The organism is Oricola sp. (assembly GCF_022763245.1).
Taxonomy (GTDB): Bacteria; Pseudomonadota; Alphaproteobacteria; order Rhizobiales; family Rhizobiaceae; genus Oricola.
Genome location: NZ_JALEGV010000022.1, coordinates 1 through 56,711, shown reverse-complemented (window position 1 = coordinate 56,711; position 56,711 = coordinate 1). Strand labels below are relative to the sequence as shown.

The window sequence follows — 56,711 nt, the reverse complement described above, 5'->3', positions numbered from 1 at the left end:
GAGCCTGCTCTGGCCGCTCCTGGTCATGGCGCTCGGCTTCACCGCGCTGTTCTTCTTCATGCACATGGTCGCCATGCGCACGGAGGTCATGCGGCGCCGCGTCGCCTCGATGCGCCGCGCCAGCGCCCAGGAAAAGCGCACCGTCGCCCGTCCGGTGGTGGCGTCATGACCCACGCGCAGTATGTCTTCGTTTCCTACGCGCTGACCGCCCTCGTGCTCGGCGGTCTCGGCCTGTGGCTTTGGATCGACCGCCGCGCCCGGCTGGCCGAACTGAAGCGGCTGGAAGAAAGCGGCGTGCGCCGCCGCGCCGAGAGCTGACAAACCGGCGCCCTGACGCCGCCACACTTTCCACGATGATCTGACGGGACTGACATGACGATCTCGAACGAAGACGAACTGGAAAGCCTGAAGGCGATCGGCCGGATCGTCGCCAACACGCTGGAAGCGATGGGCGCGGCGCTCGAACCGGGCATGACGACAGCCGAACTGGACGCGATCGGCCGCAGGCTTCTCGAGGAGGCCGGCGCCCGTCCCGCGCCCGAACAGTGCTACGATTTTCCGGGCGCCACCTGCATCAGCGTGAACGAGGAAATCGCCCACGGCATTCCCGGCGCGCGCCGGATCGAGGCCGGCGACCTGGTGAACATCGACGTGTCGGCGCAAAAGGACGGCTTCTTCGCCGATACCGGCGCGTCGTTTCCGGTTCCTCCGGTTTCGCGCGCCATCGAGCGCCTGTGCCGTGACGGGAAACGGGCGATGTGGGCAGGGATCAGGACGGTGGCGACGGACCGCCCGCTGGGCGACATCGGCATGGCGATCGGCGCCTTCGCGCACAGGAATCGCTATACGCTGATCCGCAACCTCGCCAGCCACGGCGTCGGCCGCTCCCTGCACGAGAAGCCGACCGAAATCGCCACATGGCCCGAGCCGGGCGACGACCGGGCCATGACCGAAGGGCTGGTCTTCACGGTCGAACCGTTCCTTTCGATGGGCGGGCAATGGGCCGAAGACGGCGACGACGACTGGACGCTCTTCAGCGAACCCCGTGCGCCGACCGTGCAATATGAACACACGGTGGTTGCCACACGCAGGGGACCTGTCGTGGTCACCCTTCCGGGCTGACGCCACACCAACGCAGACGACCATCAATCACCGGGACCGCAGAACACGATGAGCGATACCGCCGAAAAGCCCGAGGGCCGGAAACTCAATCCCGCCGTCTTCCTGCCGATCACGGCCTTCGTCGTGCTGGTGGTCCTGTTCGCGGTCCTGATGTTTCGGCCCGGCCGCGACGCCCGGGTGATCCCCTCCATGTTGATCGGCAATCCGGCGCCCGAACTAGCCCTGCCGGCGATCCCCGGACTGAACGGCGCGGACGGCAACCCCTTGCCCGCCTTCGATCCGGCGACGTTCGACGGCAAGCCTGTGCTGGTCAATGTCTGGGCGTCGTGGTGCGTGCCCTGCCGCCAGGAACACCCGCTCCTGATGGCGCTGTCGCAGCGCGAAGGCGTGACGATCGCCGGGCTGAACTACAAGGACAAGACGCCGAACGCGATCCAGTTCCTGCTCGGCCTCGGCAATCCCTACGACCAGGTGGGCACCGACCAGTCCGGCCGCGCGGCGATCGAGTGGGGCGTCTACGGCGTGCCTGAATCCTTCGTCGTCGGCGCCGACGGCACGGTGCTTCACAAGCACACCGGCCCGCTGACGCCAGAGGCGATCGAGAACGACATCCTGCCGCTGCTTCAGGGCGAATCACCCAGCTGACTTTACGGCCACTGCGGCTTCTTGCAGGCGAGATCGTGCGGGGGTTCGCGGCTGCGGGATTCCGTGCCCGGCAATTCCGCCCAACAGGATGTGCATAGTCGATCACATTGCGTGTTTCGCGCTTGTCGGCGAATCACCGCTAGCGCATGGTTAACCCGCCATGTCGCAACTCACTATCGAAACCCGGCCCGCCGCAAGTCGTGACGCCGCGCAGATCGCCGAGGTGCACAGCCAGTCGTGGTATAGCGCCTATGCCGGGCTGATCCCGCACAAGGCCTTGCGGCGCATGATCGTGCGCCGGCATTCGGGGTGGTGGAAACGCGCCATAGAGCGTGGCACCTCCGTCATGGTCGTTGATTTCGCCGGCACCATCGCCGGCTATTGTACTTTCGGGCTCAATCGCGCCCGCGCCCTGCCCCAGGAAGGCGAAATCTACGAGCTCTATATCCGGCCGGAATATCAGGGCATCGGCGTCGGCACGCGGCTGTTTTCGGCGGCCCGCGACGACCTGAAGGCCCATGGCTGCGACGGCCTCGTGATCTGGGCGCTGGAAGACAACACCATGGCGATGAACTTCTATGCCGGCCATGGCGGCAAGGACATCGCCCAGGGCTTCGAGACCTTCGAAGGCCGCCAGCTGCGCAAGATCGCCTGGGTCTGGCAGTAAACCAGGCCGTCCGGCCGCTCCCCCCTCCCATTGACGGCGGTCAATGTGCCCGCTTCCGCTCGCACGCTAGCCTTGCGCGATGCCAGCGGAGGAGGGGGCCATGCCGCATCACGCACCGATCAGGCACCGCGCCGGTCTGCCGGAAGCGACGGCGCTCTTCATTGTCGGCTTCGGCCTCTTCATGTTCTGCCGCCGCAGCGACTTCCTGCCGATGATCCCGCAGATGATCGTCGTCGCGCCGATCGTCATCCTGCGCTTCAGCCGCACCCTGCCGGCAGGCCGGTCGATCCTGCTGACGATCCTCGGCTTCGTGCTCGCCTTCAACATTTCGCTCTGGGGCGTCTTCGACATGGGCGACCCGACCCTGAGCATTGTCTTCAACGCCGTGCGGTCGACCATCATCGCGCTCTATTACGCACTGCCCTATGCGATCGACCGGCTCGTCGCGCCGCGGCTCGGCCGGCGGCTGGTTGCGACGCTCGTCTTCCCCGCCGCGATGACGGCCTCGATGTTCCTGTCTTCGATGCCGCCGCCGATCGACGGCACCGCGGCCAAGAACGTCTTCGCGACCGCCCCCCTGCCCCTCCTGCAGATCTACGCGCTGGCTGGCCTCTGGGGCTTCGTGTTCCTGTGGTCGTGGCTGGCGTCCTGCATCAACCACGTCTGGGAGAACGGCCTGAGCAGCCGGTCCGCGATCGCCGCGGGCCTCGCCTGGGTGATCGCCGCCGGCGGCCTCTTTGCCTGGGGCAGCCTCAGGGTCATGACCGCGCCGGAGGTCCCGACGATGAAGATCGCCGCGGCCGTCATGCCGGCAGAGAAAGGCGGTCCGGAATCGATGATCCAGGTCTTCGAAGATCGCATGACCTCACCCTACGAGCCGACCATGGCGCAGCTTCGCGCCATGACCGCCGACGCCGTCGCCAATGGCGCGCAGATCGTCGCCTACAATGAATTCGCCATCGTGGTCACCGAAGCCGAACACGAGCGCGCCCGCGCGGAATTCTCCAGGATCGCCGCCGAGAACGGCGTCTGGCTGGCGCTGCCCTATGCCTGGGTGCCCGAAACCGGCAAGGGCGCGAACCGGCACCTGCTGATCGACGATACCGGCGCGATCCGGGCCGACTACCAGAAGCGCTTCCTCCTGGGGATCGGCGACCTCGGCGAGACGGCCGTCTTCGAAAAGGGCGCCGAGATCATCCAGACCGCGGACAGCCCCTATGGCCGCATCGCCCTCGCGATCTGCCGCGACATGAGCTTTCCCGATTTCGCCCGGCAGGCGGGCCGGGCCGGCACCGACATCATGCTCACCGGATCGCATGAATTTCCCAGGGGCCTGACGATGAACGATCCGCACCGCGCCATCGAAAACGGCTTCACCCATGTCCGGCCGACCTATGACGGCATCACCTACGCCATGGATCCATACGGCCGAATCCTGGGCCGGATGAACCGCGGCCTCGGCGAACCGGGCATCCTCTACGTGGATGTGCCAACGAAGGGAGTGCGCACGATCTATGCCCGGTTCGGCGACTGGCTCGGCTGGCTGTCGATGGTTCTGACCGGGCTCTTCGCGGTCCTGGCGATCGTGGTCGCGCGGTCGGGCAATCGCGAAATCGCGGCCTAGTTGCCGAGCGCGCTCACCGGGTCGCCGGCCAAGGGCCCGCGCGCTCCATGATAGACCGCTGTGTCAAAGCCGCAGGCAAACGTCTCGGCCATCGTGTCGGCGATCTCGCGCGCCAGCGCGTTGGCGTCGGGATTGACGCGGGCATCGACATAGCCGACCGCGCAGGCATCGGCGACGCCGGGCTGCCCGACCTTGGAGACGACGAGCACCTCGCCGCGATGCGCGTCATCCGGCGATCCCGTGGCCGGATTGTCGGTCTCTATGAACCAGCGCAGAATCGTCGCATAGGGGACGCCGTCGGAGAGCCGCCATTCCACCGTGTCGTTGACATAGTTGAACGGGCCGAAGCTCTGCCAGCCGCCATCCGCATACCAGGGCCCGACATGGCCGAAGAAGACCGATTGCCGCAGGTCACCTTCGGAAAACAGGATGCCATAGCCGGATAAGCCATCGCAGGAATAGGACGCGCCCGCCTCGTAGGATGAAATCTGGACGCAGCCCGCCTGAATGTCGAGCTTGGTGTAACTGCTGGAAATGACCCCGTCGGCAGCCTGCGCGACGCCCGTGAACATGGTGGCGATCAGGCCTGCGGCCAGGACGTTTCGAAACTGCATGCTGTCATTCCTCCCGCTCGGACCGGCGGCCATGTTAACGCTTCCCCAAGGATACAATGGCACGGTGTCAGGCAGGCGACAATGCGACGCGGCGGCGGTTACGAGATTTGGCCGCGTTGCACTGCACACAAAAACCCGGTATCAGCCGCCGATCCCAAAACGGAGTGACCAGATGCGTATCGAATCGATCGCGATCGGCGACAACCCGCCGGAAGACGTCAACGTCATCATCGAGGTGCCGGTCGGCGGACAGCCGATCAAGTACGAGATGGACAAGGACGCCGGCGTGCTCGTCGTCGACCGCTTCCTCTACACCCCGATGGCCTATCCCGGGAACTACGGCTTCGTGCCGCACACCCTGTCCGACGATGGCGACCCGATCGACGTTCTGGTCTGCAACACGCGCCCGCTGGTGCCCGGCTGCGTCATCAATGTCCGTCCGATCGGCGTGATGCTGATGGAAGACAATTCCGGCCAGGACGAGAAGGTGATCGCCGTGCCGACGCACAAGCTCACCAAACGCTACGACAGCGTGAAGGAATATTCCGACATGCCGGAGATCACGCTCAAGCAGATCGAACATTTCTTCGAGCACTACAAGGATCTGGAACCCGGCAAATGGGTCAAGATCGGTGGCTGGCAGGGCGTCGACACCGCCAAGCGCCTGATCCTGGAAGCAGTCGAGCGCGAAAAGGCCGCGAAGGGCTGACCGGAACCGGTCAGCCGGTCACCGCATCGGCTTCCAGTTCGACCAGCCAGTCCGGATCGACGAAGCCCGAGACCTGCACGAAGGTGCAGGCCGGGCGTATGCCCGAAAACGCCTCGCCATGGGCACGAGCCGCCTCTTTCCATCGCGACATGTCCGTGAGCATCACACGGGTGCGGATGACGTCGTCCATCGACGCGCCCGCATCCGCCAGCGCCTGCGCGATGATTTCAAGACACCGCACGGTCTGGCGATACACATCGCCAACCCCGTCCGTGCCGCCGCCCGGCGCGATCGGCGCTGTGCCCGCAACGGCGATCATGTTGCCGATCCTCACCGCCCGGCTGAAGCCGATCTCGGGCTCCAGATAGGAGCCGGAAGAAACCCGTTTGCGCGTCATGTCGTCTTGCTTTCCGCCTTTTCGCCCAGTGCCGCGAGCGCCGCTTCGACCTCACCACAGGCATCGGCACGCAGCGTCTTGTCGCGCGCCGTCTCGCCGGAAACCACCGTCAAGGCCGATTTCGGCAGCCGCAGCGCCCTGGAAAGGATCGCAACGACCGCCTTGTTGGCCTTGCCCTTCTCGGGCTGCGCCGTGACTCGCACGCGCAGGCGCGCCTGACCGTCGTCGCGCGTCTCGACACCCTCGATGGCGTCGCGCGACGCGTTCGGCGTGACACGCAGGAACAGATCGATGCCGCGATCGCCGGCGCGGGCGAAGGCGAAGGCGGGCAGCGCCATCACACGATGGCCGGATAGAGCACGTTGATGATGAACTGCTCGACGAAGAAGATGCCGATGAACAGGATGATCGGGGAAATGTCGAGCCCGCCGAGATCGGGCATCACCCGGCGGATCGGCCGCAGCAGCGGGTCCGTCGCCTTGTAAAGGAATTCGCCCACCATGGCGACGAAACGGTTGGAATTGTTCACGACGTTGAACGCGTAGAGCCATGAAAAGATGACCATGGCAATCACGATCCACTTGTAGATGCCGATCGCGAACAGAAGCGTTTGAATGATCGTCAGGCCCACGCGCCGTCTCCCGTGCCGCTGCGCCCCGCCGTTTCAAGGCTATGACAAGGCGCCCAAATCCCAGTTCTGAACGCATGCCAACGGCAGGGCATCGTCACCCCGCCCGGCCACCGCGCCAGTCGTCGTGACACTTAGGCGCTCGCGCCGCGCCCTGCAAGACGCCGCGCGTGTCAGGAATCTTCCACCGGCGCGCGATTGCGCTTTGCCAAAGCTGCGCGAAGGCAATAACGGTAGCGCGTCATGTCATCCGAAAATCCAGAAATCGTTCAACAGGGTCGCTTCGCCGCGTTCGCCCATCCGGCCTTCGTCCGCTTTTGGGCGGCGCGGTTCTTCGCCACCTTCGCGGTTCAGATCGTCGCCGTTTCTGTCGGCTGGCAGGTCTACGACCTCACCCGCGATCCGATGGATCTCGGCATCATCGGCCTGGTGCAGTTCCTGCCGCTCCTGCTCCTGGTGCTCGTCACCGGCGCCGTCGCCGACCGCTTCGGCCGGCGGCTCGTCATGGGCGCGGCGATCGCGCTGGAACTGGTCTGTGCCTCCGCGATCCTGTTCTTCTCCATTCGCGGCCTGCAAAGCCCGCTGCCGATCTTCGTGGCGCTGGCCGGCATGGGCGTCGCCCGTGCCTTTTTCGGACCCGCCTCGCAGTCGCTCGTGGTCAATCTCGTGCCGGAGCGCGATTTCGCCAACGCGGTGGCGTGGAACGCCTCGTCCTGGCAGGTGGCGAGCATCGTCGGACCCGTCGGCGGCGGCCTGCTCTATGGCGTCGGGCCGACCACGGCCTATGCCGTCGCGGCGACGCTGCTTGCGGCAGGCCTCGTGCTTGTCGCCCGCATCCCCAAGCCGCCGGTGCGCGGCGAGGTGAAGAAGGTCACCTTCTCCTCGCTGTTCGACGGGCTGCGCTTCATCCGCAAGGAGAAGGTGGTGCTGGGCGCGATCTCGCTCGACCTCTTCGCCGTGCTGCTCGGCGGGGCGGTGGCACTTCTGCCCGCCTATGCGCGCGACATCCTGCATCTCGGACCATGGGGCCTCGGCCTGCTGCGCGCCGCACCGGGCATCGGCGCGATCATCATGGCGGCCTATCTCGCTGCCTCCCCGATCGCCGACCACGCCGGCCGCATCCTGCTGGTCTTCGTCGCCCTGTTCGGCCTGTTCACGGTGCTGTTCGGCCTGTCGACTATCGCCTGGCTGTCGATCGGCGCGCTGGCGCTGATCGGCGCGGCCGACATGGTCAGCGTCTATGTGCGCGAGACCCTGCTGCAACTGTGGACGCCGGACGAGGTGCGCGGGCGGGTCAATGCGGTGAACATGGTGTTTCTGGGCGCGTCGAACGAGCTCGGCGAATTCCGCGCCGGCTTCATGGCCGCCTTCATCGGCGTGGTGCCGGCGGTGGTCGTCGGCGGCATCGGCGCGGTGGCCGTCGCCGCGGGCTGCGCGGTCGTGTTCCCGCAACTGCGCGACGCGCGCTACCTGCACCGTCGGGGCTGACGGGCCTGCAGCGTCGAGTGCTTACGGATTGAGCTTGTAGCCGCCGCTTTCGGTCACCAGGATCGACGCGTTGGACGGATCCTTCTCGATCTTCTGGCGCAGCCGGTAGACATGGGTCTCCAGCGTGTGCGTGGTGACGCCGGAATTGTAGCCCCAGACCTCTTCGAGCAGCGTGTCGCGCGTCACGACCTTGCGGTCGGCGCGGTAGAGATACTTGATGATCGCCGATTCCTTCTCGGTGAGGCGGATCTTTGATCCGGTCCCGTCGATCAGCAGCTTCTGGCTCGGCTTGAACGTGTAGGGACCGACGACGAAGGTCGCGTCCTCGCTTTGCTCGTGCTGGCGTAGCTGGGCGCGAATACGCGCCAAGAGCACGGCGAATTTGAACGGCTTGGTGACATAATCATTGGCGCCGGCCTCGAGGCCGAGGATCGTGTCGGAATCCGTGTCATGGCCCGTCAGCATGATGACCGGGGCCTTGAAACCGGATTTGCGCAACAGCTTCACAGCCTCGCGCCCGTCCATGTCCGGCAAGCCGACATCGATGATGAGGAGATCGATCACGCCGCCGCGTGCCGCCTGGATGCCCTTGGTGGCCGTCTCTTCCTCGAGCACGACGAATTCCTCGTAGAGCGACAGTTGCTCCACCAGCATTTCGCGCAGATCTTGGTCGTCATCGACCAGAAGGATGGTTCTCGGATTCATCGGCTGTCCTGCCCCAATCAAGCATGTCTTGCGTTTTACGCGATTTTTTCATCCCCTGTCATGGAAATGAATCGCACGAAAGCACCTCACGCGCGATCACACGCGGATGTGAGTTTTCGACGCAAATGTTGAACGAAAGAGGGCGAACGGAAAAAGACCGTGATTTCAACGATTACCGTGCGCCCCGCCCCGCGCGATCCCCGCCGCGGCATCCTCGTCGCCGACGGACGGACATTTGCCTGCGCGCTCGGTCGAAGCGGCATGCGCCCAATCAAGCGCGAGGGCGACGGCGCGACGCCGATCGCATCCATGCCTGTGCTCGGCGGATATTTTCGCGCCGACCGCATGACGCGTCCGGCCTGCCCCATGCCGCTGCAGGCGATCGGCCCTCGCGACGGCTGGTGCGACGCTCCTTCAGACGCGAATTACAACCGTCCGGTCACGCTCCCCTTCGCGGCAAGCCACGAGACGATGATGCGGGCCGACCGGCTCTATGATGTCTGCCTTGTGCTCGACTGGAACTTCCGGGCGCGAATGCGCGGCGGCGGCTCGGCGATCTTCCTGCACATCGCCAGGCCCGGTTTCCCGCCGACCGAAGGCTGCGTCGCGGTCGAACCGCAGACGATGCGCTGGCTCTTGCCGCGCATCGGGCGGAAAACCGTGGTGAAAACGCTCGCCTAGACCCCGAAGCCGCCGATGATTCCGCCCATGATCAAGGCGACGATCAGCCAGTGGATGCTGTCGATGAGCGTCAGGTTCCAGCCGAAACCCTGATAGCGGTGATTGACCGTCTGGGTAGTGGCGATGAAACCGATCCACAGCAGGATGCCGGAAATCAGTCCGGTCTTGACGCTGACCTCGCCGAAATGGCCGATCACGCCGGCCATGACCCAGGCCATGATCAATTCGCAGAGGAAGCCGGTGACCATCAGCTGCAGCGACATTTTCGCGTCCTTGGGGTCGATGCGCGCCGCCTTCATCCAGACCGGACCAAGCCAGTAGTAATAGATCGCGCCGGCCAGATAGGCGGCGACCGCCGCCGCCAGGATCGCGATGTAATTCGCACCGCCAAATGACATGAATTCCTCCCCGTCAACACTCCGCAAACGAGGAAACACCGCAGCGCGGCAAAACTCAAGCGAAACGCCACACGCTCGTGCGCTTCACCTCGTTGTCCTCCAGCGCGCGGGTCACGGGCACCTCGTAGACCGCGAGGAAGCTCAGCCTCTCGCGCGGCAGGTAGGACCGCCCGGGGTCACCCACCAGAACCTCAACCCCGTTGGCCGCCAATTGGCCGAACCACGGGATCAGGGCGGCGCTCATCTCGCGGTCGAAGAAGACGTCGCCGGCCAGCAGCACGTCGGTTCCCGGCAGATCCGAACCGACCAGATTGCCCGGCGCGAAGATGATCGGTGCGTCGTTGAGCGCGGCGTTCAGCCGCACCGCCGGTTCGCAGAAGGGGTCGATGTCATTGGCCTTGACCGAAGCCGCGCCAGCCTTGGCTGCCGCCACGGCGACGAGCCCGGACCCGGTGGCGAAATCAAGCACGCTGTGGCCCCGGACACTCGCCGGATGATCGAGAACGTAGCGCGCCAGGCCCTGCCCTCCGGCCCAGGCGAAAGCCCAGAAGGGCGGCGGCAGCCCGATCTCCTGCAGTTCCTCCTCCGTCTTGTGCCAGAGTTCATGCGCCTCGTCGGCCAGATGCAGCCGGATTTCCGGCACATGCGGCGGCGCGACGACCGCGGTATTGGCACGGATGAAATCCATCGGGCTCCTGCCGGCGCCGGTCACATCGGCGGCTTGTCGAGGTCGCCCATGCGGCAGACCTCCAGCCATTCGGCCTCCGTCACAGGCTGCACCGAAAGGCGCATGGAGGTGACCAGCGACATCTCGGCGAGCGCCGGATTGGCCTTCACGTCTTTGAGCGTCACCGGTTTCGGCATGTCGCACACGGCCTTGATGTCAACGCACTCCCAGCGTGGATCGTCGGTCGTGGAATCCGGGTGGATCTCCTTGCAGACCTCGGCGATGCCGACGACCTCGAGGCCGTCATTGGAGTGGTAGAAGAAGCCCTTGTCGCCCAGCTTCATGGCCCGCATGTTGTTGCGCGCCTGATAGTTTCGGATGCCGTCCCATTCCTCGCCGGCCTCGCCCTTCGCCTTCAGCATCTCCCAGGAGAATTTGAACGGCTCGGATTTGAACAACCAGTAATTTGCCATGAATCGCCTCCAAACGGACCCGCCCTGACTACATCACGCGGCCGGTCGGTCAAGTCTCGGCCTTGAGTGGGCGGGACATCAGTTCGGTGATCGCGTCGCCGACCGTGAGGGAGCCGGCGAGGATCGCATCGACGGCGAAGATGATCGGCGCGTCGAGCTGATGGTCGCGGGCGATCTTCGCGGCGACCGACGCCGTGTAGACGCCCTCGGCGAGGGGCAGGTGCGACACGTCTTCACCCCACGCCAGCGCCGCGCCATAGGCGAAATTGCGTGATTTCTCGGACCCGCAGGAAAGGATCAGGTCGCCGAGGCCGGACAAGCCGGCAAGCGTCTCCGGCCGGCCGCCGAGCGCCGAGGCCACGCGCTGCAATTCGGCGAAGCCGCGGGTTGTCAGCGCGGCGATGGCGCTCGCCCCAAGCGCGGAGCCGTGCACCATGCCGGCCGCGATCGCCAGCACGTTTTTCAACGCGCCACCGAGCTCAACGCCGGTCAGGTCATCGGAGGCGTAGCCGCGCAAGGTCAGGCTCGACAGCGTTTCGGCAAGCGAACGAGCGGTCTCCAGATCATGCGCGGCAACGGTCACCGCGGTCGGCAGGCCTGCGGCGACGTCCACGGCGAAGCTCGGGCCGGACAGCGCGGCAGAACGGTCGCGCCCGGCGACGGCGTCGATGATCTCCGTCATGGTGTGGCCGGAGGCCCGGTCGATGCCCTTCGCTGTGGAGACCAGCATCGCCTCTGGCACGGCGAGCGGCAGAATGTCGGCCAGGAACGCGCGCAACGTCTGCGCCGGCACCGCGAGCACAACCACGGACGCGCCGGAGAGCGCCTGCTCCATCTCGGCCGTGGCGGCCAGAGATGGCGGCAGGTCGATGCCGTTCAGATAGCGGGGATTGCGGCCGTCGCGATTGATCGCAGCGACGATGTCGGCGTCACGGCCCCAAAGCGTGCAGTCGCGGCCCGCCCGCGCAAAGGAGGCGGCAAGCGCCGTGCCCCAGGCGCCGGCACCGAGCACGGCGATGCGGTCTCCGCTCATGCCTTCGCACCCCGCTTCCCCGCACCGATCAACGTCTCGGCGAAGGGATCCAGCGGCCAGCGCGAACGCGGAGCGATCTCCATGTCGCTGGTCTCGCCGCGCTCGAAGTGTTCAAGCCCCGCCCAGGCGATCATCGCCGCATTGTCGGAACACAGGTTGAGCGGTGGTGCATGCAAGGTGAAATCGTTTCGGGTGCAGACATCCCCCAGCATCGCGCGGATGGCGCTGTTGGCGGCCACCCCGCCGGCGACCACCAGATCGGCAGGACCGTCGGCCACCTCGTCCCGGTAACGCGCGAAGGCCCGTTCCACCCGGTCCCGCAACGTGTCGGTGACAGCGGCCTGAAACGAAGCGCAGAGATCGGCGACATCCTGATCGCCCAGCGGCGCAAGCCGCGTCGCCTCGCGGCGTACGGCCGTCTTCAGGCCGGAGAAGGAGAAATCGAGACGATCCTCGCCCTTCATCGGGCGTGGCAGCGCGAAGCGTTTCGCGTCGCCGCCCGCCGCTTCCCGCTCGACGGCGGGACCGCCGGGATAGGGCAGGCCGAGCAGCTTCGCCGTCTTGTCGAAGGCCTCGCCCAACGCATCGTCGATGGTCGTGCCCCAGCGGCGATAATCGCCGAGGTCGTTGACCATAAGGATCTGCGTGTGGCCGCCAGAAACGAGAAGCAGGAGATAGGGAAATGCCAGCCCGTCGGTCAGCCGCGGCGTCAGCGCGTGGCCTTCCAGATGGTTGACCGCGACGAGCGGCAGGCCGCGCGCGGTCGCGATCGCCTTGGCGGTCATAACCCCGACGAGAAGCCCGCCGATCAGGCCCGGGCCGGCCGTGACCGCGACGGCATCGATATCGCCAAAGCCCAGCCCAGCCTCGGCCAGCGCCCGCGCGACGATCGCGTCCAACCCCTCGACATGGGCGCGCGCGGCGATCTCGGGCACCACCCCGCCAAACGCCGCGTGATCCTCGATCTGGCTGTAGACCGTGCTCGCCAGGATTTCGCCCGGCGCGTCCGGCGCGGTGCGGCGCACGACCGCCGCCGCCGTCTCATCGCAGCTGGTTTCGATACCGAGAATGACCGTCAAGGAAGGAGCCTCATGGGCAGGGCCGAAATGATCCTGCGGAAAACCGCGGCATCCGGCGCAGTTGCCGATACACGCGATTGGGGTTACCTGTCCGGTCTCGGGTATCACGGAACGACAGGCTTGCAAACAACCATGGCGACGACGGACACGGTGAGGATCGGCACGCGCGGCAGCCCGCTGGCGCTGGCGCAGGCGCACGAGGTGCGGGACCGGCTGGTCGCCGCGCATGCGATCGCCCCGGACAGGATCGAGGTCGTGGTGATCTCGACGGCCGGCGACCGCATCCAGGACCGGCCGCTGTCGGAAGTCGGCGGCAAGGGCCTGTTCACGCTGGAACTGGAAGAGCAACTGCGCGACGGGCGTATCGACCTTGCCGTGCATTCGTCGAAAGACATGCCGACCGTCTTGCCGGACGGCCTCGCTATCACCGCCTTTCTGGAACGCGAAGACCCGCGCGACGCCTTCATCTCGACCAAGGCGACATCGCTGCACGACCTGCCGCAAGGCGCCGTCGTCGGCTCTTCCTCGCTACGCCGGCAGGCGATGATCCGCCGCCTGCGGCCGGATGTCTCCGTCGTCCAGTTCCGCGGCAACGTGCAGACACGGCTGCGCAAGCTGCAGGAAGGCGTCGCCGACGCGACGCTCCTGGCCTGCGCGGGGATCAACCGGCTCGGCATGCGGGAAATCATCACCGACCTGATGGAGCCCGACTATTTTCTGCCAGCCCCGGGCCAGGGCGCGATCTGCATCGAGGGCCGCGCCGGGGATCCGCGCACCGATACGCTCGTCGAGCCGCTGAACCACGAGACGACCGCCACCGCTCTCGCCTGCGAGCGCGGCTTCCTGTCCGAGCTCGACGGTTCATGCCGGACGCCGATTGCCGGACTAGCCACGGTCGATGCCTCGGGTATCGTCTTTCGCGGCATGGTGCTGACGCCGGACGGAGCCGAGGCTCACGAGATCGCCTTCTCCGGCGCCACCGGCGATGCCGCCGAATTGGGTCGCGAAGCCGGACGCCAATTGCGCGGCAAGGCCGGCGGCGGCTTTTTCGCCTCCTGGAGTTGAAGATCGCCCGCGCGCCCCTCATCTGGGTCACGCGGCCGCAGCCGGGGGCGGACAGGACCGCCGCCGCCTTGCGCCAGGCCGGATACGCTCCCCTCGTCCTGCCGCTCACCGAAATTCGCGCCTGCACGCCCGATCTTCCGCCCGAATCAATCACGGATGTCGATGCGCTAGCGATCACCAGCGCCAACGCGCTTCGCCATGCGCCGACAAGGCTGATCGAATCGCTCAAGGACCGGCCGCTCTACGCGGTCGGCGATGCAACAGTCGCCGAGGCACGGCAACTCGGCTTCTCTGACGTCATTTCCGCGCAAGGCGCGGTCGATGACCTGGCGGCGCTGATCCGCAAGCGAGAGAGACCGCGCGCGAGGATTCTGTATCTCGCCGGTCGTGAGCGGATCGGCGATCTGGAAGGCAAGCTGACTGCGGGCGGGCTGAGATGTCACGTGATCGAAGCCTATTCGGCCCATATAGTCAGTTACCCAACTCAGTCGATACGCGATGCGATTAACGGCCGCATGGTGGACGCGGTACTGTTCCATTCGGCCCTTTCGGCACACGGCTTCGCAGATACCGTTCTTCCGAAGATGGCTCAACTATTTGAAAACACGCTATATTTCAGCATGTCACGACGCGTCGCGGACACGCTTCCATCTTCGCTGCATCCGCGAACAAACATTGCGGACACGCCAAACGAGCAAGCGCTTCTCGCTGCCGTGAAAGCCGCACTCTCCACGTCCGCCATCTGATCACCACATCCGGCGCTTTTGCTTTTCGAATGGCGTGATATGAAGCGCCGAAGCACCTCGCAGGAGACGTCCGATGGTTCAAAAACCCCGAAACCGGCGCAGCAAGGCGACCCGCGAGCCGGTGACGATCGACCTCGAGGCCAGCCCGGTCGAAACAGCGCCAAAGGCTAGCAAGAACGTGCCCGAAGCCGAGCCGGTGGCATTCGAGGCAATGGCACAGGCCGCCACAACCACCGCCGGCGCGGATGCCGCCGCCCGCGACGCTGTCGAAAGCGGCGAGCGCCCCTCGCACTCCGCGACAAGCGAATCTCCGAAGCCGAAGGCAGCCGCGCCGTCCACAAAGGCACGCGGGTTCGACCTCAGCGGTCTGACCTGGCTCGGCGGCGGCGTGATCGGGGGCATCGTCGCGCTTCTGCTGGCAGCACTCCTGCAATGGGCGGGCCTCCTGCCCTCCATGCGTGGCGCCCAGACAGTGGATCTGACACCCATGCAAGACCGCCTCGACACCCTGTCGGCGGAAGTCGAGGCACTGAAGACCGCCACTCCGACAGGCGCTGATGAAGTTACCGCACGCATCGAGGGCACGGAAAGCGCGGTGGCCACCATCGATCAGCTGACCGGCACGCTGCAGGCCGATCTCGACGCGGTGAAACAACAGCTGGACGCCCTGAACCGGGCCGTCTCCTCCGGCGGCGCCGGCGAAGGCGCAGGGCTGGAAGCAATCGCGGCGCGGGCCGACGCGTTGGAGACGGCGGTGACAGAGCTCAGCGCTCGCATCGACACGCTCGACGCCGGCAGTGGAGGTGTTGATTCGACGCTCAGCGGGGAACTCGATACGGTCGCGCAAACGGCCAAGGCCGCTTCCGAAGGCGTTGCCGCCCTTCGCGGCGAACTGGAAACACTGTCGTCGTCGCTCTCCGAGGCGCAATCGCAGATCGCCGCCTTCGGCGGCCGGCTGACCAAGGTCGAGAGCGACATCGAGGCCGGCGCGGGAAGCCGCGTCGCGGCCGCCATCGCTGCCTCGGCCCTGAAGTCGGCCGCCGATCGCGGCGCAGGCTTCATGAGCGAACTGGAAGCCTATGCCGCCGTCAGCGCCGACGAGGACACCGTCGCCGCGCTGCGCGACTACGCCGCCTCCGGCGTGCCGACCCCTGCGCAACTGGTCGAACGCTTCCCCGCTGTCGCCAACCGCATCATCGCCTCCTCGAACGGCCTCGGCGCCGACGCAGGCATCGTGGATCGCCTGTCGGCCAGCGCGCGGTCTCTCGTTCAGATCCGCCCGGTCGGCGAGGTGGAGGGCACGGAGCCCGGCGCCGTTACAGCCCGCATGGAGGTCGCGCTGCGGGAAGGCGATTTCGAGCGCGCGATCGCCGAATGGAAAACGCTGCCCGAAGCTGCCCGCACCGCATCGATGGACTTCGTGGACGACCTGCGGGCGCGTCGCGACGTCGATACGCTGATCTCCAGAGTGCTGAGCGGCGCGATGGCCGCCGGCAATGCCGAAACAGGCCAGAGCGAGTAGGAGCCGAAAACCATGTTGCGCGTGCTTTTCTTCATCGCCGTCGTCGCCCTTTTCGGCATCGGTTTCGCCTGGATCGCCGACACGCCGGGTTCCATCGTCATGACGGTGGCCGGACGCGAGATCACCGTATCGCTCATGGTAGCCGCGGTCGCGCTGGTGGGCATCGTCGTCGCGATCATGCTCACCTGGTGGGTGCTGAACGTGGTGGTGACCTCGCCGCAGCGCATGCAGCGCTTCTTCCGCGCGAGACGCCGCGACCGCGGCTACCAATCGCTTTCGACCGGGATGATCGCTGCCGGCGCCGGAGACAGCGTAACGGCACGCCGCATGCTGAAACAGGCGACCGGCCTTCTCAACGCCACCACCGAGCCATTGATTCAGGTTCTGGAAGTTCAGGCGACCATTGCCGAAGGTCATCACACGGAGGCCCGGAAAAAATTCGAGGGGATGCTGGACGATCCGGAATTGCGCATCCTCGGCCTGCGCGGTCTCTACATGGAGGCCAAGCGCCTCGGCGACCGCAACGCCGCCAAGCATTATGCCGAGAAAGCTGCGGAACTCGCCCCGCATCTCGCCTGGGCAGGCACCGCCGCGCTGGAACTGAAGACCGCCGCCGGCGACTGGGACGGCGCACTGCGGCTTCTCGAAAACCAGAAGAAGGCCAAGCAACTCGAAGCCGAACCGGCGCGCCGCAAGCGCGCAGTGCTGCTGACCGCGCTGTCGCGAGAGCTTTTGGAAAAGGATCCGTCCAAGGCAAAATCCGCCGGTCTGGAGGCGCACCGGCTCGCGCCCGCCTTCGCCCCGGCCGCCGTCGTCGCCGCGCAGGCGTGTTTCCGGCTGAACGATCTGCGCCGTGGCGTGCACGTGCTTGAGGCGACGTGGCGCAAGACGCCGCATCCCGAGATCGCGCTGGCCTATGTCAATGCGCGACCCGGCGATTCGGCCTTCGATCGCCACAAACGGGCACAGAAGCTGGCCCGACTGAAACCGAACAACATCGATTCCAGCATGATCGTCGCGCAGATGGCGATGGAAGCCGGCGAATTTGCCGATGCCCGCAAGGCGGTCGCCGCTATCCTGCGCAACGAGCCGCGCGAAGGCGCCTTCATGCTGATGGCCGATATCGAGGACCGGGAGACCGGGGACCAGGGCAAGGTGCGCGAATGGCTGGCCCGTGCGGTCCGCGCCCAGCGCGATCCCGCCTGGACCGCCGATGGCTATGTCTCCGAAACCTGGGAGCCGGTCTCGCCGATCAGCGGCCGGCTTGACGCCTTCGAGTGGAAAGTGCCGGTCGAGCGCCTCGGCCCGGTGGTCGCCAACGATCTCGATCCGATGACACCTGGTGGCCGCGCCGCGGCGGCAGAAGCACCCGTGACCGAGGCGCTTGAGGCGCCAGCGGAAGAGCCGGCTGCGGCCGAGGAAGCGGTTGAGGAGAAGGAAGCCGAGGCGATGGTAATCGACGCGGAAATCGTCGATGCACCGGCCTCCGAGAGTGAACCGGCCCCGAAGGCAGCGCCTCCGGTGCCGCCCAAACCCGAAACGCCCAAGGAGACGGCCCCCGGCGCGGTGCCTGCCGCTGAACCTGTAACAACGGACGCCGTGACGGAAGAGGCGGTTGTCGACGAGCCGGAACCGCCAAAGGCCGAGCCCGCAAAGTCCGAGGCAGCGAAGACGGAGACCCCCAAGGTCGAGCCGTCAAAGCCGCAGCCTCCGAAGGCAGAGGCAAGCAAGGCAGAGCCGCCCAGACCGGAACCGCCCAAGCCGCCGGCGAAGCCGAAGGACGCAGGCGCACAGGACGCGGCCGAAGACATTCGTCCGCCCCTGCCCGACGACCCGGGAATCGACCCGGACGCGCAACCGGATGAGCCGTCACGGCGTTTTCGACTGTTTTGAGTGTTGCGCCGCACTCGCCAAACTGACAATTTCCATCTGGATTGGACCAGATGGACATGTTCGAGCGAATCGCGACCTTTCTGAAGACCCTGAACCCGCAAGCCCCAGAGGGGGAGGACGGGTTTCTGCCCGACGACCCGCGCCTTGCGGCCGCGGCGCTGATGTATCACGTGATCGGCGCCGATGGCGTGGTGCAGGAATCGGAGAAGACCCACCTCGCGGCAGTGCTGAAAGAAGCCTATGACCTCGACAGCGCCGAACTCGAGCGCCTGCTGAAGGCCGCGCGCAATGCCGACAACGAGGCTGTCGATCTCTACCAGTTCACGTCGGTGCTGATGCGCAAGCTCGAAGCCGACGAACGCGTCCGCTTCATCGAGCTCCTGTGGGAGGTCGTCTATGCCGACGGCGAGAACCACGAACTCGAGGACAATCTCGTCTGGCGGGTTTCCGAGCTCCTCGGCGTCGATGGTCGCGACCGCGTCCTGCTGCGGCAGGCCGTGCAGGCGCGCATGGTGGAGGCGGGGGAAGACGGGGCATGATTCCCAATCCCGGCCTGAAGCCAGTCCTGATCGTTCTGCACCAGGAGACGTCCTCGCCAGGCCGTGTCGGCCAGCAATTGGTACGGATGGGTTTCCCGCTCGACATTCGCCGGCCGCCGCTGGGTGACCGCCTGCCGGACACGCTGGAACGGCATGCCGGCGCGGTGGTCTTCGGCGGGCCGATGAGCGCCAATGACGAGCATGACTATATCCGTCACGAAACCGATTGGCTGGCGGTTCCCCTGAAGGAGAACAAGCCGCTGCTCGGCATCTGCCTCGGCGCCCAGTTGCTGGTCAATCATCTCGGCGGGCATGTCACCGGTCGACAGGATGGCCAGGTAGAGATCGGCTGGTATCCGCTTCTGCCGACGGAGGCTGGTCGGCAATTGATGGACTGGCCGAAGATGATCTACCAGTTCCATCGCGAAGGCTTCAGCCTGCCGGCGGGCGCGGTCCGGCTTGCCGCGGGCGAGACCTATGAGAACCAGGCGTTTCGCTATGGCGACAATGCCTGGGCGATCCAGTTTCATGCCGAACTGACGCTCGCGATGATGCAACGCTGGGTCACACGCGGCGCCCACCGCTTCACCTTGCCCGGCTCGCAGCAGGGCCGCGAGCACCTGCGCGGGCGGTTGCTCTATGATCCCCCGGTCCTTGCCTGGCTGGAGCAGTTTCTCCATCTGGTGTTTCTGGGCGAAGGCGTTGATGCACAGCAGGCCGTGCCGGCCCCGCGCCGGGCCGCGGGATGAGACGACGGGCTGTTACCGGGACAAGCGGCTCGGTGCGATTGCACGCGCAGACAGAAAACGACGGAACAGTGAAAGATCATGACTGTTCCTGATAAAGCCGGGCGTTTCGTGCGCGCAGACTTTTCATTCGTGAATCCGTCATATAACAGCGACTCTACCGAAACTTCGTTCGGCGGGTGCAACCTTTGTCGCTAGAAGACGATATCCGCGTCATTTCCGGCGTGTCACTGTTCGAGGATCTTTCCGACGAACAGTTGCGACTGCTTGCATTCGGCGCAGAGCGCCTGACCCTCAGTCAAGGCCAGGAACTTTATCGTGAAGGCCAGGCAGCCGATTGCGGCTTTGTGGTCGTCTCCGGCAGTATCGACCTGTTTCGCACCACGATGCGCGGCCGCAAGATGCTCAAACGGGTCGAGCCGGGCGCAATACTCGGCGAACTGGCCCTGATCGCCAACACGACGCGTCTGACGGGGGCGATCGCCGCAGAGGACAGCCAGGTGGTGCGGATCAACCGCAGCCTGTTCCGGCGCATGCTGGAGGAATATCCCCATTGCGCGGTCTCCCTGCACACACGGCTCAGCGAGCGACTGCGCAACCTCCTGCGCAGCATCGGCGAAATGGAAGCGCGCTTCGCAAAGGACTGAACGGCTCGCGGCCCCTCAGCCCGCGTCGTTGAACGCGAAGCCGGCGATCACCGGCACATGGTCGGACGGTTTTTCCCACCCACGTGCCTCTCGCACAACCGTGAGGTCTGAAAGCAGCGGCTCCAGATCGGGCGAACCCCAGATGTGATCGAGACGCCGGCCACGGTCGGAAATGTCCCATTCGCGGGCCCGGTAGCTCCACCAGGTGAAGATCTTCTCCTCCGGCGGAATGGCGACGCGCATCAGGTCCGACCAGCCGCCGGCCGTGCGCAGATCCTCCAGCGTTTCGGTCTCGACCGGCGTGTGGCTGACCACCCTCAGAAGCTGCTTGTGGGACCACACATCGGTCTCCAGCGGCGCGATATTGAGGTCGCCGACGAGAAGTGCCGAATCGGCCTTTCCCGGATCGGCGGAAATGGCGCGCATCTCGTCCAAGAAATCCAGCTTGTGACGGAACTTGGGGTTCTTCTCCGGATCCGGCTCGTCACCTCCGGCCGGGACGTAGAAATTGTGAATCCGCACAGCGCGGTCCGGGGTCCTGACGATGCTGTCCAGATGCCGCGTGTCACCCATGGCGCAAAAATCGCGGCTTTCAATCTCTTCCAGCGGGTGTTTGGAGATGGTGGCGACGCCGTGATAGCCCTTCTGGCCGTGGATCTCGACATGGCCGTAGCCGAGGTCGTGAAACGCCGCCATCGGGAAGGCGTCGTTGGGACATTTGGTTTCCTGCAGGCACAGCACGTCCGGCTGCCAGCGCTGCAGGAACGACTGCACGATCGGCAGGCGCAGCCGCACCGAATTGATGTTCCAGGTGGCGACGGTGAATGGCATGGGCGTTTCTTCCGGACGGATCATCGGGCGATGCCGCGATCTTCTTCCAGCACGCCGGGGCGATGACAAGCGTCGGCGGCGCTTTCACGCCGCCCGCCCACAATTTACGCCGCAGCCGCGATCAATCGGAGCTGAACCGCTCCTCCTGGATCTTGCGATAGGGGATGTCGAACGTGCCGCGGCCGAAGCGGACGCCCTGCTGCACATTGTTGATGATGACGGTGGTGTCCTTCCCCTGGGCGTCGCGGATGGTCCACTGGCGCAGGTCGTAGGTCTGAGGGTCGAACATCATGGTGATCTGGCTGTCGCCGAAGATCTGCTTGTCGCCGATGACGATCGTCGTCAGATCGTTCGCCTCGGTAATCTGGCGCACCTTGTCTCCGCCGAGGTCGATGCGGTCGCCGAGCAAGACCTTCAGCGGAGTCTTGCCAAGCGGATAGATCTCCCAAGTGTCCAGCTTCTTGTTGTTCACCACCACCGACTTGCCATCGGCAACAACCCGGATCGGCGACGGGTCTTCATACAGGAAGAGGAGCTTGCCCGGCCGTTCGATATAGAACTTTCCGCCGGTCTGCTCGCCGCGCGGGCCGAACTGGATGAACTCGCCGGCCATCGTGCGCACGCTGGCGAAATGGTCGGCGATGCGCTGCGCGGTCGCCGGCACCTGCGCGAGGGAAGCAGGCGCGGTCACAGCCAGCGCGGCCGCGCATGTGGCGCCTGCGAGCAGGCCGCGCCGCGTCATCGTCCCGTGCTTCATCGAATTCTCACTCATGAACCGCTCCTGCCGGTTATCGAATCGTGTACTTGCGCCGAGCCCTACGCAGACAGTTTGACATCGGTGTGGCGCTGGTCGGGCCGGTTTCGGGCCCGCACTGATTATTCCTCGTTTTCGGTCGGCACAAGGATTTCGCGCTTGCCGGCGTGGTTCGCCGGGCCGATGATCCCTTCATCTTCCATGCGCTCGATGATCGAGGCTGCACGGTTGTAGCCGATGCCGAGGCGCCGCTGGACATAGGATGTCGAGGCCTTGCCGTCCCGCAGGACCACGGCGACCGCCTGATCATAGGGGTCGTCGGAATCGGACATCCCGCCGGTGCCGCCGTCACCGCCTTCGCCCTCTTCGTCGTCGTCCTCGGTGATCGCTTCGAGATATTCCGGCACGCCCTGAACCTTCAGATGCGCGACGATCTCCTCGACCTCCGAGTCGCTGACGAACGGGCCGTGCACGCGCTGGATACGACCGCCACCGGCCATGTAGAGCATGTCACCCATGCCGAGCAGCTGCTCGGCGCCCTGCTCGCCCAGAATGGTCCGGCTGTCGATCTTGGAGGTGACCTGGAAGGAAATGCGTGTCGGGAAATTGGCCTTGATCGTGCCGGTGATGACGTCGACGGAGGGACGCTGCGTCGCCATGATGACATGGATGCCCGCGGCGCGCGCCATCTGCGCCAACCGCTGCACCGCGCCCTCGATGTCCTTGCCCGCGACCATCATCAGGTCGGCCATCTCGTCGATGATGACGACGATATAGGGCATCGGCTGCAGGTCCAGCGTCTCGGTTTCGTAGATCGCCTCGCCGGTCTCGCGGTCGAACCCGGTCTGCACCGTGCGGGTGATCTCCTTGCCCTTCTTGGTCGCCTCCTTCACCTTGGTGTTGAAGCCGTCGATGTTGCGCACGCCGAGTTTCGACATGTTCTTGTAGCGCTGTTCCATCTCGCGGACGGTCCATTTCAGCGCGACAACGGCCTTCTTCGGATCGGTGACGACGGGTGTCAGCAGATGCGGGATGCCGTCATAGACGGAGAGTTCCAGCATCTTTGGGTCGATCATGATCAGCCGGCATTCGTCCGGCGACAATTTGTAGAGGATCGACAGGATCATCGTGTTAATGGCGACCGACTTGCCCGAGCCGGTGGTGCCGGCGACAAGCAGATGCGGCATCTTGGCGAGGTCCGCGATCACGGCTTCGCCATTGATCGTCTTGCCGAGCGTCAGCGCCAGCTTCGCCTTGGATGAATCATAGGCCTGCGATGAGATCAGCTCGCGCAGATACACCGTCTCGCGGCGGGAATTCGGCAATTCGATGCCGATGGCGTTGCGGCCCGGCACGACGGCGACACGTGCGGCGATGGCGCTCATCGAGCGGGCGATGTCCTCTGCCAGACCGATCACGCGCGACGACTTGATGCCCGGCGCCGGCTCCAGTTCATAGAGCGTGACGACGGGACCGGGTCGTACATGGATGATCTCGCCGCGGACGCCGAAATCCTCCAGCACGCCTTCCAGCAGACGGGCGTTCTGTTCCAGTGCCTCCGGCGAGAGGCTCGGATCCTTGCCGACATTCTTCGGCTCCGCCAGCAGATGGATGGCCGGAAGCTCGAATCCGCCGTCGTCGATGAAGCTCGCCTGGGCCTCGCGCTGGACGCGCACCGACTGTTTCGGCTTCGGCGCGGCGGACGCCACACGTTGGGCGGGACGCGGCGCCACGTCCTCCTCGACCTGAACCTCGACGCGACGTCGCACCGGCTCTTCCACCCAGTCGTCCTCATCGTCGACGTCGTGGCCCTGCGGACCGTCATCCTGAAAGTCGTCGTCGTAATCCATCTCGGGAGCGGGCGGGACCCGCAACTCGAAATCCGGTTCGCGACGCTCGCCGCGCACCGGCGGCGCCTCGTTGCGGTCGCGGGGGCGGCGTGTTCGCTTCGTTCCGAACAGCGACCGGCGCAAGGCCGTGCGCAGCGAATAGAAACCGTGGATCAGCGCGCCAAGCGTGACGAAACGGCCATTGCCGCCGGCATCCTCGTCGTCCTCATCCTCCTCGTCCATTCCCGCAGCAGGCGCCTCGCGCCACAGGAAACCGCAGGCCACAGCCAAGGCGTAGAAAGCGAAAGGCGCGAAGACGACGAAAGAAAAAAGCCGCACCCAGCCCGACGGGTAGCCGCCGCTGAGCAAACCGGGCAACTTCAGCGCGATGTCGCCAACGACGCCGCCGAGGCCGGTGGGCAGCGGCCAGCTGCCGGTGACCGGAAAGCAGCCGGCGACGGCCGCGGCCAACACCACGGCGACCGGCCAGATCGCCAGCCGGCGGCCCGGATGCGTCCAGACATGGCCGCGCACCCGTGCATGGCCCCAGAACACGATCGGCAGAAAGGCCGGCAGGGCGGCGATCCCGAAGAATTGGAGGGCGAGATCGGACAGGACAGCGCCCGGATAGCCCATGGCGTTGCGCACCGGCGTGTCGGCCGCATAGCTCCAGCTCGGATCGCCGGCGTTCCATGTCGCCAGCGAGAACAGCATGAACGCGCCGAGCGCCCACAGCGCCAGACCGGCGAGCATCTCGACCTGCCGCTGCATGAGATCGACCATGCCGGCAGCAAAAGAGCGATCGCGCCGCCGATTGGAGACGATCCTGCGATCAGCGGATACTGAAATGGCGTGTTCGGCCGGCATCCGAAATTCCCGTTTTCCCTGTCCGCGTCAGGCGCGGACGCAATGTCCCGATCGCAAGATTAGCCAAGCATGGTTAAGCAGGCTTTAACCATGCGAAACGGGACCGCGGCCGAAAAAAAGGCCCGGTCAAAAGACCGGGCCAGTTGGTGTGATGTCAGACATCACGACGGGATGGAGGTGGGGACGAGCGTCGGGAGGAGGTACCGCCCGCCCCCGGGTTCCGCCCAGGCGATCAGCCCGCCTGGGAGAATTCCGGATAGGCTTCGACGCCGACTTCAGCCTTGTCGAGACCCTTGAGTTCCTCTTCAGGCGAAACGCGCAGGCCGATGGTGCCCTTGAGGATCGCCCAGACGACGAAGGAGCAGACCAGCGTGAAGACGCCATAGGAGACGATACCGGTGATCTGCGTGCCGTAGCTGGTGTCAGCGTTGGACCACGGCACGATCAGCGTGCCCCAGATACCTGCGAACAGGTGAACCGGGATAGCGCCGACCACGTCGTCGATCTTCAGCTTGTCGAGCAGCGGAACGGTCAGCACCACGATGACCGCACCGACGGCACCGATCACGATCGCCTGCCAGACGGCCGGAGCCAGCGGTTCGGCGGTGATGGACACCAGGCCGGCCAGTGCGCCGTTGAGGACCATCGTCACGTCGATCTTGCGGTACATGATCTGCAGCAGGATGATGGAGGCGACGACGCCGGCGGCGGCGGCGATGTTGGTGTTGGCGAAGATGCGCGACACATCCGTCACGTCGCCGATCGTGCCCATGGCGAGCTGCGACGCGCCGTTGAAGCCGAACCAGCCGAGCCACAGGATGAACGTGCCGAGCGTGGCCAGCGGAATGGACGAACCGGGCATCGGGTTGATCTTGCCGCCTTCATACTTGCCGGCGCGCGCACCGACCAGAAGAGCACCGGCGAGAGCCGCCCAGCCGCCGACCGAGTGAACCAGCGTCGAACCGGCGAAGTCGGAGAAGCCCATTTCGGACAGCCAGCCGGCGCCCCACTGCCAGGAACCGGCGATCGGGTAGATGAAGCCGGTCAGCACGACCACGAAGATCATGAACGGCCAGAACTTCATGCGCTCGGCAACGGTGCCAGACACGATGGACGCGGCGGTCGCGACGAACACCATCTGGAAGAACCAGTCGGACGCCGTCGAATAGCCGACATCCAGGGCGTCGCCGCCGACCGGATCGAAGGCATAGGTGCCGAACGAGCCCATGTAGCCGCCGTCAACGCCGGTGTACATCAGGTTGTAGCCGACCAGCCAGTACATGATGCCGGCGACCGAATAGAGCGCGATGTTTTTGAGCGACTGCATCGAAACGTTCTTGGAACGCACGAGGCCGGCTTCCAGCATGGCGAAGCCGGCGGCCATCCACATGACGAGGAAGCCGCCCATCAGGAACAGCAGCGTGTTGAGGATATACTGCACGTCGGGCGACGCGGCGGTGGAAGCAGCCTCTGCCGCCGCTTCAGCTTCCTGGCTGAACGCCGGTCCCGCACACAGCACAGCCGCTGCGGCAAGGCCGGCGAGGCCGTATCGAAAACCCTTAGACATGGTCATTGCAATTGAACTCCTGAGTGACTTGGGTCCGGCGCCTTAGAGCGCCTCGGAATCGGTTTCGCCCGTACGGATGCGGACGGCTCGGTCGATTGAGTAGGTGAAGATCTTGCCGTCGCCGATCTGACCGGTCTTCGCAGCACCGGAGATGGTTTCGATCACCTTCTCGACCATGTCGTCGTCGACCGCGAGCTCGATCTTCAGCTTCGGCAGGAAGCTGATGGCGTATTCCGCGCCGCGATAGATTTCCGTATGTCCCTTCTGACGCCCATACCCCTTCACCTCGGTGACGGTCAGGCCCTGGACGCCAAGCCCGGTAAGGGCTTCACGCACCTCGTCCAGTTTGAAGGGCTTGATGATGGCCATGACTATTTTCATGCGCTGTGTTTCCCCTATTCATACTCGGGTCGCCGGCAAGCCGACGATACTGGGTGCAGCGCGACACGCATGTCGATCGCTGTCACCCTCTCCAATCAAGCGCCGTGCCAAACCGGCCGCGACGGGCGAATATGGCGAAAAAAAGGGGAAAAAAGCGCCGGGAAATGGGCTGCTTCGCGGTGCCGGCACCAGTCATGCTCAAAAAAAAGGCATTTTTTTAAAAATGAATAATTCTTAACCTGGACCTGAAAACGCATGAAGCCCGGGCCGAAACCCGGGCTTCATCAAATGTTCCGCTAGGGAAGAACGAGGGGCCTACGAGTGGTAGGCCGACTCCCCGTGCTGCGTGAGATCGAGACCCTGGCGCTCGTCGTCGGCATCGACGCGCAGCCCCATGATCAGGTCGATCGCCTTGAACAGGATCAGCGAGACGATGGCGCACCAGACGATCGTCACGGCAACGGCCTGGATCTGGATCGTGGTCTGGCCGACGATCGAGTAATCCGCGCCGCCCGTGCCGCCGAAGACCGGTGCCGTGGTGATGCCGGTGCCGATCGCGCCGACAATGCCGCCGACGCCATGCACGCCGAAGACGTCCAGGCTGTCGTCATAGCCGAGCTTGACCTTCACAACCGCCACGAACCAGTAGCAGACCGCCGCAGCGACCGCGCCGAGGACGATGGCGCCGACCGGTCCGGTCGTGCCGCAGGCCGGCGTGATGGCGACGAGGCCGGCGATCATGCCCGACGCAGCGCCGAGCATCGAGGCCTTGCCGCGCAGAATGCCTTCCAGGAACGACCATGCGACCACGGCCGCGGCCGTCGCCACGAAGGTGTTGATCATCGCAAGGCCTGCGCCAGCATTCGCCTCCAGGTTGGAACCGGCATTGAAGCCGAACCAGCCGACCCACAGGAGCGCCGCGCCGACCATCGTCAGCGTCATGGAATGCGGCGCCATGTTGTCCTTGCCGTAGCCGACACGTTTGCCGATCACGATACAGCCGATCAGGCCCGCGATACCGGCATTGATGTGCACAACCGTGCCGCCGGCGAAGTCGATCGCGCCCCAACCGAACAGCAGTCCGGAACCGTCCCAGACCATGTGCGCGATCGGGAAATAGACGAAAGTCGCCCACAGGATCAGGAAGACGATGATCGAGGAGAACTTAACCCGCTCGGCGAAGGCGCCGATGATCAGCGCTGGCGTGATGGCGGCGAAGGTCATCTGGAAGCAGATGAACACATATTCGGGAATGACAACGCCGTCGGTGAAGGTGGCCGCTTCGCTGTCCATGCCGACGCCGGCCAGGAACATCTTGCCGACCCCGCCCCAGAACGGGCTGGTCGAGCCGCCGAATGCGAAGGAATAGCCCCACAACACCCAGACGATCATCACGGCGGACGCGCCGACGGTGACCTGCATGAGCACCGACAACATGTTCTTGGCGCGCACGAGCCCGCCATAGAACAGCGCCAGGCCGGGCACGATCATCAACAGGACGAGAACCGTCGCGATCATCATGAAGGCGGTGTCACCCTTGTCCATCGTGGTCGCCGCCGCCCCGGCGTCCTGGGCGAGAGCCCCGCCGGCAAGGAACGGCAAAGCGGAAAGCGCAAGCGCGCCGGTTCGTAGTCGCGATATCATGAAGTCGGTCCCTCCTGTGTCAGATGCGCGTCACAAGGCGCTGGAATCGGTCTCGCCCGTGCGGATGCGCATGGCGGTTTCCATGGAAAAGCTGAAGATCTTGCCGTCGCCGATCTGGCCGGTCTTCGCAGCGCCGGCGATGGTCTCGATGGTCTTGTCGGCCATGTCGTCATCGACGGCGACCTCGATCTTGAGCTTCGGCAGGAAGCTGATCGAATATTCCGCGCCGCGATAGATCTCGGTGTGGCCCTTCTGGCGTCCGAACCCCTTCACCTCGGTGACGGTCAGACCTTCGATGCCGATGCCGGTCAGCGCTTCGCGCACCTCATCCAGCTTGAACGGCTTGATGATGGCCATGATGATTTTCATGTTTCCTCCTCTTCGGTTCCAGCCCCGGATCCAGCAGGGGTGCCCGGCCGCTTCAGACAATCAAGTCTCATGCCAGTTCGCACGACTTTGCGAAAGCATTATCGGGTGCGGCGGCCGCAAAATCGCCGCAAATGTTCAGCCGCGCACGCGGATCAGGCCCTCCTGCGCCATCGAGGCCACGAGCGTGCCGTCGGACGCATAGATGGAACCGCGGGTGAAACCGCGCGCGCCAGATGCATTGGGGCTGTCCTGGGTATAGAGGAACCAGTCCTCGAAACTGTACGGCCGATGGAACCACATGGAGTGATCGAGACTGGCGGACTGCAGATCCGTGTCGAAGACCGCCCGGCCATGCGCAAACAGCGACGTATCGAGCAGCGTCATGTCCGACAGATAGGCGAGCACCGCGGCCTGCAGCGGCCGGTCGTCCGGGACCGGGCCGGTGGTGCGGATCCAGATGTGCTGCCTGGGCGGCAGTTTCTCGCGCGTCAGATAGTGGGTCAGCGACACCGGCTTGAACTCGATGGGGCGCGGGCGCTGCCAATAGTCGCGCGCCGGTTCGGGCACCTTGTCGATGAAATGCGCGATCACGTCCTTCTCGCTCAGGAGCGTTTCCGGCCGCGGAATGCCCTCCGGCATCGCAATCGCGTGTTCAAGGCCCGGCTCGTCGATCTGGAACGACGACGACAGCGAAAAGATCGCTTGCCCGTGCTGGATTGCGACGACACGCCGCGTGGCGAAGCTTGAACCGTCGCGAATCCGATCCACTTCATAGATGATCGGCACGGCCGGGTCGCCCGGCCGCATGAAATAGCAATGCAGCGAATGGACATGCTTGTCGGCCGAAACGGTGCGCTGCGCGGCGACCAGCGCCTGCGCGATCACCTGGCCGCCAAACACCCGCTGCCATCCGGATTGGGGGCTGCGACCGCGAAACAGATTGAGTTCCAGCGGCTCCAGATCGAGAATGGAAATGAGGTCCTGCACCGCAGTGGGCATCGGCAAGCCATCCGTTTGGAAAGGTCGTCGGGCTTTGCTACAGGGGACCTCGGGCAAGTCAAGAGCGCGATGCGGGACCCATGCGTCGCGACATGGAGGCTGAAATGGCCACGAATACGGACAACGCAAACGACACGGGCGCTCAGCGCATCGACATCCTGATCGCGGGGGCCGGCTATGTCGGCCTGGCCACGGCGGCCGCGATTGCCGACGCCGCGCCGCATCTGTCGATCCGCATCGTCGATCCGGCGCCCGAAGGCGTCTGGAAGAAGGACGCGCGCGCCTCGGCCATCGCTGCCGCGGCGTCGCGCATGCTCGAGGAACTTGGCTGCTGGCAGGCCCTCGTCGCCGACGCCGAGCCGATCCGCGAGATGATCGTCACCGATTCACGCACCGGCGATCCCGTCCGGCCCGTCTTCCTGACTTTCGACGGCGAAACCGCGTCGGGCGAGCCCTTTGCCCACATGCTCCCCAATGTCGCGCTCAACGGCGCGCTGCGCGAGAAATGCGCGGCCAGCGGCGTCACCGTCTCTCAAGGCGTCGCCGTGTCGGACTTCACAGAGACAGCCGCCGGCGCACCGCTTACCGTCAACCTGTCGAACGGCGAAACAGTGCAGGCCCGCCTCCTGGTGGCAGCCGACGGCGCCCGCTCGGCGCTGCGCGGACTTGCCGGCATCAAGACGGTGCATTGGGATTACGGCCAGATGGGCATCGTCGCCACGATAGCCCATGAACGCCCGCATGAAGGGCGCGCCGAGGAACATTTCCTGCCGGCCGGCCCCTTCGCGATCCTGCCCCTGAAGGGCAACCGCTCCTCCATCGTCTGGTCGGAGACCAAGGAAAACGCCGAGAAGCTGCTTGCCGGCGACGACTTCACCTTCGATTTCGAGCTGGAGCAGCGCTTCGGCCTGAAGCTCGGCGAGATCCGCGTCGAGGGGCAGAAACGCGCCTACCCGCTCGGCCTCACCCTGGCGCGCGATTTCGTCAAGCCGCGCTTCGCATTGGTCGGCGACGCCGCGCACGGCATCCACCCGATCGCGGGCCAGGGTCTCAATCTCGGCTTCAAGGACGCCGCCGCGCTCGCCGAAACGATCGTCGAGGCCGACAGGCTGGGTCTCGACATCGGCGCGCTCGACGTGCTGCAGCGCTACGAGCGCTGGCGACGCTTCGACACGTGGCAGATGGGCGTCACGACGGACGTGCTGAACCGCATGTTCTCCAACGACTTCACGCCGCTGCGCGCCATCCGTGACATCGGGCTCGGCCTGGTCGACCGGATGCCCGGCATGAAGAACTTCTTCATCAACCAGGCGGCCGGCATGTCGGGCCCCTCGCCGCGCCTGTTGCGCGGCGAGCCGATCTGAGACGGGGTCAGCCCGCCTCCTCCACCGGACCCTTGCGGCCGCTCCAGTCGACGTCGCGCGTCGCAAACATCAGGATCGACAGGATCACGAAGCCGGTCACGCTGCCGACGAGCAGCGCTGATTCGGCCAGCTGCAATACGACATACAGAAAGCCGTAAAGCCCGACGAAGCCGCCAAAGGCGACGACCGTCCATGTCCGCCCGGCAAAGAGCGACGACACGAAACCGGCGATCACCGTGCCGGTCGCACCGGCGGCCAGCGCATAGGCGGCGGTGAAGCCGACGAACTCCGCCAGCGCAAGCAGCATCGTGTAGAAGACGACGATCATCATGCCCGTCATTGCGTAATGGACGAGATGCATGCGTCCCTTCGACAAGACCTCGATGACGAAGATCACCAGAAACGCCATCGACACGAACAGCACGCCATATTTCACGGCCCGTTCGACCTGCTTGTAGAAATCGATGGGCTGGTAGAAACGCACCCCGAAGGCGTTGTCGGCATAGCGCGAAAAGGTGTGCCCGCCCGCGAAAGCGACATGCGGAATTGCGCGCGCCAGTTTCGGCACTCTCCAGTCGGCCTTGAACCCGCTGTCGCTCACGTCGCGGGCCTGCGGCAGGAACGTGCCGGAAAAGCTCGGATGCGGCCAAGCCGAGGTCAACGAGACGGTCGTGTCGTCACCCACCGGCGCAAACCGGATTTCCTGCGAGCCCTTCAGCTTGAGGTCGAGATCGACCGTCAGCGTCTGCTCCTCACCGCTGAAAGGCGCGCGAAGGCCCGCAGGTGCGCCAAAGCCCGCGAAGCCGGTGTTGTAGATCTCGTCCAGTCCGGGGTCGATTGCCCTGACCTCACGCCCGTCCACCTTCAGCGTCAGGCTCTCGATGCCCTTCAGGTCTGAAAGGCCGGCGACGACCCGCGCTCGCGACCAATCGACCGTGATCGGATCGGTCTCGCCGAGCGCGGTCAGATCCGGCGGCGAAAACACGGCCCTGCCGGTCAGCGCGGACTGGTAAACCACCGCCTCGTGAATGCCGCGCTTGCGGGTTTCGGTGCCGACAGTCCCGTCGAACGAAAGGCTGTCGGGCGCCAGAACGAAGCGCCGATTGACGACGGTCGGCTTGTCTTGGTCTCCCCTGGGCGGACGGGTAATGGTGACGGGCACCTCAAGCAAAGGTCCCGCAAATGTCTGGTTGCCGCCCCACTGGCGGCCGATCTCGGCCGTCGCGTGGCGAAAATTGGCTTCGCGATCCTGCACCAGGCCCCAAACCGCCAGGAGCGGCATGGACAAGACGAAGACCAGCGCGCCGAGGACGAAGAACTTCGCCCCGAGGCTGCGCGCCAGAACCGAAACCGGCGCTGCGCGGGGGGCTGTCATCCCTGTCTGTCGTGAGGCGGCGCTGCCGGCGCCCTGCGTTCCGATATCGGCCATGTGTCTTCCCTCCACGCCTGGTCCGAATGTCAAACGGCTGAAACAAAGCGTGAGCTTCGCGGCACAAATCGGCTCGCAAGGAGGTCATTTCACGGTGATGCGAAGGCGGTCCGGTGGCCGAAATCAGGCGGCGGACAGACCGAGCGTGCGTTCCATGCGGGCGAAGCATTCGGCCAGAACCGGCGGCTCGCCCAGCGCATGCGCCAGCGCGATCGAGCCCTGCCAGTCCGCGATGACCGCGCGGGCACGCGACAAGGCAATGGCTGGCCGCAACCCGGTGCGGCCCAATTCGGTCGCGATGAAGCCGGTCAGGAGCGTGAAACTCTCCGCCGCTCGCGACGCCTGGTCGGGCAGGGTGCGGCGGAAATCGCGCGTCGCAGCGAAGATCGGGCAGCCATGACGCACGCGGCTTTGCTGGCCGGCCTGCAGCCGTGCGATCATCAGCTTCAGCCGCCGCCTGGGTTCGGGCGTTTCTGACCGAACCTCCTCGATCAGCGTCTCGGTCTGATGCACGAACAAGTCCGCGACAGCGGCCGCGAGTTCGCCCTTGGTCTTGTAGTAGTAATAGACATTGCCGAGCGGCACCCGGGCAACCGTCGCGATGTCCGCCAGGCTGGAGGCGTCGTAGCCGCGCGTCCAGAACAGTTCCGCCGCCGCCTGCACCAAGGCCTCGCGCCTTGCCTGACCCCGCTTTCGCGTCGCGACCCCTGTCACGCGCCCCTCCCGATTCGCTCAGGCCGCAAGGGTAAGCCCTGATCAGTCAATGTCGAGGGAACGCGCCTCCGACGGCAGCATGATAGGCACGCCGCCGCGCACCGGATAGGCAAGTTTCGCGGCCTCCGAGACGAGTTCGCAGCGCTCGCGGTCAAACCGCAACCGCGTCTTGGTCAGCGGGCAGACGAGGAGGTCGAGCAGCTTGGTGTCGAGATCCTCGCTCTGATCGACCGGCGGCTTGTTGTCGGTTTCGGCCATGTTTCAGCTCCGTCTCGCTCCCGCCGGCCTTTGGCAGCGGCTACTGCAACGTCCTGGCGAAATCGTCCTTGTCGCGCGCCAGCGCCATTTCCGTGATGGCGATCAGCGTCTCGGCGCGGCTCTTCAGGTCGGGCGCCTCCAGGAGCGCCTGTTTCTCGGCCGGGCCGTAGGGGGACATCATCGACAGGGCGTTGACAAGCGTGTCGTTGCCCGCCTTCTGCACGCTCTCCCAGTCCGCCTCCAACTCGTTGGCGTCCAGATAGGCGCGAAAGACGCGCAACAACGCCTCTCGATCGACACAGGACGTGTCACCCTCCTCGTCCAGGTCGGACACGAAGGGGCTGATACGGCACTGGCGATAGGGCGTTCGCACCGCGATTTCGGTCGCGATCCGGAACCGGCAGATGCCTTGCATCGATACCAGATAGCGCCCGTCACCCGTCTCGGCGAAAGAGGACAACCGGCCCAGACAGCCGACGGCGCAGAGGCCGGGCTTGTCGGCCGATCCCGTGTCGCCGGAGAATTTCGGTTGGATCATGCCAATCACACGGTCGCCGCGCAGCGCCGCATCGATCATTTCCAGATAGCGGGGCTCGAAGATGTTGAGCGGCATCTGGCCGCCCGGCAGCAAAAGCGCGCCCGACAGGGGAAACACCGGAACGCTCTCCGGAATGTCCTTTTCGGTCCTGTATGTCCTGTTGCCTGCCTGCATCGTCGAAACGCGTTCCTCCCATTGTGTTCGGCGGAGATCCTGACCCGAACGAATCTGGGTCAGGCTTCGCCGAACTCAAGGCGTGGCGACGAATCCTATCGAAACAGGATCGTCGACAACTTGCGGCGCGCCTTCACCGTGGCCGGATCGGTCGGGCCCCAGGCCTCGAAGAACTTCAGCAGTTCCAGCCGGGCGCCGTCCTCGCGCCATTCGCGATCCGCCTTCATGATGTCCAGCAGGAGATCGCCCGCGCCCTCACGGTCGCCGGACGCATTGCGGATCTGGGCAAGATCGAAACGCGCGTCATGGTCGGCCGGATTGGCTGCCAGCCTGCGCTCCAGCTCGGCCGGATTGCCGAGACCCGCCACCTTCTCGGCCAATTCCATGCGCGCCTTCAGCGAGGCGATCTCCGTCGATTCCGCGACGCCTTCAGGCGCCTGATCGATCATCTGCTTGGCCTTGTCGGTCTCGCCGGCGTCGAGCAGCATGCCCACCAGTCCGGCATAGGCGGCCGCATTGTCGGGGATCTGCTGCAGGATCATCTGGTAGATCTGCGCCGCCTGGCCGGTGTCTCCGGCTTCGAGCGCCGCTTCCGCCGCGCCGAGCGCCTGCTCGATCGCCTTCTCCTGGGCGCTGCCGGCGCCGGCCGTCAGCTTGGCGATGAACTCGGCGATCTGGCTGTCGGGCAACGCGCCCATAAAGCCGTCGACGGGCTGGCCGTCGGCAAAGGCGATGACGGCGGGGATCGACTGCACGCCCATCTGGCCGGGGATCGCCGGATGATCGTCGATGTTCATCTTGACCATCTTGACCTTGCCGCCGGCCTTCTGAACGGCCGCCTCGAGGCGTGGCCCCAACTGCCGACAGGGCCCGCACCAGGGCGCCCAGAAATCGACGATGACCGGCTGGTTGCGCGATTCGGCGATCACGTCCTGCTGAAAGCCGTTCGTCGTCGTGTCCTTGATCAGCGCGCCAGCGGGAGCACCGCCCGCTGCCGGCGCTGCGGCGCCATTGCCGCCGAAAGCCACCGTCTGCGCGCCATAGCCGCCCTGATTGGCGGCAAACGGGTTGTCATTGGAGTTCATTGTCCGATCCCTCGCAACACCTGCCAAAACTTGCCCGCTTATGTCGCGTTTTCGGCCGCGAGTTTCAAGACATTCCAATCGTGGCCGGTCGCCTCGACAAAGCGTCGCAGGTCCGCCGTCGCGATCGATGTCGTGGCCTCATTGGTCAGCGGATGGGCGTTGATGACATCGTGCTCGACCAGCATAGCGTCGAAGATCAGCGTCACGTCATGATTGGCGTCATTGATCACGCCGAACGCCGTCACAGCGCCGGGAATGACGCCGAGATACGCCATCATCTGTTCCGGCTTGCCGAACGACACGCGTCCGCTCGCCCCGATCGTCTGGTGGATCGTCTTCAGGTCGACCACCGCATCCTCGCCGACCGTCAGCAGGAAATGCCGGCCCTTCTTGTCCTTCAGGAAGAGGTTCTTCGTGTGCCCGCCGGGGATAGAGTCGCGCAGCGCCTTGGCTTCCTCCACGGTAAAGACCGCCGGATGCTCTCTCGTCGTCACCGCGATGCCAAGCGTTTCCAGAAAGGAGATCAGGTCAGCCCTGGTCTTGCGCGCCATATCCGTCATCGATCGCTCCCAATGCCGTTTCGGCCACCCTTACGGGCCACAATCGGCGCTTGGCAAGGCGCAACGAGGGCGCCGAACCGACAATCAAAAGAACCGTGAAATTTGCTGTTGCATTCTCCTTGCGCCTGCTGCATAGAGCGGCAGCCGATTTCAGGCCGCCGAGCGGGCGTAGCTCAGGGGTAGAGCACAACCTTGCCAAGGTTGGGGTCGTGAGTTCGAATCTCATCGCCCGCTCCAGTTTTCCAGGCATCCAAAGCCCCGGTTTCCGGGGCTTTTGCTTTTTCAGGCACAGTGAAATGGATATGCGCGGAAGCGGCTCGACGGGTCGCGGTTACACGCGGGTTACCGTTTTGCGAATTCGGCGCGGCGTGTAATCGCGGTTTAGATTCTTGACCTGGTGCCAACGACTACGAGAGCACATGCATCTGCCCTGCGCGAGGCCAATCAATGGATTGTCGTTCTCGTCAAAGACGATGCGGTACGAATGGTAACATCCATCTGGCGCACCGTCAGGGGTATTACCTGAGGTTCGAGCCGTGGACCAAGAATCTGGCCGTTCTTCGCATATTGAGCTGGATGGGCGGTCAAACCTAGAAGTCTGGGGCAACCCTGTGCGATCATTCCCCAACGGAAGGCTCTTCTTTGTTGCCCTGATCTAAAATAGAATGAATGTTTTCAGGGCCGAAGAAGCAGCGCATGAAACGAGGCTCTATCACGGTTGCGAGTTATCTGGCCATTGCTCTGGCCATAGTGGCTCCGATCACGCTGGCAATCCTTGTTGCCTATGAACGCGGGCTGGAAAGCGCGTTCGACCGCGCCGCAAGATACGCTCAAGACGCACTCACCCGATCCGAAACAATCGCCGATCAGACATTCGGCGCATTTGCAGAGTTGGGTGCCGACAAACAGATTGCGCCATGCTCTGAAGCCAACATTCAAAAGATGAGAACGTTCGTGCTGGCCCGACGATACCTGAAGACCGTCGGCAGCATGGCAGGCAATTGGCTGGTATGCTCGTCCCTCGGTGAAGACATGGGCGGATTGTATCTCGGTCCTCCGGATATCGTTCTGCCTACCGGCTTGCAGGTTCGAAAAGATGTCAGGCTGCCTTTCGCCGGGGAGGAGACGTTCCAGGTGTTCGCGCGAGGCGGTTTCGTTGCGATCGTCGACCTGGAGCAGGCAGTCGACGTGACCGTCGCGAGCGGAGATGTTTCGATCGTCGCCTTTGTTCCGTCCGTAGGTCTGCCGATGGCTGCGGTCGGTTCCATACGACCGGAGTGGTTCGAACGGAGCCGCGACCAGGGCAATGGCTTCTTCATAGACTCCGATCATGTCGTCGCCTTCTCCTCGTCCGATCGGTTTGACCTCGGTACGATTGCGGCATTTCCAACCGTGCATCTGCGTGACGAAGTGATTGCGACCGCTTGGTTGGCGATTCCCCTCGGTTTTTTCGGCGCCTCTTTGCTAGCCTATGCCGTCTTTCAATTGGCCAAGACCCAGGTCTCATTGCCCTCCGTCATCAAAGCGGCGCTGAGGAACAAGGAGTTTCATCTCGAGTATCAGCCGATTGTGGATCTCAGCGACCGGAAGTGGGTTGGCGCAGAGGTCTTGCTTCGATGGCAACGAGCGGATGGAGAAATCATGCGGCCCGAGACATTCATCTCGGTCGCTGAGGAAACGGGCCTCATTCGCAGGATCACCGCGCGCGTGATCGAGCTGGTGGAGAAGGACGCTGGAACCCTGTTTGCCGCGAATCCCGAGTTTCGCCTGAGCATCAATCTGTCCGCGTCAGACCTACAGGATGAATGCACACCGGGCCTGTTGTCCCGTCTCGTCAAATCGACAAAGGCCGGTCCAAGCAATTTCGTGGTCGAAGCCACGGAGCGGTCATTTGCCGATCCTGACATCGCGTCAAAAGTCTACCGCGAGCTGCGTGAAGCCGGTATCCGAATTGCGATAGACGACTTCGGCACTGGTTATTCGAGCCTGTCGTCTCTCGAGAAGTTCGACCTCGATTTCCTGAAGATCGACAAGACGTTCATCGACACGATCGGAACCGATGCGGCAACGGGGCATGTTATCCCGCATATCGTGGAAATCGCAAAATCACTGAACCTGATCATGATTGCAGAAGGCGTGGAGACGGAACCCCAGTTGGAATTCCTTCGAGGCCTGGGCGTTCAGTATGCGCAAGGCTGGCTGTTCGGAAAGCCGATGGGAGTGGACGAACTTCAACGCAGAATGGGCGTGGCGCCGAGCTAACCTCGAAATATCTGGGACGTTTCAATTGCCGCTGACAATATCAGGAAGGTCACCCAACAGCTACGAGAAACATGCGATCCAGTACCCGGCAAGCGGGGACAATTCAGGGGCGCAGGTCATTCCACGCTTGCCAAGGTTGGGGTCGTGAGTTCGAATCTCATCGCCCGCTCCAGTTTTCCTTGCACAGTATCAATCTGTTGTTGGCGGCAGGCTGTCTGCCGTTTGCCCTGCGTCCGCCCATCGAACCATCCTGACGCAGAAGACACACTCACTCCAAACCTTCGCCAGTTCGATCGCCACCGGGTGCGGGCGCGAGCCTACTCTTCGGCCGGTCTCCCCACCTCGATGAAGTCAAAACTTCATTCGAAGCGATATTTGGCCACGATGGCTGGTGGAACTTGAAGAGAGCGTTGCGCGGTATGCGGCATTCACCGAGACGTTCTCGCTCACCGAAATGCCAAGGCCGGCGCTCAAATCAAGAATGTGGTCGCCGAGCGATGCGCCGACATCGGTGAAATCTGCCGCCGCTGCCCCGGCGATCGACGAGTTGACTGTCGCCGCGTCCGCGCCAAAGCCGTGGCTGTATTTCACGCTGCCGGAAGGCGTGATGATCATTCCCGACGCGGTCTCGAACCGGGCGGCAAATTCCAGCCCGGCACCGAGAAAAGTCCGGGCGAAGCTTGAATTATCGACCGTCAGATTGAGGATACCGGCACCCGTCTCGACATAACCATCGCGCTGGACATGAACGTGGTCGACCGACAAGACCGGCGCGATCCGAAGCCCATGCGACCCTCCGAGCCCCAAGGTAGAAGCGATATCGTAGGATGCCTGCGCGCTTGCTGCGAAGACGCCACCACTCGTACTCGCCATTGCGAAGGCCGGCGCGGCGCCTTCTATCGGGATCGTGCGGGAAATTTCGTAATTCTGGAAGCCGTAGGATAGCGCGCCGGAAACGAGCAGCGGTCCGTCAAGAAAACTCGCGTAAGCGCCGAAATGGATGGTCTTGATATCGGCCGCGGCGAGCCTCTTATCCAGATTGGACACCGAATAGCCGCCGGCTATCCCGCCCAGCAGGGTTCCTGAACCCATGTGCCCCGCAAAATCGAAGCCTGCCGCAAGACCACCAGTCGCCTGATCGAAGCCGGGGGAAACGCTGCTTTCATTGACACTTCCGTATCCGCCCAGACCGCCGAGCCAGAACGCCGTCGCAGGCCAAACTTGATTGTCGTCGCCAGACACACCCGGCGCGGCGCCAAGCATCCCGATGGTGCTATCTTGGTCGCCGAGGCCGGCATACATGCTCGCATAGCCCAGCGCATCATCCATTGACCTTCCGCCGAGGCTCGCAGCCAGCTGAAGGCCATTCATGCGCATTTGCAGCATCTCGTCGAACAGGCGGCCAGCCAGCAACCCGCCCTCAAGGCTGTCGGCGAGGATGGATTTGTCGGAATAATTCGGCGGCGTGGGCCCCGTTCCGTCCCTGGTGTATCCGATGTTGACGGCGTTGGCCGAATAGGTGGCCACTACGTCGACGTCCGGCAGGTTGTCGGTGACGGTGTCGAAGGTGCCCGTCACCCCGCCGTCGGCGGTCAGAATCGTATAGGTCTGGGCATTGGGAAATCCGGTCGGATAGCCAAGGCCGAATACGGACAGCGTGCCGGCAATCGTCGCCGTACCCGTCGCGTCGATGCGGTCGGCCGTTCCGTCGCCTGCAATCTCGATGTCCAGAACACCGGTCGATTCCAACACCAGGCCGCCGAGAAGGTTGGTCGTGCCGATGGAACTGCCAGGGGCAATTGTGCCGCTGTTGCGCAGAACACCGCCACCCAGATCGACGGTGACGCCCGAGTTGAAGCGGCCACCGGCCAGATTGTTGAAGCTGTTCACGCCGCCGCCAAGCAGAATGCTGCCGGTGATCGTTCCTGCATTGTTGATCGTCTCGCTGCCGTCGAGGCCACGCACGGCAACGCCCGACAATGCGGCAATGGAGCCCGCATCGACGTTCAGGATGCCGGTGGAACCGGAAGGACCTCGGAATTCGACGGCGGTGCCGCTTTCACCTGTTCCGCCCAAAATGGAACCGCCGGCGATGGTTACGGTTGCCGTGGTGTCCGCCGTGCCGCGGGTGCGCACTCCATCGGCATTCTCGCCGGTAACCGAGATGTCGCCGTTCAACGTTATGTCGATGTCACCGAAAGAGTTCGGGTTTGCCGTGCGAAAAATGGCAGCGACGCCATGCACGTTCGCATTGGTCGATGTGATGTCGCCTGTGACGTTGACCGTCATGTTGCGCGGGCTGAGCGATACGAGGGAAACGCCGGCGCTCAGGCGCTGGTTATCCAGAAATCCCGCAGAATCGACGATTCCGAGGCCTTCAGCAAATGTTATGTCGCCGGTGAGATCGACATTCATGTCGACAGCCTGCGTGCCGAAGAAACTGCCCGTCTCGATCAGGATTCCGGAGCCGATCACGGTGTTCCCGATGCCTTCGAGTGAAACGCGGATGTCGCCGGTGTGGTTTATCGCAACAGTCCCGTCCCGGTCCGTGTTGGCTTCGATCGCGCCGGTGAAATCTGCGGCAGTCGCATCGATATTGCCGCGCGAATTGATCACGAGGCTTTCGCCGCCGGAGCCGAAAATGCCGGTGGCTCCTGAATCTATGTTGCCTTCATGCTCGATGAGCGTGTTGACGCCGCCCGAACCAAGGATGCCGTAGTAGCTGCTGCTGAAGATATCGCCTGTCGAGCGGATCGTTATGTCTCCAACGCCGCCGATCCTGCCTGTGATGCCGCTGCCAAACCCTCCGTTGGCGGTAATGTCGCCAGAGGACGATATGTCGATATCGCCGTCCCCTTCCACATCGGCGCCAATACCTCCGGCAGACTCACCATCGACGACAGACAGATTTCCGACCGAGTTGATGGTGATGTTGCCATCTCCGACATCATCGTCGCCAACCACGGCAACAATGGCGTTATCGCCCCCTGACGCAAGATCGGCGGTGTTGTCGATCGTGATGTTGCCGCCCCGCCGAGCCAGGGCATAAATCGAGTCATGCTGTGTCCTGATGGCCCCGGTATTGGTGATGCTTATGTCGCCGACTTCCCGCACCGACGCCAGCAATCCCTTCGACAACCCGCCGGTCGTGACGATCTCGCCAGAGTTGGTGATGGTGACCCCGCCGTTTTCGTTCTGTGTTTCACCGATGACGGCGTGTGTATCGATGGCGGTCGTCGAGATGTCCGAAGACGACGTGATCGACACATCGCCACCGCCGGTGGTCACACCGACGATCCCATTAGCATTCCTGCCAAGCGTCGAGATGTCCCCGGCCGACTCGATGCTGACCGCACCGCCGGTGTTGAACACCTCTATGCCTCTCTGTCCCTGGCCAACCGTGCTGATGCCGTGCACCCCCGTGTCGATGTCGGCGAAGAAGCCGGACGGGTTGTTGACCAGCACCTCTACCGCCGCCGCTCCGGATGGTGCGCCGACCGTTTGCGTCAGGTTCTCGACCACGAGCTGGTTGGACGTCAGCGACGCGAAATCCGGCGTCAGGCCGATATTGGTGATCCCGTCCGACTGGTTTCCCGAACACACGACAACCCCGGCGACCGCGGAACAGTCCCCGGTCGTGAAGATCCCGTCGGTCGTCAGCACCGCGGCGAGCTGCGACCGGTCGCGGGCGATCAGCGGCACGATCTCGAAGTTGGCGAGATTGTCCGTCACGCTGGAAAATGTGCCGTATATTCCGCCCGATGCGTCGGCGATGGAGAACACGTCGTTGACGGCGAATGTGTTTTCGGGCGTCGTCGCGTTGATGTCCAGCGTGCCGTTCAGGGTGAACTGGCCGTCGACGCTCGTCGCGTCCGAGCCGATGTCGGATATGTCGACCTGATAGGTGGCGCCTTCGTTGGAATACAGGTTCCCGGTGACCTGAGTCGTGCCGAGCGTGCCAAGTCCGAATGGCGAAAACGTACCGTCATTGACGACAAATCTGCCTGCCCCGACGATGACATCTGAGTCCGGAGCAAAGGTTGCGCCGGCCAGATTGTTGATCCGGTTGTTCCCGCCGGACCGCAGCAACACACTGCCGTCCATCAGGCCGGAATTGTTGATCGTCGTTGCGCCCGCATTGCTGACGACAGCGGTGCCGGAGGCGGCAGTCAGGGTCGTCGACGCGTCGGTGTTGATGGTGACAAAGGCATTCTCGACGCCTGCGACATTGGGAATGTCGATCGCGGCACCAGTGCCACCTGCAAAAACGCCGCCGCTCAGATCGAAGAACGCCCCGCCCGCGCCAACTTCGACCTGAAACGCTGATCCTGTCGCGCTCACATTTCCGGTGAAGGCAAACGACCCGAACATGTTGTCGTCGAGCCCCGCGAAGACGCCGGCAGAGCCGGCCCCCGTCGCGAGGATATCTCCGGTCGAGGTGATGCTGGCGAGCGTGCCGACCGCAGGTTCTCCGCCCCGGAGCAGATAGATGCCAGCTGAACCGTCACCTGATGCAGTGATGTCGCCTTCCGATGTGATCGTGACGTCGCCATTGAATACCGATGCGAATCCATGAGCTCCGACGCCGTTCGTTGTCACGTTGCCGGTGCTTGTGAGCGACAGGTTGCCGTTGTTCGCCGCAAACAAGATGCCGTGCTGATCATCTCCCGTAACCTCGACATTTCCGTCATTCGTGACGTCGACAGTCCCATTACTCGTCACCGCACTGATGCCCTGCGCATTCGTGGTCGTGATATTGCCGGTGCTCGAAAGCGAGATATTGCCGGTATCGACAATGATTGCTTCGAGAGCGGGCTGACCGCCATCCGCCGAGATGTTTCCGGAACTCGTTATCGATATGTCCCCCGACACCGTATTCGCGCTAATCGCTTCCACTCCATCGCCAGACACCGCGATGTCGCCTGCATTCGTAATGCTGACGTTACCGATGTTTGCCGCAGCGTTTATCCCGACCGCGTTGGTCGTGGTGATGTTGCCTGTGGTATCGACTGTGACATTGCCGGTATCGCCGACCGATGCGTTGATCGCCTCGCCGAATCCGGCCGGGTCGAGGTTGGTGTTGACGGTGATATCTCCAACCGACGTGACAGTGACGCTGCCGCTGCCGCCTACGAACGCCGAGATGCCCTGCATCCTTGTGCCATTGGCGGAAATATTCGCTTCGGAATTGACGATCACATCGCCATTGAACGGCGGAACCGGATTGCCTGTCGCAAGTCCGGCATTTATGCCCGCAGCGAGATCCCCTGTGATGAAGATCCCGTTGGGAGCGCGCACGGTGATGTCGTAGAGCCCGACATCGTCGCCGCTCGCGTCGACGCCGGAATTGCCGGCGACGGGTGTGATCGCGGTCGTCGAATCGATGATGAATATCTGTGTGGGCGGCGAGGCGTAATCCGTTGGCTCCAGGACGCCCGCGGATTGGTCGCCCGTACAGGTCACCGTGTTTCCGTCTTGAAGGCACGGACCCGGCCCGGCATGACCTGCGCGCGGGAGAAGGACGAGCGCCGCGACCGCCGCAATCGCAATCGCGCCAAGGAAGCGCATCGCGGGCGTTGAACCCATCGACAGCGTCACACCGGCAAGCGCCCTGGTGGCCCGCTCGACACCGGCGCCGGGTTTGTCGGGCATTTCGGATTTCGAAACCGCAAACCCCGGCAGGACCGCCCCTGAGTTGCTGCTCGCCTTCTTCGTTACACTGCGCACGATCACGTCCCCAAATGGTGTCTGCGGCCAAAACCACCGGAGGGTTGCAAAAGCACAATAGGTCAGCGATCGAGCGCGTTTGTCAGCGCTCGCATCTTCTGCATTTCCGATCAATTTTGGATGACTACAATTTATTTGCGCGAATATTTGCAGTCAATTGAATGCCGTCTTTTCAAATTGAAAATCTACGCGTGCTTTTCGCCGAAACCGGCAAATTAAATTCATGAATTTCATACACTTGTCGGGGAGCAATACACGGCGGCTTCTGCAGCGATTTGCAATTTGAAAAATGCCGCGCCGCAACCCCGATCATCTGATTATTTCACCGTCGATTCGTTGCCGAGATTCGTGACACCGGGACTGCTGCCGGTTCGGCCGGGGACGTCCGGAAACCCTGGTCACCGGCCGCCGACCGGCTGAAACCGGAAGGTCGCGCTGGACGACCCGTCCGGCCTCGGGGCGGAAAGTCTGGATGGCCTGGGACTGACCTGGGACCGACCTGCGCCCGGCGATGCCGAACCGGCCAGTGTGGCGGCGCTCAGTTTGCCTTCGGGCCGCGTTGTGTGGGCAGAACCGGGAAACATCGGGTTCCCGGTCGTCGCGGCCGCTGGAAGGCGATCACGTCACTGGATCATGCCGGGCAGCCAAAGGGCAATCTGCGGGAATGCGATGAGAATGCCGAGGCAGACGAAGAGAAGGGCCGCATAGGGCATCGTCCCCAGCAGGGCTTCGCGCAATGACACGCCCGCCACGGCCTTGAGCACGAAAATGTTGAGGCCCACCGGCGGTGTGACGAGCGCCAGTTCCATGTTCAGGGCCACGACAACCCCGAACCAGATCGGGTCGAAGCCGAGTGAAACGATCACCGGGAACAGGAGCGGCACCGTCAGAATGGTGATCGCGGCGGCGTCCATGAACATGCCCAGGACCAGCAGAAGCAGATTGATGAGGAGCAGGACCTGCCAGGGTTCAAGCCCGGATTCGGTGATCACCCCGATCAGATAGGTCGAAAGGTTCATCATGGTGGAGGCACGGGCCAGAAGCAGTCCGCCATAGATGATGAACCCCATCATGCTTGTGGTCTGGACCGCTTCGACCAGGATCTCGACGAACCTGCTGCGATTGACGCTCTTGAGCACAAACACGCCGATCAGAAGCGCGATGACCGCGCCAAGCCCGCCTGCCTCGGTCGGCGTCACGACCCCCAGGAATATCCCGCCGATGACCGCGACGATCAGGACAAGTCCCGTCCATGCCTTGCGCAGGGCCTGGAATTTCACTGCCCAGCCGGGTGCTTCCTCGGTGACCTCGGTGGAGTTCAAGTCGGGCCGCAACCGGAACAAGACGGTGTTGAACGCAATCACCGCACTCACGATCATCAATCCGGGCACGATGCCGGCCATGAAGAGCTTGGTGATCGAGGTTTCCGTCAGCACCCCGTAAAGGATGAAGTAGTTGCTTGGGGGGATCATGATCCCCAGCGTTCCGCCAACTGCGACGGCGCCGATGCCGAGCCTCAGATTGTGTCCGCGCCGTTTCATCTCGGGCAGCACGAAGCCGCCGATCGCCGCGGCGGTCGCCACCGACGAACTCGACATGGCTGCGAAGATCGCACACGAGACGACGGCCGCCGAATGCAGCGCGCCGGGGACTTTGTGCAGCCATTTGATGACGAGGTCGACGATGTTCGCGCCGATGCCGGAAGCCTTGATCGTCGAACTCATCAGCATGAAGAGCGGAATGGCGAGCAGGCCGAAATGCGACAGCTGATAGACAGCGGTGCCGCCAGCCATCACGATCAGTGTCGAGGTGCCGCCGACATAGAACAGGCTGAGCAAGCCCACGCTGCCGAGCGCGATGGCGACGGGCAGCCCGAGAAAGATCGCGAACAGCATGCCGGCGATGAAAAGAAGACCGATGACCTCGACAGACATACAGGTGTTTCCGTTTCCTAACGTGAGCTCTTCGAGCTTGAAGCGGGTGTTTGCTTCCACTTCCGCAGATTTTCAAACACGTGGGAAAGGAGGCTGAGTTCCATTGCGACGCACCCGATCGGCACGATGGCGATGAACCACCAGAACGGCAGCGGAACACTCCCGTCGGTGAGCCGGCCGGTCAGGTAATAGCGCTGGGCGATGACCGCGCCGGCATAGAGAACGGCGCCAACGAACACCATCGAGACCAGGGGGACCACGATGTCGTACATGAAGCGCGCAAGCCGCTTCGGCGCGACGAGCGAGAGAATTTCGATGGAGACGTGCGAACCCGCGACGAATGCCGCCGCGAGCCCGAAGAAGACAACGAAAAGAAAGATGTAGCCGCCCGCTTCCGTCAGGAGCGCGATGTCCTTGTGGAAGCCGTATCGCAACGTCGCATTGAGGGTGACGCAGATCGCGGTCAGGACCAGGACGGCTCCGGCGATCATCTGCAGGAACCAGGCGACGGCGTGTGACAGGGCCTGGAAGCGGGCGGCAAGTTTCATCGTGTCTGATCCGCGATGTCGGCGAACGGCTGAATATCAGGATTGTCGGCGATGGCCTTGTCCAGAATGGGCCGCGAGCGGGACACGAACAGGGCCTTTTCCTCTGCGGTCAGCTTGTGGACCTGAGCGCCGGCCTTCTCCCACTTGTCAAAGCACGCCTCCTCGTCATCCGCGATCATGCTGGTCCATTCCAGGTCTTCCATGTCCTTGGCTGCCTGTTGGACGATCTCCTGCAGATCGGCAGGCAGGCCGTTGTAGAAGCCGGCATTGATACCCAGCCCTTCACCACCTTGAGACATGTCGGCAAAGGTCACGAATTTGAGGTGCTCGACCCAGCCGCGCGACGTGTGGGCCGCGCAGTTCGTTGTCACTGCGTCGATGACATTGCGTTCGATCGCGGAATCGACTTCGCCCAGCGGAACCGACAGCGGATTGGCGCCGAGAGCCGAAAGCAATTCGGAGATCGCCGGGCCGAGGCTGCGGACACGCTCTCCGCTGAACGCGTCCTCGGAGGTAAGGAACTTGCCCTTGTCCATCAGGTGCAGCGCGCCCTTGTGGTAGTAGTTCAGCAGCACGATGTTGTGTTTTGCATATTCGGGCACCAGCAGGTCCTTGATCCCGCCCTCAACCGCCCGGCGGAAATGCGACGCGTCGTCGAACATGAACGGGTAGGTGAAATATTGCAGGGACGGAATGATGCCGGTTTGGTAATTGCCCGGCATCGGCGCGGCCTGAACGACGTTGTTTTCAACCGCGTCAAGCGCTTCACGGCCGGAGACCAGCGTTTCGGCCGGATAGACCTCGACCTTGATACGGCCTTCGGACTTCGCCTCAACCTCCTCGGCGAAAAGCTTCAGCCCGGCTGCCTGGATGTGAACATCGGGATAGTGATGTGCCAGCTTGAGAGTGAAGTCCCGAGCTGCTGCCGGAGCAAGACAGCTCACCAGGGTTGTGCCTGTTAGGATTGCGCCAAGCGCGAGTCTGGTCAAATTCATTCCGGTTCCTCCCTTTTGAAATTTGAACGACCAATCGAGTGGGCAAAGGTTGGAGAAGCTCTCGAACTCCGCCCGGGATTCAGTTCACGATGCCGACACCCTCCGCGGTGAGTTTCAGACGGTCCTGGCAAAGATCGATCCAATCGCACAGCAACGGCCGCGTTTTCTTCGGTTCGATGATGTCCACGATGAAGAAGCGCTCGGCCGTCCGCATGGGCGAACTGAGGCGCCCGTAATGGGCCTCGAGTTCCTCTCGCTTGCGATCCGGATCGTCGGCGCCCGCGATTTCGCGCTTGTAGGCCGCCGCCACCCCGCCTTCGATCGGGATCGATCCCCAGCGTGCGGAGGGCCATCCGAAGCGGTGGTTGAGCGGCCTGCGCCCGCCGTCGCGTCCGAATTGCGCACCGTGCAATCCCCCCGCCAGGCCGAAGGCCCGGCGGATGACGACGGTGACCCAGGGAACGGTTGCCCGTTCGATGGCCTTCATCACCCTGAGGGCGCCGGTCAGTGTCGCCGCGCGCTCCGCCTCTGGGCCCGTCATGTTGCCGGGCTGGTCGACGAAATTGACCACCGGCAGGTGAAAACGGTCGCAGAGTTCGACGAAGCGCTCGACCTTGTTGGCGGATGTCAGCGTCATGGCGCCGCCTGCTTCCCGCGTGTCGCCGATCATGACGCCGACCGGAACGCCGTCGAGGCGGGCCAGCATGGTGAGGATGGATTTGCCGTGATAGCGGCCGATCTCGAACACGCTGTCCTTGTCGACGATCGCCTCGACGATCTTGCGCGGATCAAAGACCTTGCGCCGGTTCCTGGGGATGGCGGTGTTCAACCATTCTTCCTCGCGGTCGCGCGGATCGCCCGTGTCGAGGCGTTCGGGAAGGCTCCAGACATTGCGTGGCATGTAGGACAGGAAGGCCCGCACCTGGCGTAGCGCATCCTCTTCGTCGACGGCCTCATTGTCCACCATGCCGCTGTGGCGGGAATGGACCATGTAGCCGCCGAGATCGTTCTTGTCGATTTCGATGCCGAGGGCCTGCTTCACCACCGGCGGCCCTGCCGCGAACACCTGGCTGGTATCGCGAACCATGATGGAGAAATGCGAAGCGATCACCTTGAGCGCGCCCAGCCCGGCGCAGGATCCCATCGCCACGCCGACCACGGGAACCGCCTCGAGCAGCGGCAGGATGGGCCATTTGGAATAGTCGGGGAAGCGGGTGGTCTGGTTCTGGTCGAGGAGCTTCACGCTCCCGCCGGCGGTGTCCACCAGCCGGACCAGCGGCGTCGCGGCTTCGAGCGCCAGCCGCTCGGCATAGACCCATTTGTCGGGATTGGCCGCCTCCGACGACCCGCCGCGAATGGTGAAATCGTCCGCCGCCACGCAGACGTGACGCTTGTCGATGCGGCCGGTTCCCGTCACGCTGTTTGCGGGGGTGAAGTCTTCCAGTGTTCCGTCGTCGGCATAGGTGGCCTTGCCCACCAGGCTGCCATACTCCCTGAAGGAGTCCGGATCGCACAGCTTCTCGATCCGTTCGCGGGCCGTCAGCTTGCCGAAACCGTGTTGCCGCGCGACGGAATCGGCGCCGCCCATCTGCCCGGCGATGTGTCTGCGGCGATGCAGATCGTCGATCTCGTCGTCCCAGCCGCCTTCGTTTTCCAGCTTCCCTCGAACCACCGTCTAGACCTTTGCTGCGTGCCGGACCGCCGGCTCCTGCGCGCCGGAATACGGCGACTGAAAGATGATTTGGCGTGCTGCAAGATCTTGGACCTCGGAGGCTGTGAGGCCCAGCAAACGCTCCAGCACGCCAAAAGTGTCCTGGCCGATGCGATGCCCCAGATGGCGGATCTCGCCGGGCGTATCGGACAGTTTCGGCACCACGCCCGCCACCGTGACCGACCCGAGATCGGGATGCGGGACAGGGACCAGCATGTCGCGGGCCGCGAAATGCTCGTCAGTGAAGATGTCGGCGACGGTGTTGACCCGGGAAGCGGGTACGCCAGCGTCTTCCAGAAGGCCGATCGCGGTCTCGCTGTCGACGGTGCGCGCCCATTTGGCCACTTCCTGGTCGAGGGCGTCGTCATTTTCGCTGCGGTCGCGAATGTTGAGAAACCGGGGGTCGGTGATGAGCTCTTCCTGCCCCATGGCCTGCGCCAGCCGATGAAACACGGCATTGTTGTTGGCGGCGATCAGCACATAGGTGTCGTCGGCCGTCAGGTAGAGGTTGTTCGGTGCGGTGCCGGGGAGTTTCGAGCCCTGCCGTGAAGGGACCGTGCCGAGACGATCATAGGTCGGCACCACCGATTCCATCATGCTGAAGGCGGCCTCGTAGAGCGCGGCATCGACCACCTGGCCCTTGCCGGTTTCCTTTGCGTTCAGCAGCGCCACCATCGCGCCGAATGCGGCATAGACCGAGGTCAGATAGTCGGTCGTGGCGAGGGCGACGCGAGACGGCGGCCGGTCGGGTTCGCCCGTCATGTGGCGAACGCCGGCGAAGGCCTCGCAGATCGCCCCATAACCCGCCTTGGCGGAATAGGGGCCGTCCTGGCCGTAGCCGCTGATGCGCACGAGGACGAGTTTGGGGTTCGCCGCGGAAAGGGTCGCGTAGTCCAACCCCAGTCGCTCGAGAGTGCCGGGCCGGAAGTTCTCAACGACAATGTCGCATCGGGTGGCGAGGTCATGAACGATCCGCCGTCCCTCTTCGGTCTTGATGTTGACCGAGATGGATTCCTTGTTCCGCAAAATGGCCGCGCCATAGAGCGACACGCCGTGGTCCTGACCGCCAATCCCGCGGACCGAGTCCCCGTCGCGCGGCTCGACCTTGATCACCTCGGCTCCAAAATCAGCCATGAGCCGCGTGCAGGCGGGCCCGGCAATGGTGCTGCACAGTTCCAGCACCCGGTACCCCGAAAGCGGCATCCGGTTTGCCCCGCCTCCCTGGCGATCGCCACTTTGTCGTGATGGCACTTGACCCTCCTCGCTTTTCTCGAACTATTCGGCGACGCCGACGTGTTGTCAACACGATTGTAAATAAAATTTTTGTTGACAATCCTACATCGGATGCCGGTATGGTCGGACAGGAGGAACAATGGACAATCCACAGCACGAGTTTGAAGAACGGCGCGACCGTGCGCTGGCCATGGGCGGGCCCGCACGTCTGGACAGGCGAAGAGCCAGCGGCGTGCTGAATGCCCGCGAACGGCTTGCGCTCCTGTTCGATGCAGGGCGGTTCGATGAGGTCGGACTGTTTGCAACGGCCGAACGCCCCGAAGACAGGCACCGGACGCCTGCCGATGGCAAGGTCGTCGGCTTCGGCGAGATCGAGGGGCGCCGGGCCGGTGCCGTTTCCAATGACATGACCGTTCTGGGCGCTTCCAGCAGCACCGTGAACGCCCGAAAGATAGCCTACGCCAAGGACGTCGCGCTCAAGAACGGCCTGCCGCTGGTATTCCTGGGCGAATCCTCAGGCGGACGCATCCAGGACAATATGGGCGCGCGCGGCATGGGAGCGTCGAGCTGGGATCCGCAACAATATGTGCGCACCCGCGAAACCCCGTGGGCAAGCGCGGTCCTCGGGCCATGTTTCGGATCGTCCGCCTGGTACACCTGCATGGCCGACTACGCCGTGATGCGCAAAGGGGCGGTGCTGGCCGTCGCCAGTTCGAAGGTCACCTCGCAGGCAATCGGGCAGTTCGTGGATGCGGAGGAACTCGGGGGCTGGGAGATGCACGCCGAGGTGACGGGGCTGGTGGATCAGTTCGTCGACACGGACGAGGAGGCCATCGCGGCCATCCGCGAGTTTCTCTCCTACATGCCCTCGCATGCCGGAGAAGCCCCGCCCAGGCGGTCCGGCAAAGCGCCGGCGACCGACCCGCGAACGCTGGAGGACATCGTGCCCCTGGACCGGGCCAAGGTCTACAGCATGTACAAGGTCATCGACGCGATTGTCGACGCGGGCAGTTTCTTCGATCTGAAGCGCCGGTTCGCCCCCTCGCTGATAACGGGGCTGGCGAGGCTCGACGGCCAGACAGTCGGCATCATGGCCAACAATCCCGCAAAAAAGGGCGGCGCGGTGGATTACGACGCCTGCGACAAGGCGATCTCGTTCCTTGTCTTGTGCGACTCATTCCACATCCCCGTCATCCAGCTGGTTGATCAGCCCGGGTTCCTCGTCGGGGTTCAGGGCGAGCGTCGCGGCATGCCTGCCAAGATCATGAGCAACATCCAGGCGCTGCAAATGTGCACGGTACCCAAGCTCTCCGTGGTGCTGCGCAAGAGCTACGGCGCTGCCTATGTGAATATGGGCGGCGGACGCAATTCCGATGACTTTTCCGTCTGGAACCGCGCCGAGGTCAGTTTCATGGACCCGGGGATCGCGGTGGCCATCGCGCATGGCGTTGACCGGGGGACCGACCCCGAGAAGTTCGCGGAGCTGCGCACCAAAGTCGAGGCGGACAACTCGCCTTATGAGATTGCGGGAATGTTCGCGGCGCAGTCGGTCATCACGCCGGCGATGACCCGCGACCATCTGGTCTCCGCTCTGGCCGTGCACACGCGCGCCCGAACCAACGGGTTGGGGAGAAGACGGCTGGCCGACTGGCCCTACAGATGAATGGCATCGATGTATAAGACGATTCTGATCGCCAATCGGGGTGCTGTCGCCGCCCGGGTCATGCGAACCGCAAAGCGCATGGGCAGGGAGGTGGGTGTGGTCCACTCGCCCGCGGATGCGGACCTTCCCTATGTCGGGCAGGCCGCGTTCAGGGCGGAAGCCCCGGGCAACAGGGCCAGCGAAAGCTATCTTGACCAGGACTTCATCATTGCGGCCGCAAAGCGCTTCGGCGCGGACGCCATCCATCCGGGCTACGGGTTCCTGTCCGAAAACCCGGGATTTGCGCAGAAATGCGCCGAGGCGGGCGTCGCTTTCATAGGTCCCTCGCCGGATGTCATCCGCGCCATGGGCGAAAAAACCGAAGCACGCCGCAAGATGGCGGCTGCCGGCCTGCCCATGGTGCCCAGTTCGGGGGCCTTGCCTGACAGCGACGAGGCGGTGCTCAAGGCCGGAGATGAGCTGGGCTATCCCGTGCTTGTCAAACCCGCCAATGGCGGCGGCGGGATCGGAATGCAGCCGGCCCTCAGTTCCAGAGAATTGCTGGCGGCGGTGGCGCGCGCCAGAAGTGTGGCGAGCCGCGCATTCGCGGACGCAGAAGTCTATCTCGAGCGCCTTGTCGAGCGCCCCCGGCATATCGAGTTCCAGATCGCGGTCGACCGGTTCGGTAAGGCGCGGCACTTCTTCGAGCGCGACTGCTCGGTCCAGCGGCGGCATCAGAAGGTGATCGAGGAAGCGGGGGCTCCGGCGGTTCCGCGCGCCGAACTCGACGCGATGGGCGAGCGGGCCGCCGCCGCCGTTGCCGCGCTCGGCTATTCCACCATCGGCACGGTGGAGATGCTCTATCACCCCGACATCGGGTTCTCCTTCCTGGAAATGAACACGAGGCTGCAAGTGGAGCATGGCGTCACCGAGGAGGTCACCGGCACCGACCTCGTGGAGATCCAGATCCGGCTGGCTGAGGGCGAGGCCATGGACGCGGTGGCGCCGCGACCAAAACTGACCGGACATTCCGTGCAGGCCAGGATCTATGCCGAGGACCCCAAGACGTTCCTGCCCTCGCCGGGTGCGATCGCGGATTTCGACATGCCGGAAGGCGAAGGGATCAGAGTTGATACCGGCTTCGCGGCCGGAACGACGATCACACCCTTTTACGATCCCATGATCGCCAAAGTGATCGCCACCGGAACGGACCGGCCTGAGGCCATCGCGAAGCTGAGCGCTGCCCTGCGGCAAACCCGGATCAGCGGTCCGAAGACCAACATTCCGCTTCTGCTTCACATCCTGCAAGACGCGGATTTTGTTTCCGGCCGGGTCCATACCGGACTGATTTCCGGCCTTTCCCCCATTTCATAAGAGGAACCCGGCATGAGCAAGACCAAGGACATACGATCATCCCTGACAGGTACCGTCTGGAAGATTGACGCATCAGTTGGCGACAGCGTCTCGGAAGATGATCCGGTGGTCACGCTTGAATCCATGAAAATGGAGATTCCCGTCGGCGCGCCGCTTGACGGTGTCATTACCGAAATTCTGGTCACTGAAAACGATCTGGTCGAAGAAGGGCAGGTCATCGCCCGCATGAGCGTTTGACGCCTGGCCGCGATTATCAAGGAGACAAACCATGTTGACGCAAAAACTCACCGGCACCGCCAGCACATCGCGTTTGGGCTGGTTTGCGGCGGCGGCCGTCCTGGCAAATCTGCTGTTGATCGCCAGCGCCAAAATTCAGGTCCCATTCTGGCCTGTTCCCATGACCATGCAAACGGCCGCCATTCTGGCCGTCGGTATGGGATTTGGCGCGCGCGGCGCGCTGCTTGTTGTCGGAGCCTATCTTGTCGAGGGTGCGCTCGGTCTGCCCGTATTCGCAGGAACGCCGGAACGCGGCCTGGGACTTGCGTACATGGCAGGGCCGACCGGGGGATATCTCCTCGGCTTTCTTGTCGCCGCGGTGCTGACAGGGTGGGCTGCCGAGCGTGGCTGGCTGAGTTCGTTCTGGAAGGCGGCCGCCGGCATGGTGGCGGGGCACGCCCTCATCCTGACGCTTGGTGCGCTCTGGCTGGGGATCGCAATGGGCTGGGATGCCGCGTGGCGATCAGGTGTCGAGCCCTTCCTGTTGGCGACCCTGTTCAAGGCTGGACTGGGAGCGGCGTTGTTTGGCGCGCTCGGCACCCTGCGCACATGGCTGGAGGGTTCACGCTAAACGGTGAATCCGCCGCCCGGCCGGCTTGAATCAGGCGTTACCTGCGTCCAATAATGCCGGCCGGACTGCCCACCGCGGGCTGCGGCGTTCTCTTGCGCATGTTGCGCTGCTCGGCGTTGTGAATAGGTTGGCGACGGATGATTGACCCAGAAAGCTTCGCGAAACACCCCCCGCGCTACGCCTTTGCCTTCCGGCCGGAGGGTGCCATGCTCAGCCTTCCGGAGCAGATCGCGGATCGCATCTGCAACGCCATTCTTGCGGGGGAAATCGGGCCCGGCGAGCGCATTCAGGAAATCCCGGTTGCCACTGCGTTCAATGTGAGCCGGGGGCCGGTGCGCGAGGCGCTGCGGCTGCTTGAGAAGGAGGGGCTGGTGACCTTTTCTCCGCGGCGCGGCGCCCAGGTCACCGAACTGAGCATTGAGGAAGTCGAGCAATTGTTCGACATTCGGGCGGCGCTTTCCGTGCTCGCCGCACAGCAGGCCGCCAGGAGCATCGATCCGACGACTCTCGCGCGGCTGAGCGGAACCGTGGACGCGATGGTGCAGGGCGCCAATGGCGATCTCAGCGCGACCGACTACATCGCGCTGAGCTCTCAGGCCGGACAGATCGTCGCCGGCGCGTCAGGGAGCGCCAAGCTCGTCGACATGATCCAGTCCCTGTCGCGTCAAACGCTGCGTTATGCGCAATTGGGTCTGATGACCGAGGAGCGCAGAAAGCAGTCGTCCGGGCTTTGGGCGGAACTGGTTGAAGCCATAAGGACCGGGGACGCGGAGCGGGCCGGAGAAATCAACAGCCAGACGATCAGACTGTCCCGGGATGCGGCTGTACGGCAACTGAAAGAGCAGCGCAGCACGGAAGGCAAGACGTCCTGATTCCGGGCCCCTCTCGGATGATGGGGTCAGGTGATAGCGCGCGTGGACCCGATCCGGGGTTCTTGTTTCTCCGGAAGCATCGAAGCGGGACTGTGCGAACGCCGGCCCTGCGCCCGGACCGCCCTGATCAGAACCGAAGCGAGATGCCGCTGGTTCCGCGCACGGAGTAGCTCTCGCCGAAATTGCCGAGCCCCGTCAAAACACTGACTTCGCCATAGAGCGACTGGCCGGGCATCCATTCATGGGATCCGCCAAGGCCCACTTCGCCCGTCCACTCGTCGGCAGCGCTGTCGAATTGCCCGCCGGCGACATTGACACCGTAGCCACCCAGGAAATCGTGTCTGATGTTGGTGAGCACATACCCGCTGCTCGTTCCGCCCTGCGCGTTCGTGCCCGACCATTCCGCCGACAATCCCGTGCGCAGGATCAGGCTGTCACCGTCATCGAGCGAGACGTCGAAGCCGTTGGGATCGGTGAAGTCGTTGAAATCGATCGAACTGTAGACGAGTTGCGCCTGCGGCATGAGACGAACGCCGTTTTCGATGTCGATGCGCTGGCCGAGTTCCAGGCTCAGCGCATGACCGGTCGCATCCGTGCCGCTGGCGAGGGTTCCGAACCCGTCTGCAGCGATATCGCTCTCGAACCAGTTCCACTGCGCCTGGCTGTCGACATAGAACCCGTTGTTTGCGACCCATGTGGCGGACAGCCCGACACCGCGGGTCTTCGTCCCGATCATGCCGTCGCCCAGCGAATAGAGCACGTCGGCGTCAGCCTCGCCGTAATTGAGGGTCAGCCCGCCGAACAGGCTGCCGTTGGCGCCCTCGATCAACAAGGCGTCGAGGCCGCTCCGGGCCTGCCACTGGTTCTGGTCGATCTCGGCGTCGGACAGGCTGTCGGGCGCAAGGTGCGAATGCGAGCCGGATAGCAGCGTCCAGACCGCTTCGCTGCCGCCAGAAGCCGAACCTGCGCCACCGAAAGCGTCGGCCGCGGCGTGGACCGGGTCGAGGAAGCGGCCTCCGCCACGCTGCGCCAAGGTTGGCTGGCCCATCAGGCTGGCCAGCACTTGCGGATAAGCCTCATAGGCGGCGGCCGCACTGCTGGCGCGGGCGTTGGTCAGGAACCAGTCGTCACCGATCCGCTCCAAGTCCATGTAATAGACACCGACCATGGAGTTCGTCAGCAGGAAGTCGCCGTCGGTGGTGCCGCCCGTGGTGTCGACGACCAGAATGTCATTGCCGGAGGCATTGCCGAAGCCGTTGGCCGTGATGCTCACCGGACCGCCGGACAGGGTGCCCGTGATTTGAAGCTGGTCGGAAAGATCGGCGTCGAGATCGACGTCGATCGCCAACGAGCCGGATCCGGAGAAATCTCCGTCAACGACGAGTTTGTCGCCCGCCCCGCCGTCCCTCATGGTGATCGCGCCGCCGCCAAGCGTGAAACCGCCATTGATCGCAAGGGTCGAACCGCCGAAGATCGAAAGCTGCTCGGGCGCCATGAAGTCGCCGGCGAGCGTCAGCTCCGAATTGTCGAGGCTGATATGCTCCCAGTTCGTGATGAAGCCGGAAGTCTTGCTGGCAGTGACGTCGAAGAAGGACAGGATGTCGACCATGCCGTCGACCGAGCTCGAATCGTCTCCGCCGTCGAGCAGCGTGACGCCCGCGATGCTGTCGCCATAAAGCGTCAGGCTGTCGCTTCCGTCGCCAAGGCTCACTTCGCCGCTGAGCGAGCCACCCGCATTGACCGTGATGTCGGAATCGCCCAGGTCGTTGGTGATGGCCTTGCCGCTGGTCGCCGCCACCGACCCGTTGACGACGATCGTCGTCAGCGTGCCGGCCGACGAATGCGTGGCGATGCCGACGTCGCTGCCGCCTTGAATGGTCCCGTTGGTCGTGATGCTGATGGAACCGCTGCCGTCGTTGGTGGCGATGATGCCGTAGTCGTCGGCGTAGATGGTGTTGGCGACGATGGTGAGGTCGGTGCCGGTGCTGTCATTGTGGGCCTGGATGCCGTCGTTGGTGTCGGCGTCCACCCTTCCGGTCACCGTGATGGAAAGCGCGCCGCTGCCCTTGTTGTCGGCGCGGATGCCGTTCTTGCCGCCCGAGACGTCGTCGGCCT

The 56,711-nt window shown here is 64.0% G+C and carries 55 protein-coding genes and 1 tRNA gene (1 of these 56 running past the window's edge); 25 read left to right on the top strand and 31 right to left on the bottom strand.

The features are described from left to right. From MRY80_RS10910 to MRY80_RS10885, 6 genes are all read left to right on the top strand, one after another. A protein-coding gene (locus tag MRY80_RS10910; RefSeq protein ID WP_293290952.1) for a heme ABC transporter permease crosses the window boundary here: on the top strand, positions 1-169 show its final stretch. Its footprint begins 617 nt before the window's first position; the window shows 169 of its 786 coding nt (coding positions 618-786); its start codon lies beyond the left edge, outside the window; it ends in the stop codon at positions 167-169. Next, positions 166-318 carry a heme exporter protein CcmD gene (gene ccmD, locus MRY80_RS10905; RefSeq protein ID WP_293290951.1) on the top strand — a complete coding sequence of 51 codons (153 nt, stop codon included), beginning with the start codon at positions 166-168 and terminating at the stop codon, positions 316-318. The genes MRY80_RS10910 and ccmD overlap by 4 nt, the downstream gene beginning before the upstream one ends. Positions 319-372: 54 nt before the next feature. Beyond that, entirely contained in the window at positions 373-1,122 is a 750-nt protein-coding gene (map, locus tag MRY80_RS10900; RefSeq protein WP_293290949.1) for a type I methionyl aminopeptidase, read from the top strand. 48 nt (positions 1,123-1,170) lie between these two features. Next, the gene (locus tag MRY80_RS10895; protein ID WP_293290947.1) at positions 1,171-1,767 is read left to right on the top strand and encodes a DsbE family thiol:disulfide interchange protein; all 597 of its coding nucleotides are present in this window, start codon (positions 1,171-1,173) and stop codon (positions 1,765-1,767) included. A gap of 160 nt (positions 1,768-1,927) precedes the next feature. Then, entirely contained in the window at positions 1,928-2,434 is a 507-nt protein-coding gene (locus MRY80_RS10890) for a GNAT family N-acetyltransferase (protein WP_293290945.1), read from the top strand. Between the two features lie 100 nt (positions 2,435-2,534). Next, a complete protein-coding gene (locus MRY80_RS10885) occupies positions 2,535-4,058 on the top strand; it encodes a nitrilase-related carbon-nitrogen hydrolase (protein WP_293290943.1) in 1,524 nt (507 codons plus the stop codon). Here MRY80_RS10885 and MRY80_RS10880 read toward each other — a convergent pair. Then, positions 4,055-4,672 carry a hypothetical protein gene (locus MRY80_RS10880; protein WP_293290941.1) on the bottom strand — a complete coding sequence of 206 codons (618 nt, stop codon included), beginning with the start codon at positions 4,670-4,672 and terminating at the stop codon, positions 4,055-4,057. The two genes, MRY80_RS10885 and MRY80_RS10880, sit on opposite strands and share 4 nt — an antisense overlap. A gap of 172 nt (positions 4,673-4,844) precedes the next feature. Between MRY80_RS10880 and ppa the strand changes: the two genes are divergently transcribed. Next, positions 4,845-5,381, top strand: coding sequence for an inorganic diphosphatase (gene ppa, locus MRY80_RS10875; RefSeq protein ID WP_293290940.1), 537 nt, complete (start codon positions 4,845-4,847; stop codon positions 5,379-5,381). Positions 5,382-5,391: 10 nt separating this feature from the next. On the opposite strand, the gene MRY80_RS10870 is transcribed toward ppa, so the two are convergent. The 3 genes from MRY80_RS10870 to MRY80_RS10860 are packed head-to-tail and all read right to left on the bottom strand — an operon-like array spanning position 5,392 to position 6,409. Beyond that, entirely contained in the window at positions 5,392-5,778 is a 387-nt protein-coding gene (locus MRY80_RS10870) for a RidA family protein (protein ID WP_293290938.1), read from the bottom strand. Continuing rightward, complete coding sequence (locus tag MRY80_RS10865) at positions 5,775-6,116, bottom strand: DUF167 family protein (protein WP_293290936.1); 342 nt, start codon at positions 6,114-6,116, stop codon at positions 5,775-5,777. Before MRY80_RS10865 ends, MRY80_RS10870 begins: the two co-directional genes overlap by 4 nt. After that, complete coding sequence (locus MRY80_RS10860; protein WP_293290935.1) at positions 6,116-6,409, bottom strand: YggT family protein; 294 nt, start codon at positions 6,407-6,409, stop codon at positions 6,116-6,118. Before MRY80_RS10860 ends, MRY80_RS10865 begins: the two co-directional genes overlap by 1 nt. A gap of 240 nt (positions 6,410-6,649) precedes the next feature. Here MRY80_RS10860 and MRY80_RS10855 point away from each other — a divergent pair, with 240 nt between their 5' ends. Further along, positions 6,650-7,894, top strand: coding sequence for an MFS transporter (locus tag MRY80_RS10855; RefSeq protein ID WP_293290934.1), 1,245 nt, complete (start codon positions 6,650-6,652; stop codon positions 7,892-7,894). Positions 7,895-7,915: 21 nt separating this feature from the next. Here MRY80_RS10855 and MRY80_RS10850 read toward each other — a convergent pair whose 3' ends face one another. Next, on the bottom strand, positions 7,916-8,599 hold the full coding sequence (locus MRY80_RS10850) for a response regulator transcription factor (protein WP_293290932.1): 684 nt from the start codon (positions 8,597-8,599) through the stop codon (positions 7,916-7,918). Between the two features lie 159 nt (positions 8,600-8,758). On the opposite strand from MRY80_RS10850, the gene MRY80_RS10845 reads away from it, so the two are divergent. After that, entirely contained in the window at positions 8,759-9,280 is a 522-nt protein-coding gene (locus MRY80_RS10845; protein ID WP_293290930.1) for a L,D-transpeptidase family protein, read from the top strand. Here MRY80_RS10845 and MRY80_RS10840 read toward each other — a convergent pair. From MRY80_RS10840 to tsaD, 5 genes are read right to left on the bottom strand one after another with little or no spacing between them, the layout of a single operon-like run. Then, positions 9,277-9,678 (bottom strand): DUF1761 domain-containing protein, encoded by a 402-nt coding sequence (locus MRY80_RS10840; RefSeq protein WP_293290928.1) that lies wholly within the window; start codon positions 9,676-9,678, stop codon positions 9,277-9,279. The two genes, MRY80_RS10845 and MRY80_RS10840, sit on opposite strands and share 4 nt — an antisense overlap. A 55-nt stretch (positions 9,679-9,733) precedes the next feature. Further along, complete coding sequence (locus MRY80_RS10835; protein WP_293290925.1) at positions 9,734-10,366, bottom strand: methyltransferase; 633 nt, start codon at positions 10,364-10,366, stop codon at positions 9,734-9,736. Between the two features lie 20 nt (positions 10,367-10,386). Continuing rightward, complete coding sequence (locus MRY80_RS10830) at positions 10,387-10,818, bottom strand: EVE domain-containing protein (protein ID WP_293290923.1); 432 nt, start codon at positions 10,816-10,818, stop codon at positions 10,387-10,389. Between the two features lie 49 nt (positions 10,819-10,867). Beyond that, positions 10,868-11,851: an NAD(P)H-dependent glycerol-3-phosphate dehydrogenase gene (locus MRY80_RS10825; RefSeq protein WP_293290921.1), complete on the bottom strand. Its 984-nt coding sequence runs from the start codon at positions 11,849-11,851 to the stop codon at positions 10,868-10,870. Continuing rightward, a complete protein-coding gene (gene tsaD, locus MRY80_RS10820; protein WP_293290918.1) occupies positions 11,848-12,930 on the bottom strand; it encodes a tRNA (adenosine(37)-N6)-threonylcarbamoyltransferase complex transferase subunit TsaD in 1,083 nt (360 codons plus the stop codon). Before tsaD ends, MRY80_RS10825 begins: the two co-directional genes overlap by 4 nt. Positions 12,931-13,062: 132 nt before the next feature. Here tsaD and hemC point away from each other — a divergent pair, with 132 nt between their 5' ends. From hemC to MRY80_RS10785, 7 genes are all read left to right on the top strand, one after another. Further along, a complete protein-coding gene (gene hemC, locus MRY80_RS10815; RefSeq protein ID WP_293290916.1) occupies positions 13,063-13,995 on the top strand; it encodes a hydroxymethylbilane synthase in 933 nt (310 codons plus the stop codon). Continuing rightward, positions 13,992-14,741: a uroporphyrinogen-III synthase gene (locus MRY80_RS10810; protein WP_293290914.1), complete on the top strand. Its 750-nt coding sequence runs from the start codon at positions 13,992-13,994 to the stop codon at positions 14,739-14,741. Before hemC ends, MRY80_RS10810 begins: the two co-directional genes overlap by 4 nt. Before the next feature lie 73 nt (positions 14,742-14,814). Then, positions 14,815-16,263, top strand: coding sequence for a mitofilin family membrane protein (locus tag MRY80_RS10805; RefSeq protein WP_293290912.1), 1,449 nt, complete (start codon positions 14,815-14,817; stop codon positions 16,261-16,263). Between the two features lie 12 nt (positions 16,264-16,275). Beyond that, positions 16,276-18,156: a heme biosynthesis HemY N-terminal domain-containing protein gene (locus MRY80_RS10800; RefSeq protein WP_293290910.1), complete on the top strand. Its 1,881-nt coding sequence runs from the start codon at positions 16,276-16,278 to the stop codon at positions 18,154-18,156. Positions 18,157-18,212: 56 nt separating this feature from the next. Then, positions 18,213-18,695 carry a TerB family tellurite resistance protein gene (locus MRY80_RS10795; protein WP_293290907.1) on the top strand — a complete coding sequence of 161 codons (483 nt, stop codon included), beginning with the start codon at positions 18,213-18,215 and terminating at the stop codon, positions 18,693-18,695. Next, positions 18,692-19,444, top strand: a complete 753-nt coding sequence (locus MRY80_RS10790; RefSeq protein WP_293290905.1) for a glutamine amidotransferase — start codon at positions 18,692-18,694, stop codon at positions 19,442-19,444. The genes MRY80_RS10795 and MRY80_RS10790 overlap by 4 nt, the downstream gene beginning before the upstream one ends. Positions 19,445-19,629: 185 nt before the next feature. Next, positions 19,630-20,088 (top strand): cyclic nucleotide-binding domain-containing protein, encoded by a 459-nt coding sequence (locus MRY80_RS10785; RefSeq protein ID WP_293290903.1) that lies wholly within the window; start codon positions 19,630-19,632, stop codon positions 20,086-20,088. Positions 20,089-20,103: 15 nt separating this feature from the next. Here MRY80_RS10785 and MRY80_RS10780 read toward each other — a convergent pair whose 3' ends face one another. The 5 genes from MRY80_RS10780 to MRY80_RS10760 all read right to left on the bottom strand — a co-directional run bounded on the left by MRY80_RS10780 (position 20,104) and on the right by MRY80_RS10760 (position 26,317). Continuing rightward, positions 20,104-20,919: an exodeoxyribonuclease III gene (locus MRY80_RS10780; protein WP_293290901.1), complete on the bottom strand. Its 816-nt coding sequence runs from the start codon at positions 20,917-20,919 to the stop codon at positions 20,104-20,106. Between the two features lie 121 nt (positions 20,920-21,040). Then, positions 21,041-21,691: an outer membrane lipoprotein carrier protein LolA gene (locus tag MRY80_RS10775; RefSeq protein ID WP_293290899.1), complete on the bottom strand. Its 651-nt coding sequence runs from the start codon at positions 21,689-21,691 to the stop codon at positions 21,041-21,043. A gap of 104 nt (positions 21,692-21,795) precedes the next feature. Beyond that, a complete protein-coding gene (locus MRY80_RS10770; RefSeq protein ID WP_293290964.1) occupies positions 21,796-24,285 on the bottom strand; it encodes a DNA translocase FtsK in 2,490 nt (829 codons plus the stop codon). Between the two features lie 316 nt (positions 24,286-24,601). After that, positions 24,602-25,936 (bottom strand): ammonium transporter, encoded by a 1,335-nt coding sequence (locus MRY80_RS10765; RefSeq protein WP_293290963.1) that lies wholly within the window; start codon positions 25,934-25,936, stop codon positions 24,602-24,604. Positions 25,937-25,978: 42 nt separating this feature from the next. Further along, positions 25,979-26,317, bottom strand: coding sequence for a P-II family nitrogen regulator (locus MRY80_RS10760; protein WP_293290897.1), 339 nt, complete (start codon positions 26,315-26,317; stop codon positions 25,979-25,981). On the opposite strand from MRY80_RS10760, the gene MRY80_RS10755 reads away from it, so the two are divergent. Then, the gene (locus MRY80_RS10755; protein WP_293290895.1) at positions 26,295-26,555 is read left to right on the top strand and encodes a hypothetical protein; all 261 of its coding nucleotides are present in this window, start codon (positions 26,295-26,297) and stop codon (positions 26,553-26,555) included. The genes MRY80_RS10760 and MRY80_RS10755 overlap by 23 nt on opposite strands. A gap of 77 nt (positions 26,556-26,632) precedes the next feature. Here the strand turns inward: MRY80_RS10755 and MRY80_RS10750 are convergent, their stop codons facing one another. The 3 genes from MRY80_RS10750 to MRY80_RS10740 form a co-directional block, all read right to left on the bottom strand. After that, on the bottom strand, positions 26,633-27,961 hold the full coding sequence (locus tag MRY80_RS10750; protein WP_293290893.1) for an ammonium transporter: 1,329 nt from the start codon (positions 27,959-27,961) through the stop codon (positions 26,633-26,635). Between the two features lie 30 nt (positions 27,962-27,991). Continuing rightward, positions 27,992-28,330 carry a P-II family nitrogen regulator gene (locus MRY80_RS10745; RefSeq protein WP_293290890.1) on the bottom strand — a complete coding sequence of 113 codons (339 nt, stop codon included), beginning with the start codon at positions 28,328-28,330 and terminating at the stop codon, positions 27,992-27,994. A gap of 135 nt (positions 28,331-28,465) precedes the next feature. Then, positions 28,466-29,329, bottom strand: coding sequence for an acyl-CoA thioesterase II (locus tag MRY80_RS10740; protein ID WP_293290887.1), 864 nt, complete (start codon positions 29,327-29,329; stop codon positions 28,466-28,468). Between the two features lie 104 nt (positions 29,330-29,433). Between MRY80_RS10740 and MRY80_RS10735 the strand changes: the two genes are divergently transcribed. Further along, positions 29,434-30,693 (top strand): ubiquinone biosynthesis hydroxylase, encoded by a 1,260-nt coding sequence (locus MRY80_RS10735; protein ID WP_293290885.1) that lies wholly within the window; start codon positions 29,434-29,436, stop codon positions 30,691-30,693. A 7-nt stretch (positions 30,694-30,700) separates the two neighbouring features. On the opposite strand, the gene creD is transcribed toward MRY80_RS10735, so the two are convergent. From creD to MRY80_RS10705, 6 genes are all read right to left on the bottom strand, one after another. Further along, positions 30,701-32,122 carry a cell envelope integrity protein CreD gene (creD, locus tag MRY80_RS10730; protein ID WP_293290883.1) on the bottom strand — a complete coding sequence of 474 codons (1,422 nt, stop codon included), beginning with the start codon at positions 32,120-32,122 and terminating at the stop codon, positions 30,701-30,703. Positions 32,123-32,245: 123 nt separating this feature from the next. Further along, a complete protein-coding gene (locus tag MRY80_RS10725) occupies positions 32,246-32,836 on the bottom strand; it encodes a TetR/AcrR family transcriptional regulator (RefSeq protein WP_293290881.1) in 591 nt (196 codons plus the stop codon). 42 nt (positions 32,837-32,878) lie between these two features. Further along, positions 32,879-33,094 carry a Trm112 family protein gene (locus tag MRY80_RS10720; RefSeq protein WP_293290880.1) on the bottom strand — a complete coding sequence of 72 codons (216 nt, stop codon included), beginning with the start codon at positions 33,092-33,094 and terminating at the stop codon, positions 32,879-32,881. Between the two features lie 40 nt (positions 33,095-33,134). Beyond that, a complete protein-coding gene (locus tag MRY80_RS10715) occupies positions 33,135-33,806 on the bottom strand; it encodes an LON peptidase substrate-binding domain-containing protein (protein WP_293290879.1) in 672 nt (223 codons plus the stop codon). Positions 33,807-33,901: 95 nt separating this feature from the next. Beyond that, positions 33,902-34,891, bottom strand: coding sequence for a thioredoxin (gene trxA / locus MRY80_RS10710; protein WP_293290877.1), 990 nt, complete (start codon positions 34,889-34,891; stop codon positions 33,902-33,904). Positions 34,892-34,929: 38 nt separating this feature from the next. Further along, positions 34,930-35,451, bottom strand: a complete 522-nt coding sequence (locus MRY80_RS10705) for a prolyl-tRNA synthetase associated domain-containing protein (RefSeq protein WP_293290875.1) — start codon at positions 35,449-35,451, stop codon at positions 34,930-34,932. A 162-nt stretch (positions 35,452-35,613) separates the two neighbouring features. Between MRY80_RS10705 and MRY80_RS10700 the strand changes: the two genes are divergently transcribed. Continuing rightward, positions 35,614-35,688: transfer RNA gene (locus MRY80_RS10700), tRNA-Gly, on the top strand. A gap of 459 nt (positions 35,689-36,147) precedes the next feature. Then, complete coding sequence (locus MRY80_RS10695) at positions 36,148-37,713, top strand: EAL domain-containing protein (protein ID WP_293290873.1); 1,566 nt, start codon at positions 36,148-36,150, stop codon at positions 37,711-37,713. A 351-nt stretch (positions 37,714-38,064) separates the two neighbouring features. Here the strand turns inward: MRY80_RS10695 and MRY80_RS10690 are convergent, their stop codons facing one another. From MRY80_RS10690 to MRY80_RS10665, 6 genes are all read right to left on the bottom strand, one after another. Beyond that, complete coding sequence (locus MRY80_RS10690) at positions 38,065-43,365, bottom strand: autotransporter domain-containing protein (RefSeq protein ID WP_293290871.1); 5,301 nt, start codon at positions 43,363-43,365, stop codon at positions 38,065-38,067. A gap of 698 nt (positions 43,366-44,063) precedes the next feature. Beyond that, positions 44,064-45,374, bottom strand: coding sequence for a TRAP transporter large permease (locus MRY80_RS10685; protein WP_293290869.1), 1,311 nt, complete (start codon positions 45,372-45,374; stop codon positions 44,064-44,066). 17 nt (positions 45,375-45,391) lie between these two features. Then, positions 45,392-45,922 carry a TRAP transporter small permease subunit gene (locus MRY80_RS10680; RefSeq protein ID WP_293290867.1) on the bottom strand — a complete coding sequence of 177 codons (531 nt, stop codon included), beginning with the start codon at positions 45,920-45,922 and terminating at the stop codon, positions 45,392-45,394. Continuing rightward, on the bottom strand, positions 45,919-46,911 hold the full coding sequence (locus MRY80_RS10675; protein ID WP_293290866.1) for a TRAP transporter substrate-binding protein: 993 nt from the start codon (positions 46,909-46,911) through the stop codon (positions 45,919-45,921). The genes MRY80_RS10680 and MRY80_RS10675 overlap by 4 nt, the downstream gene beginning before the upstream one ends. Positions 46,912-46,996: 85 nt before the next feature. Further along, complete coding sequence (locus MRY80_RS10670) at positions 46,997-48,589, bottom strand: carboxyl transferase domain-containing protein (RefSeq protein WP_293290863.1); 1,593 nt, start codon at positions 48,587-48,589, stop codon at positions 46,997-46,999. A gap of 3 nt (positions 48,590-48,592) precedes the next feature. Beyond that, positions 48,593-49,831, bottom strand: a complete 1,239-nt coding sequence (locus MRY80_RS10665; protein WP_293290861.1) for a CoA transferase — start codon at positions 49,829-49,831, stop codon at positions 48,593-48,595. Positions 49,832-50,000: 169 nt separating this feature from the next. On the opposite strand from MRY80_RS10665, the gene MRY80_RS10660 reads away from it, so the two are divergent. From MRY80_RS10660 to MRY80_RS10640, 5 genes are all read left to right on the top strand, one after another. Further along, positions 50,001-51,524: a carboxyl transferase domain-containing protein gene (locus tag MRY80_RS10660; RefSeq protein WP_293290858.1), complete on the top strand. Its 1,524-nt coding sequence runs from the start codon at positions 50,001-50,003 to the stop codon at positions 51,522-51,524. 9 nt (positions 51,525-51,533) lie between these two features. Next, the gene (locus MRY80_RS10655) at positions 51,534-52,877 is read left to right on the top strand and encodes a biotin carboxylase N-terminal domain-containing protein (RefSeq protein WP_293290856.1); all 1,344 of its coding nucleotides are present in this window, start codon (positions 51,534-51,536) and stop codon (positions 52,875-52,877) included. Positions 52,878-52,889: 12 nt separating this feature from the next. Next, positions 52,890-53,114, top strand: a complete 225-nt coding sequence (locus MRY80_RS10650; RefSeq protein WP_293290853.1) for an acetyl-CoA carboxylase biotin carboxyl carrier protein subunit — start codon at positions 52,890-52,892, stop codon at positions 53,112-53,114. Between the two features lie 31 nt (positions 53,115-53,145). Next, on the top strand, positions 53,146-53,724 hold the full coding sequence (locus tag MRY80_RS10645) for a biotin transporter BioY (protein ID WP_293290851.1): 579 nt from the start codon (positions 53,146-53,148) through the stop codon (positions 53,722-53,724). A gap of 206 nt (positions 53,725-53,930) precedes the next feature. Further along, positions 53,931-54,596, top strand: coding sequence for a GntR family transcriptional regulator (locus MRY80_RS10640; protein ID WP_293290848.1), 666 nt, complete (start codon positions 53,931-53,933; stop codon positions 54,594-54,596). Positions 54,597-54,723: 127 nt separating this feature from the next. On the opposite strand, the gene MRY80_RS10635 is transcribed toward MRY80_RS10640, so the two are convergent. Continuing rightward, a partial coding sequence (locus MRY80_RS10635) for an autotransporter outer membrane beta-barrel domain-containing protein (RefSeq protein WP_293290846.1) occupies positions 54,724-56,711 on the bottom strand: 1,988 nt, incomplete at its 5' end.

Coding starts and splice junctions, on each gene's coding strand:
- MRY80_RS10805 (WP_293290912.1), top strand. CDS start 14,815: ATGGTTCAAAAACCCCGAAACCGGCGCAGCAAGGCGACCCGCGAGCCG.
- MRY80_RS10655 (WP_293290856.1), top strand. CDS start 51,534: ATGTATAAGACGATTCTGATCGCCAATCGGGGTGCTGTCGCCGCCCGG.
- ppa (WP_293290940.1), top strand. CDS start 4,845: ATGCGTATCGAATCGATCGCGATCGGCGACAACCCGCCGGAAGACGTC.
- MRY80_RS10755 (WP_293290895.1), top strand. CDS start 26,295: ATGATGGCCATGACTATTTTCATGCGCTGTGTTTCCCCTATTCATACT.
- MRY80_RS10835 (WP_293290925.1), bottom strand. CDS start 10,366: ATGGATTTCATCCGTGCCAATACCGCGGTCGTCGCGCCGCCGCATGTG.
- MRY80_RS10855 (WP_293290934.1), top strand. CDS start 6,650: ATGTCATCCGAAAATCCAGAAATCGTTCAACAGGGTCGCTTCGCCGCG.
- MRY80_RS10640 (WP_293290848.1), top strand. CDS start 53,931: ATGCTCAGCCTTCCGGAGCAGATCGCGGATCGCATCTGCAACGCCATT.
- MRY80_RS10880 (WP_293290941.1), bottom strand. CDS start 4,672: ATGCAGTTTCGAAACGTCCTGGCCGCAGGCCTGATCGCCACCATGTTC.
- ccmD (WP_293290951.1), top strand. CDS start 166: ATGACCCACGCGCAGTATGTCTTCGTTTCCTACGCGCTGACCGCCCTC.
- MRY80_RS10680 (WP_293290867.1), bottom strand. CDS start 45,922: ATGAAACTTGCCGCCCGCTTCCAGGCCCTGTCACACGCCGTCGCCTGG.
- MRY80_RS10850 (WP_293290932.1), bottom strand. CDS start 8,599: ATGAATCCGAGAACCATCCTTCTGGTCGATGACGACCAAGATCTGCGC.
- MRY80_RS10735 (WP_293290885.1), top strand. CDS start 29,434: ATGGCCACGAATACGGACAACGCAAACGACACGGGCGCTCAGCGCATC.
- MRY80_RS10665 (WP_293290861.1), bottom strand. CDS start 49,831: ATGCCGCTTTCGGGGTACCGGGTGCTGGAACTGTGCAGCACCATTGCC.
- MRY80_RS10780 (WP_293290901.1), bottom strand. CDS start 20,919: ATGCCATTCACCGTCGCCACCTGGAACATCAATTCGGTGCGGCTGCGC.
- MRY80_RS10690 (WP_293290871.1), bottom strand. CDS start 43,365: ATGCCCGACAAACCCGGCGCCGGTGTCGAGCGGGCCACCAGGGCGCTT.
- creD (WP_293290883.1), bottom strand. CDS start 32,122: ATGGCCGATATCGGAACGCAGGGCGCCGGCAGCGCCGCCTCACGACAG.
- MRY80_RS10740 (WP_293290887.1), bottom strand. CDS start 29,329: ATGCCCACTGCGGTGCAGGACCTCATTTCCATTCTCGATCTGGAGCCG.
- MRY80_RS10765 (WP_293290963.1), bottom strand. CDS start 25,936: ATGTCTAAGGGTTTTCGATACGGCCTCGCCGGCCTTGCCGCAGCGGCT.
- MRY80_RS10825 (WP_293290921.1), bottom strand. CDS start 11,851: ATGAGCGGAGACCGCATCGCCGTGCTCGGTGCCGGCGCCTGGGGCACG.
- MRY80_RS10830 (WP_293290923.1), bottom strand. CDS start 10,818: ATGGCAAATTACTGGTTGTTCAAATCCGAGCCGTTCAAATTCTCCTGG.
- MRY80_RS10650 (WP_293290853.1), top strand. CDS start 52,890: ATGAGCAAGACCAAGGACATACGATCATCCCTGACAGGTACCGTCTGG.
- trxA (WP_293290877.1), bottom strand. CDS start 34,891: ATGAACTCCAATGACAACCCGTTTGCCGCCAATCAGGGCGGCTATGGC.
- MRY80_RS10685 (WP_293290869.1), bottom strand. CDS start 45,374: ATGTCTGTCGAGGTCATCGGTCTTCTTTTCATCGCCGGCATGCTGTTC.
- MRY80_RS10660 (WP_293290858.1), top strand. CDS start 50,001: ATGGACAATCCACAGCACGAGTTTGAAGAACGGCGCGACCGTGCGCTG.
- MRY80_RS10890 (WP_293290945.1), top strand. CDS start 1,928: ATGTCGCAACTCACTATCGAAACCCGGCCCGCCGCAAGTCGTGACGCC.
- MRY80_RS10865 (WP_293290936.1), bottom strand. CDS start 6,116: ATGGCGCTGCCCGCCTTCGCCTTCGCCCGCGCCGGCGATCGCGGCATC.
- MRY80_RS10695 (WP_293290873.1), top strand. CDS start 36,148: ATGAAACGAGGCTCTATCACGGTTGCGAGTTATCTGGCCATTGCTCTG.
- hemC (WP_293290916.1), top strand. CDS start 13,063: ATGGCGACGACGGACACGGTGAGGATCGGCACGCGCGGCAGCCCGCTG.
- MRY80_RS10760 (WP_293290897.1), bottom strand. CDS start 26,317: ATGAAAATAGTCATGGCCATCATCAAGCCCTTCAAACTGGACGAGGTG.
- MRY80_RS10895 (WP_293290947.1), top strand. CDS start 1,171: ATGAGCGATACCGCCGAAAAGCCCGAGGGCCGGAAACTCAATCCCGCC.
- MRY80_RS10745 (WP_293290890.1), bottom strand. CDS start 28,330: ATGAAAATCATCATGGCCATCATCAAGCCGTTCAAGCTGGATGAGGTG.
- MRY80_RS10775 (WP_293290899.1), bottom strand. CDS start 21,691: ATGAGTGAGAATTCGATGAAGCACGGGACGATGACGCGGCGCGGCCTG.
- MRY80_RS10715 (WP_293290879.1), bottom strand. CDS start 33,806: ATGCAGGCAGGCAACAGGACATACAGGACCGAAAAGGACATTCCGGAG.
- MRY80_RS10790 (WP_293290905.1), top strand. CDS start 18,692: ATGATTCCCAATCCCGGCCTGAAGCCAGTCCTGATCGTTCTGCACCAG.
- MRY80_RS10705 (WP_293290875.1), bottom strand. CDS start 35,451: ATGACGGATATGGCGCGCAAGACCAGGGCTGACCTGATCTCCTTTCTG.
- MRY80_RS10645 (WP_293290851.1), top strand. CDS start 53,146: ATGTTGACGCAAAAACTCACCGGCACCGCCAGCACATCGCGTTTGGGC.
- MRY80_RS10795 (WP_293290907.1), top strand. CDS start 18,213: ATGTTCGAGCGAATCGCGACCTTTCTGAAGACCCTGAACCCGCAAGCC.
- MRY80_RS10885 (WP_293290943.1), top strand. CDS start 2,535: ATGCCGCATCACGCACCGATCAGGCACCGCGCCGGTCTGCCGGAAGCG.
- MRY80_RS10800 (WP_293290910.1), top strand. CDS start 16,276: ATGTTGCGCGTGCTTTTCTTCATCGCCGTCGTCGCCCTTTTCGGCATC.
- map (WP_293290949.1), top strand. CDS start 373: ATGACGATCTCGAACGAAGACGAACTGGAAAGCCTGAAGGCGATCGGC.
- MRY80_RS10750 (WP_293290893.1), bottom strand. CDS start 27,961: ATGATATCGCGACTACGAACCGGCGCGCTTGCGCTTTCCGCTTTGCCG.
- MRY80_RS10720 (WP_293290880.1), bottom strand. CDS start 33,094: ATGGCCGAAACCGACAACAAGCCGCCGGTCGATCAGAGCGAGGATCTC.
- MRY80_RS10870 (WP_293290938.1), bottom strand. CDS start 5,778: ATGACGCGCAAACGGGTTTCTTCCGGCTCCTATCTGGAGCCCGAGATC.
- MRY80_RS10840 (WP_293290928.1), bottom strand. CDS start 9,678: ATGTCATTTGGCGGTGCGAATTACATCGCGATCCTGGCGGCGGCGGTC.
- MRY80_RS10770 (WP_293290964.1), bottom strand. CDS start 24,285: ATGGTCGATCTCATGCAGCGGCAGGTCGAGATGCTCGCCGGTCTGGCG.